Raw genomic sequence first — 56,864 nt, 5'->3', positions numbered from 1 at the left:
GGGGGTCGCACCGGGCTTCGGTGCTTCCTGGGCCGGAGAGGGAGAGGGGGTTGCGGGCGCACCCGGCTTGGGCGCTCCCGGCTTGGGGACGGCCTTCTTGGGGGCCGCCGGCTTCGCCGCGGACTTCTTGGCGCCGCTGGGGGCGCCGCCCGTGCCGAATGCGTCACTCAGTTTGCGAACGACCGGCGCCTCGATTGTCGAGGACGCCGAACGAACGAACTCACCGAGCTCCTGGAGCTTGGCCATGACGACCTTGCTCTCCACACCAAGCTCTTTGGCGAGTTCGTATACCCGGACCTTAGCCACTTCGCTCCTTCTGGTCCGGGGGGCTTCCGCCGGACCTTCGCTACTTATGCATGGGCGCTCATCGCGTACTCATCGAGTGCTCATCGCAATCTCGACCTGCTTCCGACTCGCGAGTTAGCTCCCGCACAGGGAATCCGTGCGGGCCGTCTTACGGTTCATTGCTCGGTGCTCCGCGCAAGTGGCGCTCGAGCTCCGTCGTGTCCGGCGGACCCGGTCCTCCCCTGACACGGAAGGCTCTCAGGAACGCCCGGCGGCGGACCGCCAGTTCAAGACAGCCGGGGACGGCGTGGATGTACGCTCCCCGGCCGGGCAGCGTACCGCGAAGATCGGGAACACCTCGCCCCTCGATCAACACCACACGCAGCAGATCGGCCTTGGCGGCCTGCTTCCGACACCCGACGCAGGTGCGTTCGGGGCGTGCGCGGGCACGCGTCCGGCCAGACACTGCTTCAGTCTACCTCCCTGCACGCACCGCAACCCGCCACGGGGTACGAGCGTGCGCCCGCCGCTCGCCCGCTCGTCGACGTCCGGCCGACGAGCGGGCGATACGGCCCTACTGTGCGTCCGCGTCCGGCTCCCGGCCCGCGTCCGCCTCCTGGTCCGGCCTGATGTCGATCCGCCAGCCGGTGAGGCGCGCGGCGAGACGGGCGTTCTGCCCCTCCTTGCCGATCGCCAGCGACAGCTGGTAGTCCGGCACGGTGACGCGCGCGGACCGCGCGGCCAGGTCGACCACCTCGACCCTGGTCACCCGGGCCGGGGAGAGCGCGTTGGCCACCAGCTCCGCCGGGTCGTCGGACCAGTCGACGATGTCGATCTTCTCGCCGGCCAGTTCGCTCATCACGTTCCGGACCCGACCGCCCATCGGGCCGATGCAGGCGCCCTTGGCGTTGAGACCGGAGCGGTTGGACCGTACGGCGATCTTGGTGCGGTGGCCCGCCTCGCGTGCGATGGCCGAGATCTCCACCGAACCGTCGGAGATCTCCGGGACCTCCAGCTCGAAGAGCTTCTTCACCAGATTGGGATGGGTGCGCGAGAGCGTGACCGACGGGCCGCGCACGCCCTTGGCGACCCGGATGACGTAGGTGCGCAGCCGGGCGCCGTGTGGGTACTCCTCGCCGGGGACCTGCTCCTGCGGAGGCAGGATCGCCTCCAGCCGGCCGATGTCGACCAGCACGCTGCGGGGGTCCTTGCCCTGCTGCACCACACCGGTCACGACGTCGCCCTCGCGGCCGGCGTACTCACCGAAGGTGACCTCCTCCTCGGCGTCCCGCAGACGTTGGAGGATGACCTGCTTGGCGGTGGTCGCCGCGATCCGTCCGAAGCCCGAAGGGGTGTCGTCGAACTCGCGGGGCTCCTGGCCCTCCTCGAGGTCGGACGGGTCCTCCTTGGCCCACACGACGACGTGGCCGCTGGCACGGTCGAGCACCACACGGGCGTGCCTGCTGCTGCCCTCGGTGCGGTGGTAGGCGATGAGGAGAGCGGATTCGATCGCCTCCACGAGCAGGTCGAAGGAGATCTCCTTCTCCCGCACGAGACCCCGCAGGGCGCTCATGTCGATGTCCACGGCTACGCCTCCTCCTCTTCCTTCTTGTCCTTGCTGTCCTTGCGGCTGAACTCGATCTCCACCCGTGCCTTCGCGATCTCCTCGAAGGAGACGCGGCGCGCGGTGGGCTTGCGCCCCTTGACGCCGGGCACCTCGGTGTCGAGGCCGTCGTCGTCCACCGCGAGGATGCGGGTGACCAGCTCGCCGCCCTCGTGCAGCTGGAGCTTGACCAGGCGCTCGACGGCGCGGCGGTAGTGCCGCAGCTCGGTCAGCGGCCGGTCGGCGCCCGGGGAGGTGACTTCCAGGACGTAGGGCGCTCCGCCCATCACGTCGCTCTCGTCCAGGGCCGGGGAGATCTCGCGGCTCAGCTCGGCGCAGGCGTCCAGCTGCACACCCTCGTCGGAGTCGACGGCGACCCGCAGCACCCGGCGCTTGCCGGCGGGGGTGACGGTGACTTCCTCGAGATCCAGACCATGCGCGGAGACCAGCGGCTCCAACAGCCCGCGCAGCCTGTCGATCTGGGTGGTGCTCATCCGAATGACTCCTCGGCCGCGTGTGCTGTTGTCAGGAACGGGACGCTCGGCGTGCGTTGCCGCGCCTGCGGTGCCCGGTGGTGCGATTCGGGTTCCGGTGCCGAGCACCGGAGAACACCTCCCGGCATGCCCGATACAGCCTAGCGCCTGTGCCGGGTGGCACTGACCAGGCCGCCGCACGGGTGCAGCGGCCAGCGCGTCGGGGGCGGGCGACCAGGACGGTTGTTCGTGACGGGTACGCTCGTCGCAGCACTGATCACCTGTTCCGGTGTCGCTCACGCCTGCCAACTCGGCGTCCTGCACCGCTCGTTCCTCCCCCGCCACCGCGCCCGCCGCCCGGCTGCCCCCGTGCCCGCGGTCGGCCCGACCCTCGTGGAGTGTTCACGTGTCGCCCACCCCCCAGCGTCGGACCTTCGTCACCGCAGGAGCCGCGGGAGCCGTCGCACTGCTCGCCACCGCGTGCACGGGCGGCGGCGCGGACGAGCCTCCGGGCGGACCGAAGGCGTCCCCGGCGGAAGAGGTGCGGGGCGAGGCAGCGCGGCAGAGCCGGGAACTGCTGGAGCGCTACGACGCCACCGTCCGTGCGCATCCCTCGCTCGCCGAGCCGCTGGCACCGCTGCGGGCCGCGGTGGCGCGGCATCTGGCCGAGTTCGACGGCCGCGGCGGCGACCGGCGGCCGGACACCGAGCGCCGGGAGAAGGCGGACAGCGCCGCCGTCGGCAGCACGAAGGTGCCCGGTGAGCCGCGGGCCGCGCTGGCCGCACTGGCGAAGGCCGAACGGCGGACCGTGGACGCCAGGACGAAGGCGCTCGACACGGCGCCGCCGCAGACCGCGATGGTGCTGGCCTCGGTGGCGGCGGCCGGCGCGGCCCACGGATTTCTGCTGACCGAACTGCGCGCTGAGGTGGACTGAGATGAGTACGTTCCAAAGCGGCCCCGCACCGGCGCGGCCGGCTTCGGACGGGGAGGCGCTGGACGCGCTGCGCGCCGCCCTGGCCGCCGAGCACGCGGCGATCTACGGGTACGGCGTCGTCGGCGGCCGGGTCGACAAGGGGCGGCGTCCCGACGCGCGGGAGGCGTACGACGCGCACCGTGCGCGCCGGGACGCCCTGGCCCGCGCCGTACTGGACCAGGGCGGTGAACCGGTGCAGGCGCAGGCCGCGTACGCGCTGCCGTTCCCGGTGCCCGACCACGCGAGCGCGCTGCGCCTGGCCGCCGAACTGGAGGACCGGCTCGCCGGCGCGTACGCCGACCTCGTACGGGCAACGGGCGGGTCTCGACGGCGGGAGGCGGCGACGGCGCTGCGCGAAGCGGCGGTCCGGTCCGCGCGCTGGCGCGGGCGCGGCGTAGCCTTCCCTGGGCTGGTCGATCGCGAGGACGGGCCCGCCGACCGATAGCCGTTCGAGGGAAGGCGCGCGAAGGCATGGCCGATCTCCCCCGCTACGAACCTCCGCAGCGGCTGGTGCGCACCCTGGGCCCCGGGCACCCCTGGCTCGCGCGACTGCCCGAACTCGCCGAACGCCTCCTGAACGACTGGGAGTTGACGCTGGAGCGGGTGGTGGCGCCGGGCGGCAGGGAGAGCACGGTGGCGCTGGTGCATCGGGCGGACGGCACACCGGCGGCGCTGAAGCTGCTCGCCGCGGACGAACGACCGGTCGCCGACGAGGCCGCGGCTCTGCGGCACTGGGACGGACTGGGCGCGGTACGGCTGCTGCGGGCCGACCCGCGGGCCGGCGCGCTGCTCCTGGAGCGGCTCCACGGAGAGACCTCTCTGCGCTCGCTGCCGGACGCGAAGGCCACGCTGGAGGCGATGTCCACGGTGCGGCGGCTGTGGGTACCGCCCGGCGAACACCCCTTCACAACGGTGGCGGACCACACCGGCGCACAGGTCGACCGGGTGCTCGGGGCAGCCCCCGAGGAGGTCCGCCCGCTGGTCCGCGAGGCGCTCGCGGCGCGCGAGGAGCTGCTCGGCACGCCCGGTCCGGGGGTGCTGCTGCACGGCGACTTCAGGCAGGGCGTGGTGCTCGCCGCCGACGATCCCCGCGCGCAGTGGCTGGCGGTGGGCCCGCAGCCGCTGGTCGGCGAGCCGGAGTACGACCTCGCCCGTCTGGTGCGGGACCGGCTGCACGACCTGATGGCCTCGCCCGGCGCCCCGGCGCAGGTCCGGCGCCGCATCCGGAAGCTGGCGGACTCGCTCGATCTGGACCGGGAGCGGTTGCGCGGCTGGACCCTCTACCGGGCGGTGGAGTCGGGTGTGCGGCAGCTGCTGACCGGCGACCGCGAGGACGGCGAGATGCTGCTGGAGTTCGCCGGCTGGGTCTGAGCCGACGCGACCGCACGACCGGGCGCGGCGCTCCCGCCCCGCCGGCGGCCGAGGCCGCGCCGGCGGCGTCCTCTCCCGCCGACCGCCCTCCCCCGCGCTCCCATCGGACGGCGCTGCCCCGCGACCCGGTGCGGGCGGCGGGGCAGCGCGGTACGGCGGTGCGGCAGAGCGGCGCGGCGACGGATCAGCGGGTGAGCCGCTGGATCGCCTCCTCCACCAACAGTTCGACGCGCTCGCCGCTGCGGCGGTCCTTGAGTTCCACCAGGCCCTTGGGCGCTCCGCGGCCGACGATGAGGATCTGCGGCACGCCGATCAGCTCGGCGTCGGTGAACTTCACGCCGGGCGAGACGCCCTGACGGTCGTCGACCAGGACCCGTACGCCGGCCGCGCCGAGCTTGTCACCCAGCTCGACGGCCAGCTCGATCTGGGCGGCCTTGCCGGCCGCCACCACGTGCACGTCGGCGGGGGCGATCTCCTCGGGCCAGCACAGGCCCTGCTCGTCCGCGGTCTGCTCGGCGAGTGCGGCGACGGCGCGGGAGACGCCGATGCCGTAGCTGCCCATCGTCACCCGGACCGGCTTGCCCTCGCGCCCGAGCACATCGAGCGCGAAGGTGTCGGCGTACTTGCGGCCGAGCTGGAAGATGTGGCCGATCTCGATGGCCCGGTCGAGCTTGAGTCCGGTGCCGCACTTGGGGCAGGGGTCGCCGGGCTCGACGACCACGACGTCCAGGTACTGGTCGACGGTGAAGTCACGGCCGCAGACCACGTTGCGGGCGTGCTTGCCCTCCTTGTTGGCGCCGGTGACCCAGCTGGTGCCGGGGGCGACGCGCGGGTCGGCGAGGTAGCGGATCTCGTGCTCCGCCAGGCCCTGCGGTCCGACGTAGCCGCGCACCAGCTCGGGGCGGCCGACGAAGTCCTCGGCGGTGACCAGCTCGACCTCGGCGGGCGCCAGGTGCTCGCCGAGCTTGCCCAGGTCGACCTCGCGGTGGCCGGGCACGCCGACCGCCACGATCTCGCCGTCGACCTTGACCAGCAGGTTCTTCAGCGTGGCCGAGGCGGGCACGTTCAGGTACTCGGCGAGCGTGTCGATCGTCGGGGTGTCCGGGGTGTCCAGCTCCTCCAGCGCGGGCTGGTCGGCACCCTCGACGGTCGTCAACTCCGTGGTGACGGCCTCGGTGTTGGCTGCGTAGTCGCAGTTGGGGCAGTCGGCGAAGGTGTCCTCACCGGCGGCGGCGGGAGCCAGGAACTCCTCGGAGGCGGAGCCGCCCATGGCGCCGGAGACAGCCGAGACGATGCGGTAGTCCAGGCCCAGACGCTCGAAGATGCGGGTGTACGCGGCGCGGTGCAGGGCGTAGGACTGCGCCAGCTCCTCGTCCGAGACGTCGAAGGAGTAGGAGTCCTTCATCAGGAACTCGCGGCCCCGCAGGACGCCGGAGCGGGGACGGGCCTCGTCGCGGTACTTCGTCTGCACCTGGTAGAGGATCACCGGCATGTCCTTGTAGGACGTGCACTGGTCCTTGACGACCTGGGTGAAGATCTCCTCGTGCGTGGGTCCGAGGGCGAGCTCGGCGCCCTTGCGGTCCTGGAGGCGGAAGAGCAGCTGGCCGTACTCCTCGTAGCGGCCGGACGCCTCGTACGGCTCCTTGGGCAGCAGCGCCGGCAGCAGGACCTCCTGGGCGCCGATGGCGTCCATCTCCTCGCGGACGACGCGGCTCACGTTGTCCAGCACCTGCTTGCCCAGCGGGAGCCAGGTCCAGATGCCGGCGGCGGTGCGGCGTACGTAGCCGGCCCGTACGAGCAGTTTGTGGCTGAGCGTCTCCGCGTCGGCCGGGTCATCGCGCAGCGTCTTCAGCATGGAGCGGGACAGGCGCTGGACTCGGGCTGCCATGAGGTTTCTCCTGTTGCGGGCCGTATGGGGCGAGTCGCGGCATACGGGGTCGTGTGGTTGGGCTGGTGAGGTCTGGAGGGTAGTCGGTTCAGCGGTGCAGCGGCAGTTCGGCCCCCATGACGACGTACGGGGTGGCCGCGCTCGGGAAGCTCACCCCGGTCGCCAGATCCCGGTACCCCAGGCGCCGGTAGAGGGCGCGGGCCGGGCTCTCGGCCTCGACGGCCGAGAGCAGCGAACGCGGCTCGGCGGCGGCGTCCGTGAGCCGGGTGATCAACTCCCGCCCGACACCGCGCTGTTGGAAGGCGGGGTGCACATGCAGCTCGGTGATCGTGAAGGAGCGGTCGAGCCAGCCGGTGGCGCCGTTGCGCAGAAGGTACGGCTCGACGACGCTCGACCACCACTGGTTTCTGTCGTTGGGCAGGCCGTAGACGAAGCCGACCAGCCGCCCCTCGGAGGTCGTCGCGCCGAGCGCGCGGGCACCGGGGAAGGCGAGGTGGCGCAGCACGATGTGCCGCCGTACGGCGATCTCCTCGTCGGTCAGACCGAACGCGAGCGCCTGGACGGCGAGCGCCTCGTCGACGCGTGCGGCCAGGTCGAGGTGGCCCACCGCGACTTCGTACTGCATGGGCACAGAGCCTACTGCCGCGGGGATCAGAACAGCACACTCATGAAGGCGCCGGACTCCTCGAAGCCGACTCTGCGGTAGGAGGCGCGGGCCGCGGTGTTGTAGTCGTTGACGTACAGGCTGGCGAGCGGGGCGACCTCGGTGAGCGCGTAGCGCAGCACGGCGGCCATGCCCGTCTCCGACAGGCCCTCGCCGCGGCGTTCGGGGCTGACCCAGACCCCCTGGATCTGGCAGACCTTCGGGGTCACGGCCCCGATCTCCGCCTTGAAGACCACCCGGCCGTCCTCGAACCGTGCGAACGCCCTGCCGGTGCCGACGAGTTCGGCGACGCGGGCCTGGTAGATCAGGCCGCCGTCGCCGCCCTCCAGCGGCGAGACGCCGATCTCCTCGGTGAACATTGCGACGCAGGCCGGGAGCACGTCCTCCAGCTCGTCCTTGCGCACCCGACGCACGTACGGGTCCGGCTCCACCTCCTCGGCCTGCCGGGAGGTGACCATCAGCGGCTGGTGCGGGCGCACCTCGCGGGCGGGGCCCCAGTGCGGCTCCAGCAGGGACCACAGCGCGGCCGTGGGGCCGGCGGGGCCGACCAGGGAGGAGGAGCGGCGGCCCTGGCGGCGGGCGCGCGAGGCGAACGCGACGACCGCCTCGGGCCCGGCACAGATGGGGACCAGGTTGGCGCCCGCGTAGCACAGCGACTCCAGCCGGCCCTCGCGGTACCAGCCCCACATCTCCCCGCCGAGCCTCCAGGGGTCCAGGCCCGAGGCGTGCACCCGGGCGGCGACGAACGCGTTGTTCACCGGCTCCCGGTCCAGCACGGCCAGCGCCTCGTCCAGATCATTGGGGTCGAGAGCCCGGATGGAGGTGGTGGTCAGCACGTGCGGAGGGGCCTTTGTCGCTGGAGGGGTCGTCCGGCACGCGAGGTGGCGGCGGGGCGACGTGACGGGCTTTGACTGTACCCCGCAGCCACGAGTCGGCACCTCCCACTCGCCCTCACGGCGCCCCGGCCTCCCGGTCGCCGTGTGCGCGCCGCCCGTTGCGCGCACCCGCGGGGCCGGGCGCACACGCCGACGGCGCACGGCCGGGCCCGGGAGGTCGGGCCGACACCGTGCGCCGTCGGGAGGAGCGGGCCGGCCCCGCGGAGAGCGGGGCCGGCCGGCGAGGTGCGGGTCAGCCCACCGAGATCTCGGGCTCGCCGGAGGCCGCGCCGTCCTTCTCCATCTGCTCGGCGATCTTCATCGCCTCCTCGATCAGGGTCTCGACGATCTTCGACTCGGGGACGGTCTTGATGACCTCGCCCTTGACGAAGATCTGGCCCTTGCCGTTGCCGGAGGCGACTCCGAGGTCGGCCTCACGGGCCTCGCCGGGGCCGTTGACGACGCAGCCCATCACCGCGACGCGCAGCGGCACGTCCATGCCGGTGAGGCCGGCGGTGACCTCCTCGGCGAGCTTGTAGACGTCGACCTGGGCGCGTCCGCAGGACGGGCAGGAGACGATCTCCAGTCCGCGCTCGCGCAATCCGAGCGACTCCAGGATCTGGTTGCCGACCTTGATCTCCTCGGCGGGCGGCGCGGAGAGGGAGACCCGGATGGTGTCGCCGATGCCCTCGGAGAGCAGCGCGCCGAAGGCGACGGAGGACTTGATGGTGCCCTGGAAGGCGGGCCCGGCCTCGGTGACCCCCAGGTGCAGCGGGTAGTCGCACTGCGCCGCGAGCTGCCGGTAGGCGTTGACCATGACGACCGGGTCGTTGTGCTTGACAGAGATCTTGATGTCCCGGAAGCCGTGCTCCTCGAAGAGGGAGCACTCCCAGAGCGCGGACTCCACCAGCGCCTCGGGGGTCGCGCGACCGTACTTCTGGAGCAGCCGCCGGTCCAGGGAACCGGCGTTGACCCCGATGCGGATCGGGGTGCCGGCGTCGGAGGCCGCCTTGGCGATCTCCTTGACCTTGTCGTCGAACTGCTTGATGTTCCCCGGGTTGACGCGCACCGCCGCACAGCCGGCGTCGATGGCGGCGAAGACGTACTTCGGCTGGAAGTGGATGTCGGCGATCACCGGGATCTGCGACTTGCGCGCGATGACCGGGAGCGCGTCGGCGTCGTCCTGTGTGGGGCAGGCCACCCGGACGATCTGGCAGCCGGAGGCGGTGAGTTCGGCGATCTGTTGGAGCGTGGCGCCGATGTCCGAGGTTCTGGTGGTCGTCATCGACTGCACGGAGATCGGAGCGTCCCCGCCGACGGGGACGGACCCCACCTGGATCTGTCGGCTGACTCGCCGCTCGGCGAGCTTGATCGGTACGGACGGCATTCCCAGCGAGATCGCTGTCATCAGGCGTAACCCCAAGGTGTGTATCGCGGGCCCGAGATCGGCCGGGCTCCGGCTGACGAGACTACGGCACTCGGCTGAACGCGAATCCGCCGAGCCGTGTGCGATGCGGCTCCCCGCGTCCGGCTCGTGGCAGGGCACGAGGAGCACTCGGTCGTGCGCGGCAGGGCCGGGGCGCGGGCCGGCCGGAGTGGCCGCTGCCCGCGCCCCGCGGGCTCCTAGCCGGCCAGTCTGACCGGATTCACCACGTCGGCCACGAGCACCAACAGGGTGAAGCAGACGAAGACTCCCGCCACGATGTACGCCACCGGCATCAGCTTGGCGACGTCGAACGGGCCGGGGTCGGGCCTCCGGAAGAGCTTGGCGACCCGGCGGCGCACCGACTCCCAGAGCGCTCCCGCCATGTGTCCGCCGTCCAGCGGCAGCAGCGGGAGCATGTTGAAGAGGAACAGGGACAGGTTGAAGCCGGCGACCAGGAAGAGCATCGTGGCCACCCGCTGGCTCGGCGGGATGTCCAGGGTGACGATCTCGCCGCCGACCCTGGCCGCGCCCACGACACCGACCGGGGAGTCGTCCGCCCGCTCACCGCCGGCGAAGGCCGCGTTCCACAGGTCGGGGACCTTGGACGGCAGGGCGATCAGTGCCTCGAAGCCGTTCTCCATGATGTCGCCCATGCGGTCCACGGCCTGCGGGAAGGACTGCTGTTGGATGCCGGAGGCCGGGGCGAAGCCGAGGAATCCGGCCGTGACGTACTCGCCCTCGACGTAGCCGCCGTCGCCGTCGCTCTTGGCGACCTTGTTCTCGATCGGGGTGGCCTGCAGCTCGCGGCGCTCGCCGTCGCGCTCGACGACCAGCGTGACCGGACCCGAGGAGTCGCGGATCGAGGACTGGAGCGCGCCCCACTCGGTGATCGGCTTGCCGTCGTAGGAGACGATCTTGTCGCCCGCCCGCAGTCCCGCCGCCTTGGCCGGGGTGTCCGGGGCGTTCTTCGGACAGGTGTCGGTCTCGGCGCCCGCCTCGATCACACAGTCCGAGACGCTCCCGACGGTGGTGGTCTGGGTGTTGATGCCGAAGGTCATCAGCACCCCGAGGAAGATCACCACCGCGAGGATCAGGTTCATGAACGGGCCCGCGAACATCACGATCAGCCGCTTCCACGGCTTGCGGGTGTAGAACAGCCGCTTCTCGTCGCCCGGTTGGAGCTCCTCGTACGCGGCGGCCCTGGCGTCCTCGATCATGCCGCGGAACGGCGAGGTGGAGCGCTGGCGGATCTTGCCGTCGTCGCCCGGCGGGAACATCCCGATCATCCGGATGTAGCCGCCGAGCGGGATGGCCTTGATCCCGTACTCGGTCTCGCCCCGCTGCCGGGAGAAGATCGTCGGCCCGAAGCCGACCATGTACTGCGGCACCCGGATGCCGAAGAGCTTGGCCGTGGAGAGGTGCCCCAGCTCGTGCCAGGCGATGGAGAACAGCAGCCCGACGACGAAGACCACCACGCCGATCAGGGTCATCAACATGGTCATGCGCGGGCCTCCGCCGTACGTGCTCGGGCGGTCTCGGCCGCCAGTTCGCGGGCGCGGGCGCGGGCCCACTCCTCGGATGCGAGGACACCGTCGAGTGTCAGACCGGTTCCGTCCGGCACACCGTGCTCCTCGACCACAGCGGCCACCGTATCCACGATCGCGGTGAAGGGCAGCCGTCCGGCGAGGAAGGCTTCAACACACTCCTCGTTGGCGGCGTTGAAGACGGCCGGGGCGGTGCCGCCGAGCCCGCCGACGTGCGCCGCCAGCGACACGGAGGGGAACGCCTTGTGGTCCAGCGGCAGGAAGTCCCAGCTCATCGCCTTGCGCCAGTCGAAGACCGGCCCGGTGTCCGGCACCCGGGCCGGCCAGCCGAGCGCGAGGGCGATCGGCAGCTTCATGTCCGGCGGGCCGCACTGGGCGAGCGTCGAGCCGTCGTCGAACTCGACCATGGAGTGCACCGCGGACTGCGGATGGACCACGACCTCGATGCGCTCGAAGGGGATGTCGTACAGCAGGTGGGCCTCGATGACCTCGAGTCCCTTGTTCACCAGGGTCGCGGAGTTGATCGAGATCACCGGGCCCATCTGCCAGGTCGGGTGGGCCAGCGCCTCCTGCGGGGTGACGTCGGCGAGCTGCGCCCGGGTCCGGCCGCGGAACGGGCCGCCGGAAGCGGTGACCAGCAGCTTGCGCACCTCCGCCCGGGTGCCGCCCATCAGCGCCTGGAAGAGCGCGGAGTGCTCGGAGTCGACCGGGATGATCTGCCCGGGCGCGGCCAGCGCCTTGACCAGCGGGCCGCCGACGATCAGCGACTCCTTGTTCGCCAGTGCGAGCACCCGGCCGGCCTCCAGCGCGGCGAGCGTGGGACGCAGACCGATGGAACCGGTGATGCCGTTGAGCACGGTGTGGCAGGGCGAGGCGGCGAGCTCGGTGGCGGCGTCCGGTCCGGCCAGCACCTCGGGGATCGGTTCGCCGACGCCGTACTGCGCGCGGAGCGCCTCGCGGAGAGCCGCGGCCCGGTCCTCCTGGGCCACGGCGACGGTCCGCACCTGCAAGCGGTGCGCCTGTCCGGCCAGCAGCTCGATCCGCCCGCCCGCGGCGGAGAGCCCGGTGACCCGGAAGCGGTCGGGGTTGGCGAGCACCACGTCGACGGCCTGGGTGCCGATCGAGCCGGTCGACCCCAGGATCACGAGGTCACGCGGTCCGTCGTGGTCGCCGTGGGCCGACCGGTAGCTGGTGTGCGGGTCGGCGAGGGCCTGGGGGGATTCCGTCATGGGGTCCATTGTGGCCTCTCCCGTTCGGGAGTCGGACGGCGCATGGACGTACCCGGGCGGCGCCCCGCGGTCCTCGCGAGCTCGGGGGCGGCTGCCGCCGTACGGGAGTTGAGGGAGTACGGCCGAATCTCGCGGGCAACGCGGGAGCCCCGCCCGCCCGGTGCCGCGGTGCGCACGGTCCGACCGGGACAACTCGGCGCCGTTCCGCCGCAGTTGGGCACGGTGCGGCCGGACTCCGCGGCGGGCCCGCCCGGGGGTGTGGGCTCCAGTCGGGCCGAGGCGACGGCGATGATTTTCGGACAGCGTGCGCGCACGTCCTCTCGGACGCCTGTGCCGGAGGTGACGGACGAGCCGTACGTCGCCTGGTCCTGCGCCGGCGGGAGCGGAGCCGGCGCGCACCTCACAGTGCGTGGCCGCCCGCCACCTGGAGCACCTGACCGGTGATCCAACGGGCTTGGTGGGAGGCGAGGAAGACGACCGCGTCGGCGATGTCCTCCGGCTCGCCCGGCCGCCCCAGCGGCACGGTGCGGCGGACCTCGGCGACGAGTTCCCCGTCCATCCACCCTGTCTGGACCGGGCCCGGCGCTACCGCGTTGACCCGGATGTTGCGGCCGGCGAGATCGAGCGCGGTGGCACGGGTGAGCGCCTCCAGGGCCGCCTTGGAGGTGCCGTAGCCGATCTGACCGGGAAAGGCCCTGGCAGCGTCGGTGGAGAGGTTGACGACGGCCAGCGAGCGCCCGCCGTCGTGCAGTCGCGCCGCCTCGGCGATCAGCAGCGCCGGGGCGACGACGTTGACCCGGTAGTGCCGCTCCAGCGACTCCGCGGTCAGGGAGTCGACGGTGTCCGGGCTCTCGCAGTGCGCCGCGTTGTTGACCAACACGTCGAGTGGGCCGAGCAGTTCGGTCGCCTCGGCGATCAGCCTGGCCGGTGCGCGGGGCACGGAGAGGTCGGCGCTGACCGCCGCCGAGCCGTTGGCGAGCTCCCGTGCCAGCTCCTCGGCGCCCGCAGCCTCCGGGGTCAGATGGCCCCACCGCGTGCCCTCGGGGGCCGGGCGCTCTTCTGTGAGGTGGTGGATCGCCACCCGTGCACCCTGCGCGGCGAAGGCCCGGCTGATCGCCGCGCCGATGTTGGCGGAGCCCCCGGTGACCAGGACGTTCCTGCCGTGGAGCCGGGTGTCGATCATCTTGGCCTCCGATGCGGTGGGCGGGGTCCGGCGGTGACGGTGCGGTGTGCCGGTGCGCTGCCCGGGCAGGGTGGTTCGGCCCCGGACGGGTCCGCCGGACGGGGCGTCGCAGCCTACGGCCGTTCGGCCTCCGAACCCTGCCGCGGGACGGGCGGTTCGTACGGCGCGGAGCCGTCGGTGCGCCCGTCGGGTGCGGTCGGCCGTACGGCGGAGGAGGCGGCGCGGCCGTACATCAGCCGGCGCAGCAGTACCTCCAAGGGGCCGCGTCTGCCGCGCAGTTCGAGGGCGTACGCGCCGGTGACCGTCACCAGCCAGACACCGACGCCGACCAGGAGCATCGTCGCGCTGCCCAGATGTTCGCCCAGGCCCAGGCCCCAGGCGGCCAGCAGCGGGGCGAAGAGCAGCGAGTGGGCGAAGTAGCAGGACAGCGAGCGTTTGCCGACGGCGCTGACCGCCACGACCGGCCGGGAGCGGTGCGCACCGCGGGTGACCAGGGCGTGGGAGAGGAGCGTGAGGACCGCGACGTAACCCAGGCCGCCTGCCTGGCCGGTGGCGTCGCGCAGCGCGACCAGCGGGCCGATGTCGGAGACCATCGCGTCCGACAGGTCGAGGGCGCCGGTGTGGGCGAGGGCCAGGGGCAGCGGGCCGAGCCAGCCGAGCGCCAGACCGGCGACGGCGGTGCCGCGCAGCAGCCGCAGATGGCGCCACGGCTCCTCCAGCACGCGGTGCCGGGCGGCGAGCATGCCGAGGACGAACACCACGAAGGTGCCGGAGAGCAGCGCGGCGAACGGGCCGACGTAGCCGACGATCAGGTGGGTGATCGCGCGGGTGCCGGCAGCCGCCGCCCAGCCGGACTGGTGGGCGCCGTACGCCTCGTGCGACGGTTCTGCGGGGCCGCCCCCGGCGTCGAAACCGTCGACCAGGTGCGGCAGCGCGGCCACCGCGAGCCACACCACCATCAGCCCGAGGCCGATCCAGCACCAGCGGATCAGCACCCGGTCGGGACGGCGCACGAAGAGCCAGCACATCAGCAGACCGAGCAGGCCGTAGTACGCGACGATGTCACCGGCCATCAGCAGCAGGGCGTGCGCGGCGCCGAAGACCATCAGCCACAGACCCCTGCGCCGCAGCAGTCGCACCGCCGCGCCGCTGTCGGCGCCGGCCGCCAGCTGGCGCTGGTGGATCCACATCATCCCGTAGCCGAAGAGGAAGGCGAAGAGCGGGTTGATGCGCATGTCCAGCCCGATTATCATCGCGAACTGGACGCCGGAGTCGAGAGCCGAGCCGTCGACCGGGTGCCAACCGTCGGGACCGCGCTCGGCGTTCCAGAGGTGGAACGCGGTGTTCGACAGTGCGATGAGCAGCAGCATCACGCCGCGCGCGAAGTCGGGCGCGAGCGCGCGCTCTTCGGGGCGCACGCCGCCGCGCGCGGGCCCGGACGCGCGCCCACCGGGTGCCGGGACGGGCGGCGGCGCGAGTGGCGGCCCGGGTGCCGACCCGGCGTGCGGGAGGCCGCCGCCGGGCGACGCGAAGGGGTTGCCCGGCGCGGAGTCGGCGGTCGTCGGGCAGTCGCCGGTCGTCGGGCAGTCGTCGGTCGGCACGGGCCCGCCGCGCGGTACGGGGCTGCCGGTTGGTGTGGAGCGGCCGGGAGGCGTGGTCATGTCGGAGGACGTTAGGAGGCGCCGGGCCGGCGTCGTCACCGCCGTACGTCGTGCGACGGTTCGACGAAAGTGGCCGACCCGCGCGTGCGGGCCGCGACGGAAGTTCCGCCGCGGCCCGCACCGGAGTTGCCCGGATCGGAACGCCCTTGCGGGCGCCCGGCTCAGAGGTCGAGACCGGTGAGCACCATGACCCGCTCGTAGGTGTAGTCCTCCATCGCGTACCGCACGCCCTCGCGGCCCACGCCCGACTGCTTGGCGCCGCCGTAGGGCATCTGGTCGCCCCGGTAGGACGGCACGTCGCCGATGATCACTCCGCCCACCTCCAGCGCGCGGTGAGCCCGGAAGGCAGCCTGCACATCGTGGGTGAACACGCCTGCCTGGAGTCCGAACTGGGAGTCGTTGGCAGCCTCGAAGGCGGCCCGCTCGCCGTCGACCCTGGTGAACGAGACGACCGGTCCGAACACCTCGTCGTGGCCCAGGCGGGTCTCGGAGGAGACGTTCTCGAGCGCGGTGGGGGCGTAGGTCGCACCGTCGCGCTTGCCGCCGGTTAGCAGGCGCGCGCCCGCGTCGACCGCCTCCTGCACCCAGGACTCGACCCGCTTGGCGGCGTCCTCGCTGACCAGCGGGCCCACGTCGGTGGCGTCATCGGTGGGGTCGCCGGTGGCCAGCGCCTCGATGGCGTCGACGACCTTCGGCACCAGCCGGTCGTAGACGCTCGTGTCGGCGATCACGCGCTGCACCGAGATGCAGGACTGGCCGCCCTGGTAGTTGGAGAAGGTGGCGATGCGCTGGGCCGCGAAGTCGAGGTCGGCCTCGGAGGAGTAGTCGGCGAGCACGACGGCGGCGCCGTTGCCGCCGAGTTCGAGGGTGACGCGCTTGCGCGGCACCGAATCGAGGATCGACCAGCCGACCGGCGCGGAGCCGGTGAAGGAGATGATCGGCAGCCGCTCGTCCTGCACCAGCGCGGGCATCGCGTCGTTGGGCACCGGCAGCACGGACCAGGAGCCGGCGGGCAGATCGGTCTCGGCGAGGAGTTCGCCGATCAGCAGCCCGGAGAGCGGAGTGGCCGGCGCGGGCTTGAGGATGATCGGGGTGCCGACCGCGATGGCCGGGGCCACCTTGTGCGCACACAGGTTGAGCGGGAAGTTGAAGGGCGCGATGCCCAGCACCGGGCCGTGCGGGTAGCGGCGGGTGAGGGCGAGCCGGCCGGTGCCGCCCGCGTCGGAGTCCAGGCGCTGCGCCTCGCCGCTGTTGAAGCGACGGGCCTCGTCGGAGGCCCAGCGGAAGACGGAGATGCAGCGGCCGACCTCGCCGCGCGCCCATTTGATGGGCTTGCCGTTCTCGGCGGAGATCAACCGGGCGATCTCCTCGGTGCGTTCGACCAGTCGGCGGCCGATGTGGTCGAGCGCGGCGGCGCGTACGTGCGCGGGGGTCGCGGAGAACTCCTCGGTGGCCGCCGCGGCGGCGGCGACGGCCTGCTCGACCTGATCCGGGGTCGGAACGCTGATGCGGCCGACGGTCCGGCCGTCCCACGGTGAGGTGACGTCGAGGGTGTCATCGCCGGTCGCCTCGCGGCCTGCGAGCCAGAACGGGTGCGGGGAAGTCGCTTCAGTCACTGCGGGACCCGGCCTTCCGATGTCGTGGGTGGTGGTGCGCGGTGCCGCGCGGACCCGTGTACAGGGCCGCGCACAGTGCCCACGGTAGGGCCCGCGCCGAAGGAGAGGTCTTGTCCTGCGCGTAGCAGTCCGGTGGTGTGTCGCTCCGCTTTGGCGCACCACGCCCCGAAGTCATTGACCACGCCATGACATCGCGCAACGATGACGCAGCGCGACCGCCCGATTCGGCGGGGAGACCTGCCGGCGGTCGCGTGTGCGACACCCCCCACCCGTCTCACATCTGGACCACCAGGAGATGCGAATGCGCACCATCAAACGCGGCAGGCGCAAAGCCTCCGCGGCAGCGATCCTCGCCCTCGCGCTCGCCGTGCCCCTCGGCGCCCAGGCCATCGCCTCCCCCTCCGGCTCCACCGGCAGCGACAAGCCGGCGGCGACGGCGGAGCAGGACGCCGGAAAGGCCCGCCAGTACGAGGTCGCCGACATCGGCACCGCGCCCGAGCGCACCCGGCTCGCCAGGACCGGAGTGGCGATCGACGAGGTCGGCAAGGACACCGTCGTGATCACCGCCGGGAAGGCCGAGGCCGCCGAACTCCGCAAGAGCGGCTACGAGTTGACGGCCCGACCGGCACCCGGCGAGCGGTCCGCCAAGGCCGCGGCGCCCGGCGACTACCACAGCTACGACGAGATGAACACGGCCGTCGACGGGTTCGTCGAGCAGTACCCGGACCTCCTGAAGAAGGAGGTCATCGGCACCTCCCACGAGGGTCGCGACATCATCGCGGTCAAGCTCAGCGCGGACGTCGCCGAGGACCGGGACAAGCCCGAGGTCCTCTTCACCCACAACATGCACGCCAGGGAACACCTCACGGTGGAGATGGCGCTGTACACCCTCGAGGAGTTCGCGGGCGGCTACGGCACCGACGAGCGCGTCACCAAGATGCTCGACGAGCGCGAGCTGTGGATCATCCCGTCGGTCAACCCCGACGGCAAGGTGTTCGACCAGGACTCCGGCGAGTTCAAGATGTGGCGCAAGAACCGCGAGCCCAACGAGGGCAGCAGCGCCGTCGGCACCGACCTCAACCGCAACTGGCCCTACGAGTGGGGCTGCTGCGGCGGATCGTCGGACAACCCGTCCAGTGAGACCTACCGCGGCCCCTCGGCCGGCTCCGCCAAGGAGACCAAGGTCGTCCAGGACTTCGTGCTCAGCCGGGTCGTCGGCGGGGAGCAGCAGATCACCGCGCACATCGACTTCCACACCTACGGCGAGCTGATCCTCTGGCCGTACGGCTTCACCTACGACGAGACCGCCCCCGGGCTCAGCCAGGACGACCGGGACGCCCACGCGGCCGTCGGCACCACCATGGCCGACAGCAACGGCTACACCGCCGAGCAGTCCAGCGAGCTGTACATCACGGACGGCACCATCAACGACTGGATGTGGGCCGACCAGGGCATCTTCTCGTACACCTTCGAGATGTACCCGGGCTCCGGGTCGCCCGACGGGTTCTACCCGCCCGGCAGCGTCATCGACCGCGAGACCTCCCGGAACAAGGACGCCCAGCTGATCCTGCTGGAGAACGCCGACTGCATGTACCGCTCCATCGGCAAGGAGGCCGAGTACTGCGGCAGCTGAGCCGCCGGACCTCCGCCTCGCGGGCCCGTCGACCGGTCGTGGGACCGGTCGACGGGCCCGTCCGCGTGCCGGGGCGGTTCCTCGCGGGGCGGGCTCGTTCTTCGCGGGGCGGGCTCGTTCTTCGCGGGGCGGCTCTTCGCGGAGTGCCGCGGGCGGCCTGCGGTGACCGGTGGGAGCGTACGGGGCGCGTGGGGGGCGCGGGGCGCAGGAGCGGCGGAACCGGGCAGGGCGCTCAGCCGTGGTCGGGGCGGTCCGGGGAGGGCATCCGGTTCTCGGCCTCCGCGCTGTGGGTGGCCTTGAGCGCCAGCCACAGCTCCATCCGGGCATCGGCGTCGTCCAGGGACCGGCCCAGGATCTCCTCGACCCTGCGCATCCGGTAGCGCAGCGTGTGGCGGTGGACGCCGAGATCGGCCGCGGCGGCGTCCCACTGGCCGTGCCGCGAGAGCCAGGCGCGCAACGAGGCGACGAGATCGCCGCGGCCGCTGGCGTCGTGCTCGCGCAGCGGGCGCAGCAGACCGTCGGCGAACGCCTTGACCGCCTCGTCGGCGAGCAGCGGCAGTACGGAGCCGGCCGCCATCTCCTCGTGCTCCACGAGCACCGCGCCGCGCCGCCGGGCGACCGAGAGGGCCTGCTCCGCCTGCTTGAAGGCGGTGCCCGCCGCGGCGATGCCCGCGGGCGCCGAAACCCCGATCGCCAGCCCCTCCGGGGCGTCGCGCGCGAAGTCGGCGCAGGCGGCCAGCCCCGCGCCCGCGTCGCCGGCGAGCATGATCAGACGTGCCCCGTCCGGTACGGCGAGCACGGACTCGCCGCTGCGGGCCGCGACCGACTCGACGGTGTCGGCGAGGAGTTGGAGCGGGGTGGGGCGTTCGCGCTCGGTGCGCTCGGCGGCGGCGGAGTGCGGCAGCACCTCGGCGAAGATCACCCGGAGGGGTATGTCCAGCAGCCCGCCGTAGAGGTTGCCCGCGACGGCTCGGGCATGGCCGGCCTCGCCCGTGAGCAGCATCCGCAGCACGGCCGCGCCCAGTCGCTGTTCGGCCTCCTGGAGGGCGCGGGACCGCTCGGTGGTGAGGGTGAGCAGCGCGATGGTGGAGTTGACCGCGTACCGCTCGGCGGTGCCCAGCGGCGAGCCCGTGCCGACCGCGAGCACCGCGCGGGCGCGCCGACCGCTGCCGATCGTCTGGAGCTCCACCCGGTCGTCGTTCTCCGCGGAGCTGACCACCGCGCTGGCGGGCGCGGGACGGTCCTGGAGGCGTTCCACGTCAGCGACGATGCGGCTCGCACGGCGGGCCGACCACGTCGGCGCCGCGGCGACCACCGCGCCGGAGACGTCGTAGAGGGCGGCCCAGCCGTCGATGTGGACGGCAAGCCTGGCGAGCAGCGAAGCAGGGCCCTCGGCCGCGAGCGCTGCGCGGGTCAACTCGCGCTGCGCCGCGAAACCGGCGGTGACCGAGCGGTACTGCTCGGCGGCGATGGCGGCGGACACTGCCTTGGTGATGGCGATGAAGGGGGTGCGGCGGGGGACCTCCAGCAGCGGGAAATCCGCTTCGAGGCAGGCCTCGACCAGCGCGGCCGGAATCTCCTCGTAGTTGACGCCCGCGGCGAACCCGAGCCCGACCACCCCGGCATCGGCGAGGCGGGCGACGTAGCCGCGCATCGCCACGGGGTCCTCGGCGTCCAGCTTCAGCGCGGTGATGAGCAGCAGCTCACCACCGTCGAGATACGGGACGGGGTCGGCCAGTTCGCTGACCTGGGCCCAGCGCACCGGTGCTCCGAGGCGGTCCTCCCCCGCGCGCACCGTCAGCCGGAGCGCGGAGTGCTGAACCAGGGAGGCAAGAGTGGGCGGCATGACCTTCCAGAGTGGCGTTCCGGGTGTGGCCGGCTGTGGACGACTTCTGCGGCTGCCGTGAAGAGGGATTTCGCCGCGTTGGAGCGAGCGCTCGCACTCACCCTCCACAGCGTACAGGCGTGCGGGCACACGGGAAGAAGCTGAGCACGGGCAGCCGGAACCGGCTCGTCCGCCGCACGCGCAGACGGCTCGGACGCACGTCCCGGGCGCCTGCGCGCAGGGGCAGCGTCGGGGCACCACGAGGCCGGGCCGGGCGGCGGCGCACGGGGGCACGGGGCACGGCATGACGAGGCGGCGCGGGCGGCGCGCCGGGGGCGGAAGCGGAGGTGGTGGGTGCGCAGAGCAGGGCGGGGCGGGCGCGGTGGGCAGGCAGCGCACGGCGGGCACGCAGGTCAGGGCGGGCGCGGTGGGCCGGACGGGCGCACCCGGACCGCAGCCGGACCGCACGTGGCGGCGCCCCTTACGCGCGGCCGGGCGGGGCTATCGTCCGGCCGGCGGCTCGTGGCCGAGGCGGGTGAGCACGGGCGGCCCGACCTCGCCCCGCACCGAGGTCAGCGAGAGCACGCCGTGGCCCGGCGGCACCTTGTGCGCCAGGTCGGAGGCCGACCAGCGGGCGCGCTGCTCGGAGCGCACGGTCACCGAGGTCGTCGTGGCCCGTACGCCGGTGAACAGCGAACGCACCCCGCGCAGGGCCCGCTTGACCAGGCCGCCGGAGAAGTCGGGGTTGTGGGTGTGCTCCTCGGTCTTGACCCAGTCCTCGCCCCAGCCGTGGGCGAAGACCTCGCCGTCCCACGTCGTCACGCCGGAGAGCGCGATCTTGCAGCCGACGGTGCCGACCAGGGTGGCGCGCAGGCGCTTGGGCACCTCGTCGAGGGTGCGCAGGGTGAGGACGGCGCCGGCGTTGGCGGCCCGCAGCTCGCGCAGTCCGCGCACCGCGTCGGGGGTGATGGCGTGGGTGGCGTCGTCGAGGACCAGCACGGCGAACAGCGAGCGGTCCTGCCGCGCGGTGACGCTCGCGTTGAACTGCGCCAGCACCAGCCGGGTGAGGATGCGGGACGCTTCCGCGTTGCCGCGGTCGGGCAGGTCGATCCGCACCCGTATCGGATGCTGGAGGGTGCTGAGCGAGAACGGCGGCGGGCCCTGCCCGGCCGAGCCGTCGCCCGCGCCGAAGAAGCCGTCGAAGGCCGGCCGCGTCAACAGGCTCACCCGGTCGGCCAGCAGTCGGCCCAGGTCTCCGGCGCGCGCGGCGGAGCGCTCGCGGGAGTCCAGCTCGCGCTGCTGGCTGAACTCCCGTGCGTCGTCGAGGGCTTGGCGCAGCTCGGCGAGCGCCACGGGCGAGTCGTCCAGCAGCTCGCGCAGCTCGCGCACGGTCGGGAAGCGGCCGTACGCCGCCTGGTAGGGGCCGAGCAGCTGTGCCAGCGCGCGGGTCGCCTCGCGGGTGTCGCCCAGCTCGGCACCGAGCAGTGCCTCGGCGAGGAGCCCGGCTGCCTCGTCGGGCTCGGTGATGCCGGCGTAGAGGTCCAGATCGTGGGTCGAGCGGCGGTCGCCGAGGCGCAGGATCACGTCGAAGGCGTCGTCCGGCCCCAGGCCCGCGCGCGGGGTGCCGACGGCGACGACCGCCGCCTGCCGGCTCAGCGCCTGGAGGCAGAGCGCCTCGACGACGGGTCGCACGATGCGGCCGGTCTTGCCGGAGCCGGGCGGGCCGACCGCCAGGAGCGAGGTGCCGAGCACCGAGGGGTCGAGCCCCATGGTGTGGCCCCGGTAGCGGTAGGGGTTGCGCTCCTCGTCGACCGCGGTGCCTATCCGGACCTGGCCGGTGAGCAGATCGTGCTTGGCGATGCGCGCGGCCAGATCGCGGTCCCCGGAGGGGTGGATGTACGCGGCGGCGCCGTCCGCCAGCACCTGTTCGGCGAACTCGGGCAGGGCGGACGGGCGGGAACGCACGTTGCGCCACTCGCGCTCGATCCGGACGTAGTCCAGATCGCCCACCCGGCCGGCGAACGCCTCGCGCTGGAGCAGGTCGGCGACGTCGGGATAGCCGGCGGCGCGCAGCTCGGGCCAGTGCTCCAGCTGCGAGGACGGTGCCCGGTCGGGCATCGGGGCCCAGGGCTGAGCGTCCTTCTTCGCGCCGCGGCGGTCGCGCCACAGGGCGGGCCAGCCGCCGGCCAGCGCGGTGAGGACGAGCAGCAGCGCCGCCGCCAGCAGGTAGTAGACGTTGAAGAAGACCAGTCCGGCGACCGGCTCCATGGTGTGCCAGTCGTCCGGGGTCACCGTCCAGCCCGGGGTGAGCCAGAACGTCCAGGCACCGGATGCGCACAGCAGCCCGACCAGCACCCCGAACAGCAGCGACACCACCGCGCGCACATACGGCTTCGTCCGCGCGAGGGCGGTGCCCAGCGGGCGGAGTCTGCGCTGCCACTCCTGTGGTGCGAAACGGCGCCAGACCCGCGGCCAGCGGCCGTAGTGACCGCAGACCCCGGCGAGCGCCGCGCCGAAGAGCACGTAGTAGAAGCGCGAAGCGAGGTCGAACGCCGCCACATTGCCGCCGGCCTCGCGCCAGCTCTCCGGGGTGAACCACAGCAGCGGCCAGAGCCAGGCCTTGATGTAGCCGTTCCAGCACAGCGACCACAGGAGCATGCCCACCAGCAGCGACAGCAGCGCAGCACCCAGCAGGTGACGATCGCCGATCTTCTCCGGCTCCTCCTGCGGCCTGGCCTCGTACCCCTGGCGCCAGACGCCCGGCTCGGCCATCGGCCGAGGGTCCCGCAGCCAGCGGATCAGCGCGGGAAGCCGGGTGCTCGGCAGCTGCTGCGGCAGCGGCGGTGTCGGCGGCTGCGCGGGCGGTCGCGGTACGGCTTCGCTGCTGTACCCGCTGTAGGAACCGTCCGTGCTCATATGGCGCCCTGCCCCCTGCCCGACCTGCGGGTGCGAACCCGCTGTGTGAAGTGTGCGGCGGTCCCAATGTAGAGGAGGGGAAGGGGTGTTGGGCCCGGGACGGGTGCCGGCGCACGGCCTCGTGCGCCCCTGGCGCGTACGCGGGAGAGCCCGGCCGGGCGTTCTGGGCCTCACACCTTCGGGTGGTACGGACGCACGGTCTCGAACAGCCCGTTCCCCACACGTTCGGGTGGCGCTCGCCGGACGCGGCGTCGCACACGTGCCGATGGTCGGTGCGGGCGGGCGGGCGCGCCACTGTCCGTCCCGGCCAACACGACACGGGCACTTCTCCAGGGCGGTGCATGTCTCGCCCGTCGCGCTGCCCCTAGCCTGCGAGGAGCGAGCAGCACCAGCCCGACCCTAGGAGTGCGCGATGACCTCCCCTTCGACCTCGTCCCCGACCCCCCAGGCCCTGCCCCAGGAGCGGCGGGTCGTCACCGCCATCCCCGGCCCCAAGTCGCAGGAACTGGCCGCGCGCAAGCAGAAGTACGTCGCCAACGGCGTCGGCAACGTCCTGCCGGTCTACGTCAAGCGCGCCGGCGGCGGTGTCGTCGAGGACGTGGACGGCAACTCGCTGATCGACTTCGGCTCCGGCATCGCGGTCACCTCGGTGGGCAACAGCGCCGAGGCCGTGGTGCGCCGGGCGAGCGCGCAGCTCGCCGACTTCACCCACACCTGCTTCATGGTCACTCCCTACGAGGGGTACGTGGAGGTCGCCGAGCAGCTGGCCGAGCTGACGCCGGGCGACCACGACAAGAAGACCGCGCTCTTCAACTCCGGGGCCGAGGCGGTGGAGAACGCCGTGAAGATCGCCCGGTCGTACACCAAGCGCCAGGCGGTGGTGGTCTTCGACCACGGCTACCACGGACGCACCAACCTGACCATGGCGCTCACCAGCAAGAACATGCCGTACAAGCACAGCTTCGGCCCGTTCGCGCCGGAGGTCTACCGGGTGCCGGTCGCCTACCCGTACCGCTGGCTCACCGGCCCGGAGAACTGCGCGCAGGAGGCCGCCGCACAGGCGATCGACCAGATCAGCAAGCAGGTCGGTGCCGAGAACGTCGCCGCGATCATCATCGAACCGCTGCTGGGCGAGGGCGGGTTCATCGAGCCGGCGAAGGGATTCCTGCCGCGGATCGCCGAGTTCGCCAAGGAGAACGGCATCGTCTTCGTCGCCGACGAGATCCAGTCGGGCTTCTGCCGCACCGGCCAGTGGTTCGCCTGTGAGGACGAGGGCGTCGTGCCGGACCTCATCACCACCGCCAAGGGCATCGCCGGCGGGCTTCCGCTGGCCGCGGTGACCGGTCGCTCCGAGATCATGGACGCGGCGCACTCCGGCGGGCTCGGCGGCACCTACGGCGGCAACCCGGTCGCCTGCGCCGCAGCCCTCGGCGCCATCGAGACGATGCGCGAACTGGACCTCAACTCCCGGGCCAAGCGCATCGAAGAGGTCATGAAGCCGCGGCTGCACAAGCTCGCCGAGCAGTACCCGGTGATCGGCGACGTGCGCGGACGCGGCGCGATGATCGCGATCGAGCTGGTCAAGCCCGGCACCAAGGACCCCTCGCCCGAGGCGACCGCCGCCGTGGCCAAGGCCTGCCACGAGAACGGTCTGCTCGTCCTGACCACCGGCACCTACGGCAACGTGGTCCGCTTCCTGCCGCCGCTGGTCATCGGCGAGGACCTGCTGAACGAGGGGCTGGACATCCTGGAGAACGCCCTCTCGTCGGTGGGCTGACCCGCCCCGCCCGTCCGCCGCGTACGGAGCCGCCCGCCGCATACGGAGCCGTACGCGGCGGGCGCGTACAGGGCGGGCGTGTACACGGTGGACGGGTACGCGGTCCCGGCCGGCCGTGCTGCCGTGCCGGGGCGTGTCCGGTGCACAGCGCGGGGCCGGCGACCGAGTGTCGTCGGCCCCGCGACCGCCGTTCCCGCCACGGGCCGCAGCGGTAGGAATGCCGGCGGGGCGAGCGGGCTGACGTATCGGGACGGCCCGATGGGGCGGGCCGCCGAGTAACGTGTGCCCGGATGTCCAGCTCACCCCCGGCGGTGCGCCGCGCGACGCTGCCGCGCCCATGCCTCGGCCCACCCGCGCACACCGCCGCGCTTCCGGCCCGAGCGGCGCTCGCCGGGCACACCGGCGCCCCGGCCCCGTTCGTTTCGCTCCTCCCGCTCTCCGCGGGTCTCGCCGCGGCCAACCGGTGAGGCCCCGACCCGCGGGCGTGCAGGAGCCGACCCTCCGGCGCCCGACGCTGCTTCTTCCGCTGCTCTCGCTGCTCGTCTTCGCTCTGGCCGCTTGGCAGTTGGCCGTCGACGGGCCGTTGCGCACCTTCGACGAGTCGCTCTCCCGCCGGTACCGGCAGCAGGTCCCGGTGACCGACGGCCCGGCCGAACTCGCCGCGGATCTCGGCAACTTCGAGGTGGCGCTGCCGGTCCTCGCCGTGGCCGTGTGCCTGGCACTGCTGCGCGGGCGGGCGGTCGCGACGGTCGTCGGTTGCGCCCTGGCGATGGTCTGTGTACCGCTGCTGGTGGGCCCGTTGAAGCTGCTCTTCGACCGGCCGGGTCCGCTCGGCGGCAGCGGCTACTTCCCCTCCGGGCACACCGCCACCGCGGTGGTCGCCTACGGCGGCGCGGCGCTGCTGCTGGGAGCGCCGCTGCGCAGCAGGGGCACGCGGTGGTGCGCCTGGCTCGCGGCGCTTGCCCTGGTGGTTGCCACCGGAGCCGGACTGGTCGTACGCGGGTACCACTGGCCGCTGGACGTGGTCGCCAGCTGTGCGCTCGGCGGGCTGCTGCTGTGGACGGCGGCCCTCGGCGTTCGCTGGACGGCGCCTCTCAGCGGCCGACGGGACCGACGGCGGCCTCGTGCATCGCCAGCTCCAGGGCCGCCGGATCGGTGAGCCTTCCGCTGCCGTCCGGCGGCACCAGCCAGCGGACTCCGCCGGTGCGGCGGCCCGGGTAGGGCACCACGATCCAGGACCCGCGTCCCGCGGCCCGCACTCCCGTACCGATCCAGCGGTCCGCGGTGCCGGGCGGGACGAAGAAGCCGGTGCGCGACTGCCCGAAGTCGCCCAGCACCGGCCCCGGTTGCTCGGCGAAGCGGCGGAGCGCGGTCAGGGTGGGGCAACCGAGCGTGCCGGTGAGGATCAGCACGTCCCATCTGCGCCCGGCCGGCAGCAGCGTCACGGCGAGCGGGTTGCTCTCCCACTCCTGCCTGCAGACCACCGGATCCGGTGCGGCTGCCGCCAGCCACTCCACCGCTGCTTTCGCCCCCGCGTCGCCGTTCATCACTTGCTGCCTTCCCTCGGCGCTGCCCACGGTCCGGGCAGTTCGTCCAAGGGGAGAGCGACGGGGGCGCGAGTTATTACGCGGGTTCGGAGAACGAATTTGTTCCTGGTTCGATGCACCCCGCACGGAACACCGGTGCGGAGGTCGGGGGAAGGTGCCCCGGGAAGCAGCGACGAGGGGCGACAGCGCGGCAGACGCACCGGCCGAGCACCGCGCGCCCGGCGAAGATCCCTGCGACAGGCCCGAGAGCCTAGGTGTTGGCCACCGCGATCAACACGACCACCAGCAGAAGCCAGGAGATCGCGGTGGTCACGATGCCGAGCACGAACCCCGCGGTCGCCAGCCCGGAATTGTCGCCCTGGACGGCGCCGGCGGCCCGTGCGCGTGCGACCTGCCGTCTGGCCGAGATGCCCAGCCCGAGCGCGATCGGACCGAGCACGAGGCTGAGCACCAGCCCGTACACCGTCAGCGCGAGCACTCCGGAGATGATGCCGACGACCATCGCCGCGGTGCCGACTCCGCCGGCCGGCGGGGGCGGACCGGCCCAGCCCGGGTGCCCGTGGACCGCCGGGGCCGGCCACCCGTGGGCGGCGGGCCCGGACGCCGCGTACCCGCCCTGCGGATACGCGCCCTGCCCGGGCTGCGGGCCGTACGGCGCCCCACCGGCGTACGGCGCCCCATCTGAGTACGGCGCTCCGGCGTGGGGCGGTACGGCGTGCGGCGGGCCGTAGCCGGGCATCGGCGCGCGATGCGCAGGGGCCGACGCGGCCTGGCCGGGCGGGGGTTCGGGCGCCTGCGGCACCGGCGGCGCCGCGGGAGCGGGCGGCGGTCCGTCGCCCGCGAGCGTCGGCTGCTCCGCGAGCGAGGCGCCGCGGGGCTTGTCCAGCCGTACCGGCCGGTGCTTCGCCGACGGTGCGTCCGGCCGGCTCGACGACTGCTCCGACGGTGCGTCCGGCTCGTGCTCGTGCGTCATGGTGCCCCTCCCGCTCTGCGCTGCTGTTCCATCGTATGGGGTGCGGTGCGTCCGGGCTGCCGCCCACCTGGGGCGATACCGGCCGCTGCCGGCACCCGGGCCGTCGGGCGCCGCCGACGGCCCGGTGCTCGGCCGGTCGCACCGTCTCCCGGCCGACCGACTCCCCCGCGCAGCCGCCGCCTACGATGTGAAATCTGCCGAGGGAGGGCACTTCGTTGACCGCACACACCGACACCACCGACCGGGCCGAGCGCCGCGATCTCACCGCGTTCATCGCCGGGCTGCCGAAGGCCGAGCTGCACGTCCACCACGTGGGCTCCGCCTCGCCGCGCATCGTCGCCGAACTGGCCGCCAGGCACCCGGAGTCGAAGGTTCCGGCCGACGCGGAGGCGCTGGCGGACTACTTCACCTTCCGCGACTTCGCCCACTTCATCGACGTCTACCTCTCCGTCGTCGACCTCATCAAGGACGAGGAGGACGTACGCCTGCTCACCTACGAGGTGGCCAGGGACATGGCGGCGCAGAACATCCGCTACGCCGAGCTGACCGTCACCCCCTTCAGCTCGACCCGGCGCGGTATCGCGCCGCAGGCGTTCATGGAGGCGATCGAGGACGCACGGGCGGCGGCGGCCCGGGAGTTCGGGCTCTCGCTGCGCTGGTGCTTCGACATCCCGGGCGAGGCCGGGCTGGAGGCCGCGGAGGAGACCGTACGGCTGGCGTGCGAGCACCGGCCGGAGGGACTGGTCTCCTTCGGCCTCGGCGGACCGGAGATCGGCGTACCGCGACCGCAGTTCAAGCCTCACTTCGACCGGGCCATCGCCGAGGGGCTGCACAGCGTGCCGCACGCCGGTGAGACCACCGGGCCGGCGACCGTGTGGGACGCGCTGACCGTGCTGCGGGCCGAGCGCATCGGCCACGGTACGAGCTCCGCACAGGATCCGGCGCTGCTGGCCCATCTCGCCGAGCACCGCATCCCCCTGGAGGTCTGCCCCACCTCCAACGTGGCCACCAGGGCCGTGCCCGACCTTGAGCACCACCCGCTGCGCAGCATGGTGGACGCCGGCGTGCTGGTGACGATCAACTCCGACGATCCGCCGATGTTCGGCACCGACCTGTGCACCGAGTACGCCATCGCCGCGCGGCTGCTGGAACTGGACGCGGCAGGGGTGGCCGACCTCGCACGCAACGCGGTGACCGCCTCCTTCATGGAGCCGGACGAGGCGGTGCGGCTCAACGCCGAGATCGACGCCCACCTCGCCGCCCACGACGGCTGAACACGCGGCCGGCCGGGCCCCGTTCGACCCCGCACGACGCGCCACCGACGCACTGCCGACGACCAACGGCCCGTGCCCCGGCGCCGGTTCGGCGGTCCCCCGCCGCCCCGCGGCGCGGCCGCCCCGCCGCCGAAAGCGAGCAGGCGCACCGGACACCCGAGGTGTCCGGTGCGCCTGTGCCGGCCCCGGCGCTCGCACGCCGCGGCGGATACGGCTAGAGCGCCGTCATGACGTGCTTGACCCGGGTGTAGTCCTCGAAGCCGTACGCCGAGAGGTCCTTGCCGTACCCCGACTTCTTGAAGCCGCCGTGCGGCATCTCGGCGACCAGCGGGATGTGGGTGTTGATCCACACGCAGCCGAAGTCCAGGCTCTTGGAGAGCCGCATCGCCCGGCCGTGGTCACGGGTCCACACCGAGGAGGCGAGCGCGTACTCGACGCCGTTGGCCCACTCGACGGCCTGGTCCTCGTCGCTGAACTTCTGCACCGTGATGACCGGGCCGAAGACCTCGTTCTGGATGATCTCGTCGTCCTGGCGCAGGCCCGAGACGACGGTGGGGGCGAAGAAGTAGCCGCTCTCGCCGACCCGTTCACCGCCGTGCTCGACCTTCGCGTGGGCCGGCAGACGGTCGATGAAGCCGCGCACCTTCTCCAGGTGGACCTCGTTGTTCAGCGGGCCGTACGCGCACTCCTCGTCGGTCACGTCACCGGTGCTGACCTCGGCCGCGGCCTTGGCGAGCGCGGTCACGAACTCGTCGTGCACGCCCTCCTGCACCAGCACCCGGGTGGCGGCGGTGCAGTCCTGGCCGGCGTTGAAGAATCCGGCGTCCCGGATGCCCTCGACGGCGGCGGAGAGGTCGACGTCGTCGAAGACCACGACGGGCGCCTTGCCGCCGAGCTCCAGGTGGACGCGCTTGACGTCCTTGGCGCCGGAGGCCGCCACCTCCATGCCGGCTCGCACCGAACCGGTGATGGAGACCATGGCGGGGACGGGGTGCTCCACCATCAGCCGCCCGGTGTCGCGGTCGCCGCAGACGACGTTGAAGACGCCCTTGGGCAGGATGCCGCCCAGCACCTCGGCCAGGAACACCGCGGAGGCCGGGGTGGTGTCCGAGGGCTTGAGCACGACCGCGTTGCCCGCCGCGATGGCCGGGGCGAACTTCCACACGGCCATCATCATCGGGTAGTTCCACGGCGCGACCTGGGCACAGACGCCGACCGGCTCGCGGCGGACGAAGGAGGTGAGCCCCTCCATGTACTCGCCCGCGGACTTGCCCTCGAGCATTCGGGCCGCGCCCGCGAAGAAGCGGATCTGGTCGAGCATCATCGGCAACTCCTCCTGGCGCGTCAGCTCCAGGGGCTTGCCGGTGTCGTGGCACTCGATCTCCAGCAGCTCGTCGGCGCGCTCCTCCAGCGCGTCGGCGATCTTCAGCAGCGCCAGCTGACGCGCGCCCGGCGTGGCGTCGCGCCAGCCGGGGAAAGCGGTCCGGGCGGCGGCCATGGCGGCGTCGACGTCGGCGGCGGCGGAGAGCGCGGCCCGAGCGTAGGTCTCGCCCGTCGTCGGGTCGATCACGTCCGTGGTGCGCCCGTCCACGGCGTCCCGGAACTCACCGTCGATGTAGTTGCGCAGTCGACGCAGCTCAGTGGTCACGTGGCACCCTCCTGCTCCGTTGTCCGATGGGTGAGACATCCACCCTAACCGGGTTCCTCACGTATTCGACAGGCTGTGGAACCAGGTGCCACGGATACCGTCGCCAGAGGACTTCCGCACAACGGATCACCTCGCAACTGCCTTGTGCGACAGAGGAGTCCTCATGCACTGTGGGGCCCGTGCCCCGCAACCGCAGAACCGCCCCCCGACCGACGCCCGTCGACGCCGTGTCGCTGGCGATCATCGAGCAGCTGCGGGAGGACGGCCGCCGTCCCTACGCCGCGATCGGAAAGGCGGTCGGGCTCTCCGAGGCCGCGGTGCGCCAGCGGGTGCAGCGCCTCGTCGAGCAGGGCGCGACCCGGATCGCGGCAGTCACCGACCCGCGGGCACTGGGGCTCTGGCGCCGGGCGACGGTGGGGCTGACCGTCGAGGGCGATCCGGATCCCGTCGCGGACGCCCTGGCGGAACTCGCCGAGGTCGAGTGCGTGGTCGTCACCGCGGGCTCCTTCGACCTGCTGGTGGAGATCGCCTGCGAGGACGACGAACATCTGCTGGAGATCGTCAACCGTCGCATCCGCACCCACCCCGGGGTGCGCGCCACCGAGACCTTCGTCCACCTCGGGCGGCGCGACCGCCTGCCCGGCGGGCCCTCCGGTCGGCCAGGCGAGCGCCGCGCCTGAGCGCCATCGCGGCGCCCCGCAGTGACCGAAGCGCCGGGGGCTCGTTCACTCTGCCGGGGGAACGTCGAGCCGCGGAGGTGAGGGCAGTGCACAGCAGCACCGGGCCGTCGAGGAGCGCCGACAGGGCCCCGAACGGCCGCCACCCGCGCAGGCCGCCCCGCAACCGCCCCGACGACGACGTGCTCCGCGCGCTCGCGCTGCACCACGTCCGGGACGGCTTTGCGGTGCTCACCGGGGTCACCGTCGCCGTACGGGACCGGGAGGTCCTCGCCGTCGTCGGCCCCAGGGGCAGCGGAAAGACCACGCTGCTGCGCTGCCTGGCCGGCCAACTGCGCCCGGACACGGGCGAGTTGTGGTTCAACAGCAAGCCCCTGCACACCCTGCGCCGCGCCGCGCTCGACCGGCTGCGCGGCGAACGCTTCGGCTGGATCGGCAGCCGCGCCGACCTCGTGCCGGAGCTGACCGCTCGGGAGAACACCGCGCTGCCGCTGCTGCTGGCCGGCCATGGCGGGCGGCGGGCACGGGAGCGGGCGACCGACTGGCTGGAGCGGCTGGACGTCGCCGGCCTCGCCGATCTGCGCCCGGCCGCCCTCGACCCGGCGCAGCGTCAACGAGTGGCGCTCGCCCGCGCGCTGGTCCGCGAACCGTCCGTGCTCTTCGCCGACGAACCCACCGCCGCACTCCACCGCCGCGACGGCGCGCTGCTGCTCCGCGCTCTCGCCACCGCGGCCCGTTCGCACGGGCTGACCGTGGTGCTCGCCGGCCCGGACACGCCGCTCCCGGCCCCGGCGCCGACCGGGAGCAGCGACCAACTGCCGTACGACGCCGTGCAGTTGGCCGACCGTACGGTGCGTCTGGTCGACGGCCGGTGCACGCAGGTACGTCGGGAACCCGGGCAGGTACGGCACGAGCCCGGGCACGTACGGTCGGGCGCCCCGGACCGGCAGCCGGGCGCCGGGCGCGCACTCCCCGCTCCCCCGGACCCCGTACGCGCCGCTCCCCCAGAGCCCGCACACGCCGCTCCCCCAGAGCCCGCACTCCCCGCTCCTCCGGAACCCGTACGCGCCGTTGCCACCGGCTCCCGACGGGACGCGGCGCCGTGCTCGCCCTCCGTCTGATCCGCCGCGCCCGGCCGGCGGCCCTGGCGCCGCTGGCGCTCGTCGCCGCCGCCTCCGCCGCGGTGAGCGCGCTGCTGCTGGCGGCTCTCGCCCAGGCGGTCCGCCAGCCCGGGGAGGCCGCGACCGTACGACTGCTGTGGTGCGTTCCACCGCTGGCGGCAGTGGTCGCCCTCGCGGTGTGGACGGCGGCCGGCAGCAACTCCGCCTGTGCCGCAGGCCCTTCGGGGCCCGGCGGGCACCACCGCGGGAGTACGGCGCTCGGCTCCTGGCGCTGCCTGTCCGCCGCGGCGCTGCTCGGAAGCGCCGCGGCACTCGCGTTCCGGACGGCGCCGCGCACGGGAACCGGCGGTGACGGCCTGACGGTGATCGGGGCGTCGGGTCAACCGGCCGTCGAGGGCGCGGCGTTGCCTTTGCCGGCCGCTCTGACACTGCTGCTGGTGCTGCCCGCTGCCACCGGCTGCGCTGCCGCCCTGGCGACGCGCTCACGCACGATCGGCCGGCCACCCGCCCCGTACGGACCGCTCCTCCTGCTGGGGTGCGGGGGCGCGGCGGTCACGGCCGCACTGGTGCTCGGCACCGCCTCGCGCGCCGGGGCCGCGCTGGTCGCGCTCGGCCTGGTGGCAGCGGGCCCCGGGCTGACCGCAGCGGCCGGGCACCTTCTCACCCGGGCCGGGCCCGGCCCGGCCCGGCTGCTCGCCGGACGTGCGCTGCTCGCCGAACCGGCCGTGCTGGGTGCCCCGTTGGGCCTGTTGACGGCGCTACTGTGGACGGTCGCGGCACTCCGGCAGCGCCTCGACCCCGCCGACGTCCTCGCCCCGCATCTCCAGTTCGCCTGCGCGGTCGTGCTGCTCTGCGCGCTGGCCGGCCTGATCCTCGCGGCACGGCGACGCACTCCGAGGCGCACCGCCACCGAGGTCGCGCTGCACCGCATCGGCGCGCCCGCCGCGCTGCCGCGCCGGGCGGCGCTCCTGCGGGCCGGCTCCCTGCTGGCGGTCTTCCTGCCGACCACCGCCGCGCTCATCGCACTCACCGCGCAGCTCGGTTAGGGCGCGGAGCGGCCAGTCCCCGCCGCACGAGCGCCCCCGTCCGACCGGGAACCCCCGTCCGCGTGAGCCCCCTCGTCGGCGCCCAGCCAGACCGCCTCCGCCGGATCGAGGTCCACCCTCACCGTCTCACCCGGCTGCGGCGCCTCACGCAGCGCGCAGGTGGCCTGGAGCTCCGGCCCGCGCTCGGGCGCGAGCAGGAGCGCGACGTGGTCGCCGCGGAAGGTGCGCGCCCGCACCCGGCACGCCAGGCCGCCGGCCGCGCTCAGCCGCACGCCCGCGGGCCGCACCAGCAGCGCCCCCTCGCCCGCGGGCGTGCCGGGCAGCGCGATCCGGCCCCACGGCGTACGTGCGACGCCTTCGACGACGGTCGCCCGGACGACGTTGTCGAAGCCCAGGAAGCGGGCCACGAAGGCGGAGGCGGGACGCTGCCAGACCTCCAGCGGAGTGCCGCTCTGAGCGATCCGTCCCTCGCGCATCACCAGTACGCGGTCCGCGAGCGCGAACGCCTCGCTCTGGTCGTGGGTCACGGCCAGCACCGTGGTGCCCAACTCCGCGAACAGCTGCTGGAGTTCCAGGGCGAGTCGTTCCCTGAGCGACCGGTCGAGCTGCCCCAGCGGCTCGTCCAGCATCAGCAGTCGCGGCTGCGGGGCCAACGCCCGTGCCAGCGCGACACGTTGCTGCTCGCCGCCGGAGAGCGAGGCGACGGCGCGGCGTTCGGAGCCCGGCAGCCCGACCATCTCCAGCAGTTCGGCGACGCGCGCCGCCGCCTGTCGCTTCGGCACACCGTGCATCCGCAGCCCGAAGGCGACGTTCCCGCCGACGTCGCGCTGCGGAAAGAGCTGGTGGTCCTGGAACATCAGCCCCAGCCCGCGGCGGTGCACCGGTACGCCGCGCTGGTCCGACCCGTCCAGCAGCACCCGCCCGCTGTCCGGCTCCCGCAGGCCCGCGACCGCCCGCAGCAGCGTCGACTTGCCGCTGCCGCTCGGCCCGAGCACGCACACCGTCTCCCGCTCCTCGACCCTGAGGTCGACCTCGTCGAGCACGGTGCGGTCGCCGAAGCGCACGGTGGCGGACTCGACTGTGAGCGCGGCCATCTAGAACTCTCCCGAACGGTTGGTACGAACCCTCTCCAGCGCCAGCAGCGTCACCGCGCAGACCAGCATCAGGATGGTGCTGAGCGCCATCGCCTGCCCGTAGTTGAGCTCCCCCGCCCGGCCCAGCAGCCGCTCCACCGCCACCGGCAGCGTCGGCTCGTCCGCCCGGGCGATGAAGACGGTCGCGCCGAACTCGCCGAGCGAGACCGCGAACGCGAACCCCGCCGCCACCAGCATCGCTCGGCGAACCAGCGGGAAGTCCACCTCCCGCCAGGCGCGCAGCGGCGAGGCTCCGAGCACCGCGGCGGCCTCGCGCAGCCGATCGTCGACCGCCCGCAGCACCGGCAGCATGGTGCGGACCACGAACGGCACTCCGACCAGCGCCTGGGCCAGCGGCACCAGGATCCAGGAGGCACGCAGATCCAACGGCGGCTCGTCGAGCGTGATGAGGAAACCGAAGCCGACCGTCACCGCGGACACTCCGAGCGGCAGCATCAGCAGTGCGTCGAACCCCCGCACCAGCGGGCCCGCCCGGTGGGTGAGCGCCGCGGCGGCGAGCGTGCCGACGGTGACGGCGATCAGGGTCGCCACCGCGGCGTAGGAAAGGGAGTTGCCGACGGCGGCGAGCGGCGGCACGACAAAGGTGCTGCCGGCGTCCACCGGGGCGTTGAGCGCCCGGTAGAAGTCCAGCCCGTAACCGCCGGGTGCGGCGAGGGAACGTTCGACCAGCACCAGCAGCGGCCCCAGCAGCAGCACCGCGATGACCACCAACTGCGAGACCAGCAACGCCCACTGACCCGCGCCGCTCGGCCTGTGCGCCACCTGGCGCTCGTCCACCAGCCGCAGCGCGCTCTCCCGCCGCCGCACCGTCCAGGCGTGCACGGCCAGCAGCCCGCCGACGGCCGCGAACTGGAGCAGGCTGAGCACCGCGGCGGTGGGCAGGTCCAGCAGCTGCGCGGTCTGCCGGTAGATCTCCACTTCCAGCGTCGCGTAGCGGGCGCCGCCCAGGATCTGGATGACCCCGAAGGAGGTGAAGGTGAAGAGGAAGACCATCAGCGCACCGGCGGCGACCGCCGGTGCCAGGGCGGGCAGCGTCACCCTGCGCCAGGCCGCGAACCGGCTCGCGCCCAGCACTCGGGCGGCCTCCTCCTGCCGTGGGTCCAGCTGTCCCCAGAGCCCGCCCACGGTGCGTACCACCACGGCGTAGTTGAAGAAGACGTGGGCCAGCAGGATCGCCCACACCCCGGTGTCCAGCCGGACTCCGAAGTGCTCGTCGAGCAGGCCGCCGCGTCCCAGCAGCCCGAGGAAGGCGGATCCCACCACCACCGTCGGCAGGACGAAGGGCACCGTCACCACCGCACGCAGCAGCCGTTTGCCGGGGAAGTCGAAGCGCGCGAAGACGTAGGCGCCGGGCAGGGCGATCGCCAGTGTGAGCGCGGTGGAGGCGGCGGCCTGCCAGAGCGTGAACCACAGCACCTGCACGGTGTCCGGCGAGGTCACCACCTCGACGGCGCGGGAGAGCTGCCACCGTCCGTCCTCCCGCAGCCCGCGCCCGACGATGGTGACGACCGGGTAGCCGAAGAAGAGACCGAAGAAGGAAACCGGCAGGGCCATCAGCCCCAGGCGCACCAGCAGGTCACGCCGACCGCGCCGCGGCGTGCGCCGTGTCGTCCCCTGCTCCGGCGGGCCCGGCAGGCCCTCCGGGGACATCGTGTCCGGCCGTGCGCTGCGCGCGGTGGCTACTTGAGCAGGCTTGTCCACTGCTTGACCCACCGGTCCCGGTTCTCGGCGATGCGCTCGGGAGCCACGCTGTGCGGTTCGTCGATCTCCACTCCGTAGCGGGTGAAGACCTCGGGCAGCTCGGCGTCCTCGTGCACCGGGCGTACGAACATGTTCAGCGGGAGGTCCTCCTGGAACTCCTCGGTGAGCAGGAAGTCCAGCAGCGCCTTGCCGCCCTCGGTGTTGCCCGCCCCCTCCAGCAGGCCGGCGAACTCGATCTGCCGGAAGCAGGTGCCCTCGGCCACGCCGGTCGGGCCCTCCTTGGGCGCCTTGCCCTCGCTGTAGTGGACCTCGGCCGGCGGGCTGCTCGCGTACGAGACGACGAGCGGACGGTCGCCCTTCTCCCGGCCGGACGCGGAACCGGTGAAGCGGTCGTTGTACGCCTGCTCCCAGCCGTCGACCATCTCGACCCCGTTGGACCTGAGCTTCTTCCAGTAGCTCTGCCAGCCGTCCTCGCCGTACTTGCCGACGGTGGCGAGCAGGAAGGAGAGCCCCGGCGAGGAGGTGGCGGCGTTCTGCACGACCAGCAGGTCCTTGTACTCGGGCTTGATCAGGTCGTCGAGAGTGCTGGGCGGCTCGATGTCCTTGTCGCGGAAGTAGGCCCGGTCGAAGTTGACACAGACGTCGCCGGTGTCGATCGGGGTGACGCGGTTCTGACCGGCGTCCAGCCGCAGCTCGTCGGGCACCTTGTGCAGGCCCTTGGTCTTGTGCGGCGCGAAGACGCCCTCGTCCAGCGCCTTGGAGAGCATCGCGTTGTCCACGCCGAAGAAGACGTCGCCCTGCGGCCTGCCCTTGCTGAGCACCGCCTGGTTCACCGCGGCGCCGGCGTCCCCGGCCCGCAGCACCTTCACCCGGTAGCCGCTCTCGCGCTCGAACTCCTCGAGCACGTCCTTGGAGACCTCGAAGGACTGGTGCGTGACCAGCGTGACGTCCTTCTTCTCCGCCTCCGCCCCGCCACCGCCACCGGATCCGCAGGCGGTCAGGCCCACCACTCCCAGGGCGGTGACGAGGGCAACGGCGTTCGTGCGGCGCTTCATCGTGCTGCTTTCGGCTCACGGGCGTACGACGGCAGCACGAGAGAGACCGAACTTCCTACCCAGCATGACCTGGGCGAGGTTCGAGGGTCTGCGGCCTGACGGTGCCGCACTCTCAGCGCTGCGCGCGCTCCCCTGTCGGATGGCATGAGCTTGTACGTTCGAACAATATCAGCCGCCCCCGGAGAGCACCGGGGGCGGCGAGATCCCTACGCCTTGGGCTCGGAGGCGGCCAACTGGCCACAGGCGCCGTCGATTTCCTGCCCCCTGGTGTCGCGCACCGTGGTCGGCACCCCGTGCGCACGCAGCGCACGTACGAACTCCTTCTCGTCCTCCGGCCGGGAGGCGGTCCACTTGGAGCCGGGCGTCGGGTTGAGCGGGATCAGGTTGACGTGGACCCGCTTGCCCTTGAGGAGCCGGCCCAGCAGGTCGGCGCGCCACGCCTGGTCGTTGATGTCCCTGATCAGGGCGTACTCGATGGAGATCCGGCGACCGGACTTCGCCGCGTACTCCCACGCGGCGTCGAGCACCTCGCGGACCTTCCAGCGGGTGTTCACCGGGACGAGGGTGTCGCGCAGCTCGTCGTCGGGCGCGTGCAGGGACACCGCGAGCCGGCACTTGAGCCCCTCGTCGGCGAACCGCAGCATCGCAGGCACAAGACCGACGGTGGAGACCGTGATGCCGCGCTGGGACAGGCCGAGGCCGTCGGGCGCGGGGTCGGTCAACCGCCGGATCGCGCCGAGCACCCGCTTGTAGTTCGCCAGCGGCTCGCCCATGCCCATGAAGACGATGTTGGAGAGGTTGGCGGGGCCACCGGGGACCTCGCCGTCCCGCAGCGCCCGTACACCGTCGACGATCTGGTGCACGATCTCGGCGGTGGAGAGGTTGCGGTCGAGCCCGGCCTGGCCGGTGGCGCAGAACGGGCAGTTCATCCCGCAGCCCGCCTGCGAGGAGATGCACATCGTGACCCGGTCCGGATACCGCATCAGCACCGACTCGACGAGGGTGCCGTCGTGCAGGCGCCAGAGCGTCTTGCGGGTGGTGTCCTCGTCGCAGGAGATGTGCCGCACGACACTCATCAGCTCGGGCAGCAGCTCGTCCGCGAGCTTCTGGCGCGAGCCGGCCGGAATGTCCGTCCACTGCTCGGGGTCCTGGGTGAACCGGGCGAAGTAGTGCTGCGAGAGCTGCTTCGCCCGGAACGGCTTCTCGCCCGTCGCGGCGACGGCTTCCTTGCGCTCGGCAGGGCTCAGATCGGCGAGGTGCCGCGGGGGCTTCTTCGCCCCGCGGGGCGCGACGAACGTGAGCTCTCCGGGTTTCGGCGGGGCCATGAACGAAAACTCCTCCAACGAACGAGGCCCTACCGCACTGCGACCCGGCATCCCCCACCCGGCGCCGTCGCGGACGCCGTCGAGGCGGTGAATGCCGGTGGACCCCTCAGAATCTCCCCGCGACCCGCGGGGAGCGACAAGGCCCGCCGACTGGAGCGGCGGGCCTCACCAGGGTAACCGGTCGCGCTCAGCCCGATCCGACGAAGATCACCAGCAGCAGCCACACCACCGGAGCGGTCGGCAGCAGCGAGTCGAGCCGGTCCATGATCCCGCCGTGGCCCGGAAGCAGCGTCCCCATGTCCTTGATGCCCAGGTCACGCTTGATCATCGACTCGCCGAGGTCGCCGAGAGTCGCGCTCGCGGCAACCGCGAAGCCCAGCAGCAGGCCCTGCCACCACTTGCCGTCGTCGATGGCGAAATGCATACAGAGCGCACCCGCCACCATGGCGAACGTCACCGCGCCGAGCAGCCCCTCGCGGGTCTTGCCGGGGCTGATGCGCGGCGCGAGCTTGCGCTTGCCGAAGCGCCAACCCACCGCGTACGCGCCGGTGTCGCTGACGATCGTCAGCACCAGGAAGGTCATCACCCGCCACGGCCCGTCGTCGGCGGCGAGCATCAGCGCGACGAAGGTGGCCAGGAAGGGCACGTAGAACGCGGCGAAGACCCCCGCGCTGACGTCCTTGAGGAAGCCCTCCGGCGCCTCGGCCATGCGCCAGGCCAGCAGTGCGAGCACGGTGAGCGCCATCACGACCCAGGCGCCCTCGGCACCCCGCACGTAGCCCGCGGTCACCATCGCGGCGCCGCCGACCGCGAGCGGGACCAGGGGCGCCCTGATGCCGCGACGCTCTTCCAGCCGGCTGGTGAGCTCCCAGAGCCCGACCACCACGGCGGCCACGACGACGCCGACGAAGATGTCCTTCACCAGGAAGAGCGAGGCCACGATCACCACGCCGAGCCCGACACCGACCCCTATCGCGGCCCGCAGATCACGGCCCGCGCGCTTCTTGCCGGCGGGCTCCCCGGCGGGGGGCCGGGCGGCGCCGTCGGGCGCGCCCGGGGTCCGGTCGCCGCCACCGCCGAGCGGGGCGCCGACCGGGCCGTCGGGCGCGGGCTGCCGGCCGCCACTTGCGTGAGCGTCCCGGGCTCCGCCGTCGGACGGGGTCGACATGGGTCCTCCTGACCAGGGCTTCGCGGTGCCTCGCGCACTGTGCGAGGTCGCCGTCGGCTGTGCGGAACCCTGGTCGGGGGGACCCCGGAATCCGGCGGGCGGGTTCGCTCCCCAGGATGAGTCGTTCACTTGATGGCAGCCCTAAATCTCTTGCAGCCCGAGTCGCCTCAGACTTCGAGCAGCTCTGCTTCCTTGTGCTTGAGCAACTCGTCCACCTGCGCCACGTACTTCGAGGTGGTGTCGTCCAGCTCCTTCTCGGCGCGACGACCCTCGTCCTCGCCGACGTCGCCGTCCTTGACCGCCTTGTCGATGGTCTCCTTGGCCTTGCGCCGGATGCTGCGGATCGCGATCTTGGCGTCCTCGGCCTTCGCCTTGGCGACCTTGATGAACTCCTTGCGGCGGTCCTGGGTCAGCTCGGGGAAGTTCACCCGGATGATATTGCCGTCGTTGGACGGGTTGACGCCGAGGTCGGAGTCGCGGATGGCCTGCTCGATGTTGCGCAGCGCGGTCTTGTCGAACGGGGTCACCACCGCCATGCGCGGCTCGGGCACCGAGAACGACGCCAGCTGGTTGATCGGGGTCGGGGCACCGTAGTACTCCGCCACGATCTTGTTGAACATCGCCGGGTGGGCACGGCCCGTACGGATCGCGGCGAAGTCCTCCTTGGCGACGACGACCGCCTTCTCCATCTTCTCCTCGGCTTCGAGGAGGGTCTCTTCGATCACCACGTGCTCCTGGGTTCGATGACTGAGCGGGTAGGAAAGGTGTGACTCGGGTCGGACGGCGGGGTCACGCACCGGCCAAGTCCCTTGCGGAACACGTCGGTTGCCGACCGTTCGTAGACCGTACCCGCGCGGTGTCCGGCCGGCGGGCGAGTCGCTCGGGACCGAGCCGCGAAGGCGGCACCGGCCCCAAGTTGCCGCTGTGGTACGGCTCGTGGCGTCAGCCGCGGGACGACTGGGCGCCCACGAGCGTGCCGATCTTCTCACTCTTGGCCGCCCGCGCGATATTGCCCTCGGCCAGCAGCTCGAACACGACGATCGGCAGCTTGTTGTCCCGGCACAGCGTGATCGCCGTCAGATCGGCGACCTTGAGATCGCGCACGATGACCTCGTCATAGGTCAGCTCGTCGAACTTCACCGCTTCGGGGTTCTTCGCCGGGTCGGAGTCGTAGACCCCGTCCACGCCGTTCTTGCCCATCAGCATGGCCTCGGCGTGGATCTCCAACGCACGCTGGGCGGCGGTGGTGTCGGTGGAGAAGTACGGCATTCCCATGCCGGCACCGAAAATGACCACACGGCCCTTCTCCAGGTGCCGGATCGCGCGCAGCGGGATGTAGGGCTCGGCGACCTGACCCATGGTGATCGCGGTCTGCACCCGGGAGTCGATGCCCTCCTTCTCCAGGAAGTCCTGGAGGGCGAGGCAGTTCATGACGGTGCCGAGCATGCCCATGTAGTCGGAGCGGGCCCGCTCCATCCCGCGCTGCTGCAACTCCGCGCCGCGGAAGAAGTTGCCGCCGCCGATGACGATGGCGATCTGTACACCGTCACGCACCACGGAGGCGATCTCGCGGGCGATCTTGTGCACGACGTCGGGGTCGACACCCAGACCACCGCCGCCGGAGAACGCCTCCCCGGAGAGCTTCAGCAGAAAACGGCGGGAACTGTCGCCGTCGACCTCGTGGGCGTCGCCCGCATCCTTGCTGTTCCTGCCGTTGCTGCTCATGAAGATCTCCTCGTGCACATGCGAGGAGGCCACTGCCTCGGGTCCTCGCGGCTCCCTCGGGCAATGGCCTCCTCGGCTCAGCTCGTGTCAGCTGTGGCGCTCCGCACCGGGCTCGGACACGATGTCCGCCCCGGTCGGTGCTGCCGGACCGACCCTATCGGGTCGGTCTCCGATCGCCTCACCGGCTACGGCGTAAGCGGGACGGTCAGGCACCGACGCGGAAGCGGGCGAAGTGCTTCAGCGAAACCCCGGCCTCGTCCAGAACCTTCTGGACCGACTTCTTGTTGTCCTTGGCGAACGGCTGGTCCAGAAGGCAGTTCTCCTTCAGGAAGCCGAAGACACGACCCTCGACGATCTTGGGGAGTGCCGCCTCGGGCTTGCCCTCCTCCTTGGCGGTCGCCTCGGCGACGTGACGCTCGTGCTCCAGCGTCTCGGCCGGAACGTCCTCGCGGGAGAGGTACTTGGGCGCGAACGCGGCGATGTGCTGCGCCACGTCCTTGGCGATCTCGGCGTTCTCCTTGTCCAGCTCCACCAGCACACCCACCTGCGGCGGCAGGTCGGGCATGGTGCGGTGCAGGTAGGAAGCGACGAAGCCGCCGGAGAACTGGGCGAAGCGGTCGAGGACGATCTTCTCGCCGAGCTCGGCGTTCTTCGCGTCGACGTAGGCCTGCACGGTCTGGCCCTCGAGCTCCGAGGCGAGCAGCGCGTCGAGGTCGGCCGGCTTGGTGGCGGCCACGTGCGCGGCGAGGGCGTTCGCGGCGGCCTGGAACTTGTCGCCCTTGGCGACGAAGTCCGTCTCGCACTTCAGCTCGACCAGCACACCCGAGGTGGCGTCCTCGGCGATGAGGGAGACGACGGCGCCGTTGGAGGCGGTGCGGGACTCGCGCTTGGCGACGCCCTTCTGACCCTTGACCCGCAGGACCTCGATGGCCTTGTCGACGTTGCCGTCGGCCTCGTCGAGAGCCTTCTTGCAGTCCATCATGCCGGCGCCGGTCTGCTCGCGGAGCTTCTTGACGTCAGCGGCGGTGTAGTTCGCCATCCTTCAGTTCCTTTGGTGTCCACTGGGCCCGTACGGCGCTCGGCGCTCGATGGGCTCGTCGGTCATGAGGTCGCCGTCACGGTCGGCTGGACGGCCGCCTCCCCTGTCGGGGGGCGGCGTCTGGCGCAGGGAGGCGCCTGCCGGAGTCCGCTCGGCGGAGGAGAGTGGTTCGAGTGGGGCGGGGCACCACCGGGGTGCCCCGCCCCGACACGGAGATCAGGCCTGCTCGGCCGGCTTCTCGGCCTCGTCGGCCTTCGGGGCCTCGTCGGCCTTGGGGGCGTCCTCGGCCTTAGCGGCCTCGTCGGCCTTCGGAGCGTCCTCGCTCTTCTTGGCCTCGCCCTCGCCCTCGAGCAGGTCGCGCTCCCACTCGGGCAGCGGCTCGGCGGCCTTCTCGCCACCCTTGGCCTCGGCAGCACCGGAGCGGGCGATCAGACCCTCGGCGACCGCGTCCGCGATCACACGGGTGAGCAGCGTGACGGAGCGGATCGCGTCGTCGTTGCCCGGGATCTTGTAGTCGACCTCGTCCGGGTCGCAGTTGGTGTCGAGGATCGCGACGACCGGGATGTTGAGCTTGCGCGCCTCACCGACGGCGATGTGCTCCTTCTTGGTGTCCACGATCCACACGGCGCTGGGCACCTTGGCCATGTCGCGGATACCGCCGAGGGTCTTCTCCAGCTTCGCCTTCTCACGGGAGAGGACGAGCAGCTCCTTCTTGGTGAGGCCGGAGGCGGCCACGTCCTCGAAGTCGATCTGCTCGAGCTCCTTGAGGCGCTGCAGCCTCTTGTGGACGGTGGAGAAGTTGGTCAGCATGCCGCCGAGCCAGCGCTGGTTGACGTAGGGCATGCCCACGCGCGTGGCCTGCTCGGCGATGGCCTCCTGGGCCTGCTTCTTGGTGCCGACGAACATGATCGAACCGCCGTGGGCGACGGTCTGCTTGACGAACTCGTAGGCGCGGTCGATGTACGACAGCGACTGGAGCAGGTCGATGATGTAGATGCCGTTGCGCTCGGTGAAGATGAAACGCTTCATCTTCGGGTTCCAGCGACGGGTCTGGTGACCGAAGTGGACGCCGCTCTCCAGCAGCTCCCGCATCGTGACGACGGCCATGGCCGTTCTCCTTGTGGTACTCGGTTGTCAGCGCCGCCGGGATGGCGAGCGCTCCTGGCGCCCCTGCGCGTGGCTGCCCGCGATTCCGCCCGGAGTGAGGGCGATTCGAGGGACCGAGCGACGCGGCCACCTTGCTGGGGTGGCGGGGCGCGCGAAGTCGACCCGGTGACCCGGGTCGCCATCAGAAGTGTACGGGACCCCCGCGGCGCCTGACGCCACGGTGAGTTTTCCACAACTGGGCAGTTGTCCACAGATTCCGCCCGTATCTCCCAAGTCATCTGAGGCGGTGTCAGAGTGCTGGGCATGTGGCTCTCTCTCCTCGCCGCCGTCGGAGCGGCGTTCTCCCTGGTCTGGCCGCTGCCCGAGCCCCGGATCGAGCGCCGCTTCGAGCCGCCTCCGAAGCCCTGGTCCGCAGGTCACCGAGGAGTGGATCTGGCAGGTCCGGCAGGACAGGAGGTCGTCGCCTCCGGTCCCGGGACGATCGCCTTCGCCGGCACGGTGGCGGGCCGAGGCGTGGTCTCACTGGTTCTCGACGGCGGCACGAGCCCGCCGCTCCGCACGACGTACGAGCCGGTTGAGCCCGAAGTGAGCGCGGGCGAGCGAGTGTCGGCAGGGCAGCCCGTCGGCACGCTGCAGGCCGCCGCCGGCCACTGCGGCCGTCGCGTCTGCCTCCACTGGGGGCTGCTCCGCGGTGAGCGCTACCTCGACCCGCTGGCGTACGTGCACCCCGTGCGTCCCGTGCTGCTGCCGGTGCCATCGCGCGAGCCGACGCCGCCCACGGATGGACCGACGCAGACGACGGGCGACCCGGGGGCGGAGGAGGGATCGGGAGCGGAGGACGACTCGGCCGTGGAGGGCCGGCGCCGCGCGCAGGCCGTGTGGCAAGCGGAGCCCAGGCAGCATGCGGAGTCTTGGCGGCAAGCGGAGTCCGGCGCGGGCGGTGAGGAGAGCGGCACGAGCCGACCGACCTTCGAGGATCCGGCGGAGTCCGTCGTCGCGATCTCGGACCGCACACAGCCGACCGGCGCCGAAAACCGCCCGGACCCGGGGAGCTTCGCCCTGACCGGACCGTCGCTGGCCCTCACCGCTGCCGCGCTGTGGGCCGGCCACCGGATCCGCGCCGGGAGCCCGCGGACGCCGAGGAGCCCCGAACGGTCTCGCGCCGGAAGGCGGAGAAGAGCTCGACGGAGCCTCAGCCGGCCGCCCCGGGGCGTTCGCCCCGGACGCCGTGCAGCGCCATCGCCACAGCCGCCTCGGTGACCTCGGAGCCCGGCTCGGCCACTCCGAGCTCGATACGGCGCACCGCCGCGTCCACCACACCCTGCAGCAGCATCGCCGCAAGCCTCGGCTGCTGGTGACCGAGCTGCTCGAGCGCCTGGACGGTCATGGCGATCAGCCCACCGTGGGCCGCGCGGATCTTCTCGCGGGCGCCCTGGTCCAGCTCGCTGGCGGAGATGGCGACCACTGCCCGGTGTCGGCGGTCCCCCACCAGCGCGAGCTGGGTGCGTACATACGCCTCGATCTGCGCTTCGGCACTGGTGGCCGACTGCATCGCCATCTCCACCTCGGCGGCCCAGATCGGGAAATCGACCGCGCACAGCTCCTCGACGACAGCGGCGCGCGAGCGAAAGTACTCATAGACGGAGGAGCGGGCGAGACCCGTGCGCTCGGCGAGCGCCGGAAAGGTCAGCGCCTCCGTGCCGCCCTCCGACAGCAGTGATCTCGCGGCGTCCAGGAGGGCGCCGCGCTGCATCGTCCGGTGCTCGGCCACCGAGGCCGCTCGAATCCTGGGCACGCTCCCACCTTAAATAATGCGACCAGCTCGACGAAAGCCCCGGAACCGCCGGCGTCACTGCCGCACCATGCACACCGTGCCGCAGCGCAGCGCGCAACACGCAAATGCGCAACGTCGGCGTCAGCCGGCCACGTCGGCCATCTTCGCGCGGAGCTGCAGCACCGACTTGGTGTGGATCTGGCTCACCCGGCTCTCGGTGACACCGAGGACGGCACCGATCTCCGCGAGCGTCAGACCCTCGTAGTAGTAGAGGGTGACGACGGTCTTCTCCCGGTCGGGAAGGGTGTTGATCGCCCGGGCGAGCAACCTCTTCACCTCTCGCCCCTCGGCGATCTCCACCGGGTTGTCGGCAGCGGTGTCCTCCAGGGTGTCCATCAGGCTCAGTCGGTCCCCGCCCTCCCCGCCGACGTGGAGCAGCTCCTCCAGGGCCACCACGTTGGCCAGCGACAGCTGACTGAAAACGCTGTGCAGCTCCTCGACGCCGACGCCCATCTCGGCCGCCACCTCCGCCTCGTTCGGCGTCCGGCGCAGAGCGGCCTCCAACGTGGCGTACGCACGCTCGACGGCCCGCGCCTTCTGCCGCACCGAACGAGGGATCCAGTCCATCGCCCGAAGCTCGTCGATCATCGCTCCGCGAATTCTGGAGATCGCGTACGTCTCGAACTTGATGGCGCGATCGAGGTCGAACTTCTCGATGGCGTCGATGAGTCCGAACACTCCGGAGGAGACGAAGTCCGCCTGCTCGACGTTGGGCGGCAGGCCGACGCTGACCCGGCCGGCGACGTACTTGACCAACGGCGAGTAGTGCAGGATCAGTTGCTCGCGCAGATTCTCGTCCCCGGTGCCCTTGTACCGCGCCCACAGCTCCTCCAGCGTGGTGGGCGCGGGAGGACGCGGCGCGGCGGCCGGCGCCGTACGTGTGGAGACGGGGGTCTGGTGGGGCATTCGTCACCTGGAGCAGTTCTGCCGTGGTTGAGGCGTCAGGGGAGGGTGCCGGAGTGCCGGGTGGCGGCATCGGCGGGCCGGTGGTCTGACGCCGGGGTCATTCACCAGGGCTGACGCGGTGGGGGAACCACGTGAGCGTAACGTGACCAATCGGCCACAACCGGCGATGAACCTTCCCTCCGGCATCCGCAGATACGTTCTTCGCCCCGCACCCTGGTGGTACACGCGAGCCGGATGGCGTCGTCCGCGCGGTCCCGGAATCCACCGAACTGCGTGCATGCCCTCACCATTTCACTGAATCGCCGCAGTTCAAGGACCGTTCGGTCACCCGTTGGTGGTCCTCGCACGCACGTGTGAGCTGCCAGTGGCCTCCCTGCCGTTCGACGAAGCCGAGGGTGCCGAGCTCCAGCAGCCTGGCGCGCACCTCCACTTCGACCATGCGGAGCCGCCGCGAAAGGCTCAGCGCGGTAACTGCCGTACGGGCGGGCAGCGCCTCCAGGACCTCCCGACAGCGCGGATGCAGCAGGTCCCGCGGCAGCACAGCGCCCTCCTGCCTGGGCGCGAGCTCGCCGATGTCCCCGATGAGCTCGATGACCTCCGCCGCACTGGTGACCAACTCCCCCTCCTCGCGCAGCAGTCGGTGCACACCCGCCGAGAGCTGCGAGGTCACCGGCCCCGGCACACCCATCACATACCTGCCGAGCTCCGCGGCTCGGCGGGCGGTCACCAACGAGCCACTGCGCACCTGGGCCTCGACCACCACCGTGCCGCGGGTGAGCGCCGCGATCAGCCGGTTGCGCTCCAGGAACCGGCTGCGGGTGGGGTGCGCGCCGAGCGGGAGCTCTGCGACCAGCACACCTCTCTCCGCGATCCGGGCGATCAGCTCGCCGTTGGACGCCGGATAGGCGCGGTCGACGCCGCAGGCGAGCACCCCGATCGTCAGCCCCTCCGCGCCCAGCACCCCGCGGTGTGCAGCTCCGTCGACCCCGAAGGCAGCACCGGAGGTCACACACCAGCCACGGTCGGCCAACTCGGCCGAGAGCTGCGCGGCGACCTGCAACCCGTACCCCGAGCAGGCACGGGCGCCCACCACAGCGGCCGACCGCAGCGCGGCGAACCGCAACGAGCATCTGCCCCGGACCCAGAGCCCCACCGGTCGCGCCTCGCCCAGATCGTCCAGCTGCACCGGCCACTCCCGGTCCCCGGGGCACAGGAACCGGCCGCCCAACGCGGCCACCTCGGCAAGCTCCTCCTCCGGCCTGGCCTCCTCGATACGCGCCCGCCAGGTGCTCAGCCGCCGCTCACCGACTCCCGGCAGCGGGCGGCCTTCGCGCAGCGCGCCGTAGACCCACTGGGCCCCCTGCTCGGCCAGCAGCCGGCCCAGTCGTACGTCTCCCGGCTCCGCCGCCCTCGTCAACGCGGCACGCGCACAGCGCTCGGCCAACAGGACGGTCTCCACCGGGCGTTCAGCCGCACCGACCGGCTCACCGGCGGCACCCCCCGCCCCGGGCAGCACGGGCGGCCCGGCACCGCCTTCCTCACTCGGCACGGGCAGCCCCAGGCCCTGGGCGCTCACCGCGCCGCGCCGCTTCCGGTGGCCACCGCTCCGCGGCTCACCCCTGTCCGCAGCTCCAGCGCGAGGTCGACGTCCTCCTTGGTGGGACGTGCGTGGTCCGCGAGATCGGCGAGGGTCCAAGCGACCCGCAGCACTCGGTCCAGGCCCCGCGCGGTGAGAAACCCGCGCTCCATATCGCTCTCCACCGTGCTCAGGGCGCCCCGCTCCAACGGCCAGCGCGTACGGAGCTCGTGCCCGGGCACCTCGTTGTTGGTGCGCCAGGGCGTGCCGGTCAGACGCTCCTGTGCGCGCTGCCTCGCCACCGCCACCCGCGCCGCGACGGTCGCCGTGCTCTCCGCGCTGCGGACGGCCGCGAGCAGCTCCGCCCGGCTCACCGGCTCGACCTGCACCCGGAGGTCGACCCTGTCCAGCAACGGTCCGGACAGTCTCGCCCGGTAGCGACGGACGGCCGCGGGGCGGCATTCGCACTCCCCCGCGGTGGTGCCGTGCCTCCCGCAGGGGCAGGGGTTGGCGGCCAGCACCAGCTGAAGCCTCGCCGGCATCCGCAACATGCCCTGGGATCGGGCGATCATGACGTGGCCGGATTCCAGAGGTTGCCTCAACGCGTCCAGGACCCTGGGTGCGCACTCCGCGGCCTCGTCCAGGAAGAGCACCCCGTGGTGGGCGAGGGACACCGCTCCGGGCCTGGGCAGACCGGTGCCGCCACCGATGAGCGAGGCCATGCTGGCGGAGTGGTGCGGCGCGTAGTACGGCGGCCGGGAGACCAGCGGTTGACCGTGCGGGAGCACCCCGGCCACCGAGTGCACCGCGGTCGCCTCCAAGGACTCCTGCTTGCTGAGCGGCGGCAGAATGCCCGGCAGCCGCTCGGCGAGAAGCGTCTTGCCGGCTCCGGGAGGCCCCTTCAGGAAGAGGTGGTGCCGACCCGCGGCCGCCACCTCCAGCGCCGCACGCGCCGTGTGCTGGCCGGCGACCTCGCAGAGGTCGACCGCGGCGCCGCCTCCGGGCGACAGCCCGCCGCCCGGCACCGCGAGCCCGGCCAGGCCAAGGTCTGGCAGGCCGTCGGCCGCGACCGGCTCCTCCTCCGGCACGGCCTCGTCCATCAGCACCGCGATGAGCTGGCCCAGGCTCCGCACTCCGAGCACCGCCACTTCTGGCACGAGCGCGGCCTCGGCCGCCGTCTGCTCCGGTACGACGACCTGCCGGTACCCGGCATCGGCAGCGGCCAGCACCGCCGGCAGCACGCCCCGCACCGGGCGCACCCTGCCGTCGAGCCCCAGCTCTCCGATCATGAGCAGATCGGTCAGCCGACGCGGGTCGATGCGCTCCGCCGCCCCGAGCACGGCGCAGGCGACCGCGAGGTCGAAACCGCTGCCGCCCTTGGGCACGGCTGCCGGGCTGAGCCCGACCGTGAGTTTCTTCTGCGGCCAGTCGACGCCGGAGTTCACCACCGCCGCGCGCACCCGGTCCCGACTCTCGACGAGCGACTTGTCGGGCAGTCCGACGAGGGTGAAGGTCGCGACGCCCGGCTCCAGATCCGCCTGCACCTCGACCAGCACGCCCTCGACACCCACCAGCGCGACCGAGCAGGTCCTGGCGAAGCCCATCAGGCGATCCCCCTGACGTGCTGGACCAGCGGTGCGCCCGCCGCGGGCAGCAGAACGCCCACCAGATCGATCCGCACCCCGCCGTGCGGCGGGCGGCCGTACCGGCTGATCCACCGCTCGCACAGCCAGCGCGAGGCAAGCCTGCGAAGCCGCTCCGCCTTGCGCGGAGTGACAGCCGCGAAGGGATGCTCGTAGCCGCCGAGCCTGCGGGTCTTCACCTCGCACACCACCAGGGCGTCCGCCTGGCGGGCAACGATGTCCAGCTCGCCTTCCCGGCAGCGCCAGTTGCGCTCCAGGATCGCCATGCCGGACTCCCGCAGCCGTCGCGCCGCGAGGTCCTCGCCGTAGCGGCCGATTGCATTGCGCATGTTCATCTCCACCACCTCCACCCCGGACTCTGAACGAAGAATCGGGAGGAAGTGGATCTTGATGAATTTCTGTGTACAACTCGCCGGTTGTGGACAACTCCGCCACTCGAAAGGGGAGTTCTGCGAGTGGCGGCGTGGCACCTGCGGTCGCGTGCTGTTGTCCGGTCGTGGGCATCACAGCCGGCCGGGGTGGCGCCCGTGTCGTGAGCAGAGCAGGTCAAGCGGGCGGGCGCTGCGGTGCGGTGGGTGCGGTGCACGACCGGCTTCCGCAGGGCCGTCGGCGCCGTCAGAGCCGTGAGACCCGTAAGAGCCGTCGGAGCCGTCGGAGCCGTTGATCAGCGCATTCGAGGCTGCTGGGCTGCGCTCGGGAAGCGAGTGGACCTGGCCGTAGCAGACCGGGCCGCGTCGCGTCGCACCCGCGAACCGGGCGCCTCTACCTGATACGCACCGGCTCGTTCCGGCGAAAGCGAAGGATTCGCGTCATCGGGTGATTCCGGCCGGACGACCGTCGCACTGCGGTGATCTTGGAGATACCTTCGACTCCGAGCACGGCCGGGACGCGCACACGGCACAGACGCGCGCACCCTCCAGGAGCCGCGCATGCACAGGCACAGGCACAGGCACGAGCGAACCGATCGGTCGGCGAAGGGGCACCCATGACGACCTCCGCCCCGCTCGACGCGCTGGCCGCACCGCCGGTACGGGCACCGGGAGACACCCGTACCGGGACGGCGGACAGCGGCGCGGAGGGCGGCGCGGAGGGCGGCGTCAGGTGCCGAAGCCGGAGTCCTCCGGCAGATTGAGGTCGCTCTTGTTGAGCTCCTCGATGTTCACGTCCTTGAACGTCAGCACCCGTACCTGCTTGACGAAGCGGGCGGGTCGGTACATGTCCCAGACCCAGGCGTCCGCCATGGCGACCTCGAAGAAGACCTCGCCCTGGTCGGAGTGGACATGCATCTCGTAGTCGTTCGTGAGATAGAAACGCCGCTCGGTCTCGATCACGTACTTGAACAGACCGACGACATCCCGGTACTCCCGGTAGAGCTTCAGCTCCATCTCGGTTTCGTACTTCTCGAGATCCTCGGCGCTCATGGCGGTGTTCCCCTTCAGCCGTGCGTTCCCCCATTGTGCGTCAGGGTGCAGCCTGCCGTCCGCCCCGCCGCGCAAACGGGCCGTACGCGGCGCCCGCCAGTATCAGGGCCACGCCGACCCCGGAGGTCCACAGCACCGGCTCCAGCGGACCCGGCGCGGAGACACCTCCCGGCAGCTCGGCGAACGCGGCCGGCCGGCCGACCCTCCCCGCGTCCCCCATCGGCCAGACGGTCGCGTCGACCCTGGCACGCACCGTGTCCCGTCGCACGGCGCCTTCCGCGCTGTCCTCCAGGTGCTCGCGGGAGTCCAGGGAGCTGTCCCTCTTGTCGCCGAGCAGGAAGAGCCTGCCGGAGGGGACGGTGGCGCTGAAGTCGGTCGGCGAGGCACGCTTGCCGCCGCTGCGGTACGGCTCCTCGACCGGAGTGCCGTTGACGGCGAGGCGGCCCTGGCTGTCGCAGCAGACGACCTTGTCGCCGCCGACCCCGACCACCCGCTTGAGCATCGGCATGTCGCCCCACTGCGAGTCCTCGAAGACGACGACGTCGCCGCGGCGGACCTCCGAGCCGTCGATGCGCTGGGCGAGCACGCGCTCACCCGCGGAGACCGTCGGGGTCATCGAGTCCGTCGGGACGGTGTACGGCTGGTACTGGTACGCGCCCCAGGCGAAGCCGCCCAGGAACAGTACGCAGCCCAGCGCCACCGCGACCGAGGAGATCGCGTGTCCCGTACGGGCCTGCCGTCCCGCTCGTTCTTCCGTGTCAGTGCTCATCACAGCTCCCGAGATCCGCCGGCCTGGGCGCACCCTACCGCCGAGTCACTTCACTCACCGCGGAGCGGCCGGCGGCCGAGAATCGGCCGGACCGGCCGTGCGGCCCGCCACATGGTTCCGCTCAGTCGCCCTGGTCGGCGCGCAGCAGGCGCCTCCTGCGCACCAGGACGATCGGCAGCGCGCCGAGCAGCCCGAGGGCGGCAGGCGTCGCTGCTCCGGCGGCGGAGAGGTTCTGGTCGTAGGCGTCGGGCACCGCAAGCGTGCTCCACCTGTTGGGCGGCCAGCCGATGACCACCGCGCGGCCCACGACGTCCTCCTCGGAGATCGTGCCCTTGCCCGGGAGCTGCTGGTGGTAGCGCGAGTCCAGGCTGTCCTGGCGGTGGTCGCCCATCACCCAGAGCCGGCCCTCGGGCACCTTGACGGGCCCGAACCCGTCCCGCTCGCACGGGATGTTGCCCGGGAAGAGGTAGGACGACTCGTCCAGCGTCCGGCCGTTGACCGTGACCTGACCGCCCTCCTCGCAGGCGACGGTGTCGCCTCCGGTGGCGATCACTCGCTTGATGAGGTCCTTGTCGTTGGCAGACGGCATCAGGCCGATGAAGCTCAGCGACTTCTGGATGAAGTTCTCCGAGACCTCGGGGCCGTCCAGCCAGCCGCCCGGGTCCTGGAAGACAACGACCTCGCCCCGCTCCGGCGTCGAACCGAACCACGGTGTCAGCTTGTCGACCAGCACCCGGTCCCCGCGCTGAAGGGTGTTCTGCATCGAGTCCGAGGGAATCGAGAACGCCTGCAGCAGGAAGGTCTTGATCAACAGGGCCAGGATCAGGGCGATACCGATGAGCAGCGGCAGCTCCCGCCAGAACGAACGCTGCTTCTTGCGCTTCGCGTGCCGCCCGGCGTCGTCACCACCGGTCTCGGTGGCATCGGTCTCCCCGGCCCCGGTCGGCTCCTGCGCTCCGGCCGGCTCGCGGTGCTCGGCCCCAGGTCGCTCGTTCCGGTCGTCGAGTCGCCCCTCGGGCTCGTCTCCGCCAGAACCGGACCGCGCGCCAACCGCCAAGTCCCCCACATCCACTCCTCACGCTGCTTTGCCGCCTGGCCGACAACCGACGCAGGCCCACCACTCCCATAACGAGCGGGAGTTCCGCAGGGCTCGGGAGAGTCACCAGGAGATTCTCTCCCGCCCCTGGCCCGGGTCCGTCGCGTACACTGCCCGGCTGCGCGGCGCCGCTGCTGGTCACCTCGGGGCCGCTGCTTCCGCCGTCGGGGACCGAGGCGTACGCGCCGGGCTCCTCCAGGCTGCCCCAGTTCTTGTACGGCCAGGCGATGACGACGGCCTTGCCCACCACCAGGTCCTCGGAGATGGTCCCCTTCCCGGGGTCCTTGAGGTGGTAGCGGGAGTCGGCCGAGTTCTCGCGGTGGTCCCCCAGGACGAAGATGCGTCCCTTGGGGACGTCCACGTCGAAGTTCATCCGGGAGGGCTTGTTTCCCGGGTGGAGATAGGGCTCGTCGATCGGCTCGCCGTTGACCGAGACCCGGCCGTTCTTGTCGCAGCACTTCACGTTGTCGCCGCCGACGGCGACCACACGTTTGATCAGATCCTGCTCGTCGTCGCTCGGCAGAATCCCGATGAACGTCAGCCCCTGCTTCAGCTGCTTGATCACCGGCGGGTCGTTGGCCGCGGGAAGCTCGCCGGGCTCCAGCCAGCCGCCCGGGTCCTTGAAGACCACGACGTCGCCGCGCTCCGGGCGCGAGCCGAACCACGGGGTGAGCTTGTCGACCAGCACCCGGTCGTCGATCTTGATCGTCTGCTCCATCGAGCCCGACGGGATGACGAAGGCCTGCACCAGGAACGTCTTGAGGAACAGCGCTATCAGCAGCGCCACCCCTATCAGGATCGGGATCTCCTTGGTGGCGGAGAGCCGGCGGCGCCGCTTGATGCGCTTGGCCGCACGCCGCCGGGCGGCACGCCCCTCGCCCGGCCCGCGCAGGGTCGGACCTGACGGCGTCGGCGCGGAGGGCTGCTCCCCGTCGGAGGAGTGCCGACCGCGAGCCGCCGCACGGCCGTGCCCCGATGCGGGCTTTCCGCGCTTACCCACGGGACGCCCCGATGTCCGCCGATCTGCCGAACGGCCAGATGACCCGCTCCGCCCGGCCTATCACCTTGTCGACCGGCACGGTCCCGCCACCGGGATGGCCCAGGAAATGGCGGGAGTCCTGGGAATCGGAGCGGTGGTCGCCCATCACCCACAGCCGGCCGGTCGGCACCAGCGTGTCGAACGGCACCTCGGAAGGCCGGTCCTGCGGGTGGATGTACGGCTCTTCCAGCGGCTTGCCGTTCACCTCGAGCCTCCCCGTTGAGTCGCAGCACTTGATGCGGTCGCCCTCGGTGCCGACGACGCGCTTGACGTAGTCACTACCCGGAGGCGACGCGAGTCCAACTACGGCGCCCGCCGAGCGCACCAGGTCACCCAGCGGATCGGACTCGGTCGCCTCCGTGAACGACCCGGTCCCGTCAAAGACAACAACGTCTCCGCGCTGCGGAAGGTTGCCGAATCGGTAGGCGAGCTTGTTCACCAGAATGCGATCGCCCGGTTTGAGGGTGTTCGCCATGGAGTCGCTGGGGATCGCGTACGGCTGTGCGACCAGGCCGCTGAACAGCATCAGGGCCGCCACCAGCCCACCCGCGACCAGGGCCGCACGCACGAAACGCGACCGTCCGACCCGTCCCCACGAGGGGTCGGGCGAGCGGTCGCGTTCCGGCTGCTGAGCGGAGGTGTCCATCGGGTCGCTGTCCATCGGACGGTGGGCCCAGCTCCGCGGCCCCGGCCCCGATGGGTCTCCGCGAGGCACGGGCCTCGCGAAGAGCCTCAGTTCTCGCGCTTCTCCTTGATCTTGGCGGCCTTGCCGCGCAGGTCGCGGAGGTAGTACAGCTTCGCGCGACGCACGTCACCGCGGGTCACGCGCTCGATCTTCTCCACCACGGGGGTGTGCACCGGGAAGGTGCGCTCGACGCCCACGCCGAAGCTGACCTTGCGGACCGTGAAGGTCTCGCGGACGCCCGAGCCCTGGCGGCGGATGACGGCGCCCTTGAACTGCTGGACACGCGAGCGCGAGCCCTCGATGACGCGGACGTGCACGTTGACCGTGTCGCCGGGCCGGAAGTTCGGGATGTCGCTGCGCAGCGACGCGGAGTCGACGGAGTCGAGAAGGTTGGACATGCTCGTCTGCTTTCCTCGCCCATGCCACAGGTCATCGGCGGAAGTGTGTGGATGATGATGGAGTAGCCCCACATCCGGCGGCGTTGGTCCCCCTGTGGCAGGGTCGCGCGCCGACGCCGGGCACAGCCGGTCATTCTTCCACGGGGACGTCCGGTCGCCAAAATCGGCCGTCCCGGTCCTCCTGCCAGCCCAGCGCGGCAAGCGCCGCCCGGTCCTGCTTGTCGAGTGTCCCTGCGTCCAACTCCCGGACCAGATCGGGGCGGTGGGCGCTGGTGCGCTCCAGCGCGCGGTCCCGGCGCCAGCGTTCGATCCGGCCGTGGTGACCGCTGAGCAGCACCTCGGGGATGCCTCGGTCCCGCCACAGCGGCGGCTTGGTGTAGACGGGGCCCTCGAGGAGATTGGCCATGGCGCCGGTCGCGAAGGAGTCGTCCCGGTGGGAGTCGGCGTTGCCGAGCACTCCGGGAAGCAGCCGGGCCACCGCCTCGACCATCACCAGCACCGGCGCCTCGCCGCCCGCGAGCACATAGTCGCCGATGGAGATCTCCCGCACGTCGTGGCGCTCGGCGTACTCCTCGATCACCCGGCGGTCGATGCCCTCGTACCGCGCGGGGGTGAAGACCAGCCAGGGGCGCTCCGAGAGCTCCTGGGCCAGCTGCTGGGTGAACGGCCGGCCGCTGGGAGTCGGTACGACGATCACCGGCTCGCCCTCGCCCGAGCCGATGACCTCGTCCAGTGCCTCGCCCCACGGGTCCGGTTTCATCACCATGCCGGGGCCGCCGCCGTAGGGCGTGTCGTCAACGGTGTGGTGGCGGTCGTGGGTCCACTCCCGCAGATGGTGGATCCGCACGTCCAACTGCCCCCGCGCACGTGCCTTGCCGACGAGCGAGACGTTCAGGGGTTCCAGGTACTCGGGGAAGATGGTGACGACGTCCAGCCTCACTCCGAGCCCTCCTCTGCGAGCAGGCCGGGGGGCGGATCGATGACGGCGCGCTGCTCGTCCAGGTCGATCTCGGGAACGATCTCGGCGACGAAGGGCACCAGCACCTCGCCGCCGTCGGCACGACGCACGATGAGCAGGTCCTGCGCCGGCAGGTGGGCGATCTCCTCGATGCGCCCGACGACGACGCCCTCGGTGGTGACGACCTCGAGGTCGACCAGCTGGTGGTCGTAGAACTCCTCGGGATCCTCCGGGGTGTCCTCCGGGTCGATGTCGGCGATCAGCAGGGTGTTGCGGATCGCCTCCGCGCCCGTGCGGTCCCGCACTCCCTCGAAGCGCAGGAGCAGACGCCCGCTGTGCACCCGGCCGGTCTCGATGGTGAGCGGGCCCCGTTCGGCGGGGTCGGTGTGCAGTACGGCGCCGGGGCCGAGCCGCAGCTCCGGCTCGTCGGTGCGCACCTCCACGGTGACCTCGCCCTTGATCCCGTGAGCACGGCCGATCCGCGCGACTACGAGCTGCACTGTCTGTCCTTCGCCTCTGCTGGGTTCGCGTCTGCTGCGGCGCCCGGATGCGCGCGCCGGTGTGACAACGCGGCACGGGCCGGGGACGGCGGGCCGAAACGGCCTTCGGTCCCCGGCCCGTGCCGGTGACATGCTGTGTTCCGCGTCAGCGGATGGCGTCGACGTCGACCAGGTCGACGCGGATGCCACGGCCTCCGAGCGCGCCCACGACGGTGCGCAGGGAACGGGCCGTACGGCCGTTGCGGCCGATCACCTTCCCCAGGTCGTCCGGGTGGACCCGGACTTCCAGCACCCGTCCACGACGGAGGTTGCGGGATTCGACCTGCACCTCGTCGGGATGATCGACGATGCCCTTGACCAGGTGCTCGAGGGCTTCCTCGAGCATCCTCAGGCCTCGGTCGACTCGGCCGAGGTCTCCTCGGCGTCGGCGGACTTGTCGGCCTTCTTGGCCTTCTTGGTGATGGCCTCGCCCTTGGGCTCGTCACCGGCGGCCTTGGTCAGGGACTCGAAGAGACCCTCGTGACCGGCCTTCGGCTC

The 56,864-nt window shown here is 72.2% G+C and carries 52 protein-coding genes, 2 pseudogenes and 1 riboswitch (2 of these 55 running past the window's edge); of the genes and pseudogenes, 12 read left to right on the top strand and 42 right to left on the bottom strand.

From position 1 onward, the window contains the following. The 4 genes from infB to rimP all read right to left on the bottom strand — a co-directional run. Positions 1-306 carry the 5' portion of a translation initiation factor IF-2 gene (gene infB / locus MTQ01_RS25185; RefSeq protein WP_247492806.1) on the bottom strand. It extends 2,739 nt beyond the left edge of the window, so the window shows 306 of its 3,045 coding nt (coding positions 1-306); its start codon is at positions 304-306; its stop codon lies beyond the left edge, outside the window. 148 nt (positions 307-454) lie between these two features. Beyond that, positions 455-751 carry a YlxR family protein gene (locus MTQ01_RS23220; RefSeq protein WP_247492805.1) on the bottom strand — a complete coding sequence of 99 codons (297 nt, stop codon included), beginning with the start codon at positions 749-751 and terminating at the stop codon, positions 455-457. 108 nt (positions 752-859) lie between these two features. Then, positions 860-1,870 (bottom strand): transcription termination factor NusA, encoded by a 1,011-nt coding sequence (gene nusA / locus MTQ01_RS23215; RefSeq protein ID WP_247492804.1) that lies wholly within the window; start codon positions 1,868-1,870, stop codon positions 860-862. A gap of 2 nt (positions 1,871-1,872) precedes the next feature. After that, positions 1,873-2,382 (bottom strand): ribosome maturation factor RimP, encoded by a 510-nt coding sequence (rimP, locus tag MTQ01_RS23210; RefSeq protein WP_247492803.1) that lies wholly within the window; start codon positions 2,380-2,382, stop codon positions 1,873-1,875. 385 nt (positions 2,383-2,767) lie between these two features. Between rimP and MTQ01_RS23205 the strand changes: the two genes are divergently transcribed. The 3 genes from MTQ01_RS23205 to MTQ01_RS23195 are packed head-to-tail and all read left to right on the top strand — an operon-like array spanning position 2,768 to position 4,705. Next, a complete protein-coding gene (locus tag MTQ01_RS23205) occupies positions 2,768-3,295 on the top strand; it encodes a hypothetical protein (protein WP_247492802.1) in 528 nt (175 codons plus the stop codon). A gap of 1 nt (position 3,296) precedes the next feature. Then, on the top strand, positions 3,297-3,779 hold the full coding sequence (locus MTQ01_RS23200) for a ferritin-like domain-containing protein (RefSeq protein ID WP_247492801.1): 483 nt from the start codon (positions 3,297-3,299) through the stop codon (positions 3,777-3,779). 26 nt (positions 3,780-3,805) lie between these two features. After that, positions 3,806-4,705, top strand: coding sequence for an aminoglycoside phosphotransferase family protein (locus MTQ01_RS23195; RefSeq protein WP_247492799.1), 900 nt, complete (start codon positions 3,806-3,808; stop codon positions 4,703-4,705). Positions 4,706-4,889: 184 nt separating this feature from the next. Here the strand turns inward: MTQ01_RS23195 and MTQ01_RS23190 are convergent, their stop codons facing one another. The 9 genes from MTQ01_RS23190 to MTQ01_RS23150 all read right to left on the bottom strand — a co-directional run bounded on the left by MTQ01_RS23190 (position 4,890) and on the right by MTQ01_RS23150 (position 16,791). Then, on the bottom strand, positions 4,890-6,593 hold the full coding sequence (locus tag MTQ01_RS23190) for a proline--tRNA ligase (protein WP_247492797.1): 1,704 nt from the start codon (positions 6,591-6,593) through the stop codon (positions 4,890-4,892). A gap of 88 nt (positions 6,594-6,681) precedes the next feature. Continuing rightward, positions 6,682-7,218, bottom strand: coding sequence for a GNAT family N-acetyltransferase (locus tag MTQ01_RS23185; RefSeq protein ID WP_247492796.1), 537 nt, complete (start codon positions 7,216-7,218; stop codon positions 6,682-6,684). A 26-nt stretch (positions 7,219-7,244) separates the two neighbouring features. Next, on the bottom strand, positions 7,245-8,093 hold the full coding sequence (locus tag MTQ01_RS23180) for a GNAT family N-acetyltransferase (RefSeq protein WP_247492795.1): 849 nt from the start codon (positions 8,091-8,093) through the stop codon (positions 7,245-7,247). Positions 8,094-8,385: 292 nt separating this feature from the next. Next, positions 8,386-9,540, bottom strand: coding sequence for a flavodoxin-dependent (E)-4-hydroxy-3-methylbut-2-enyl-diphosphate synthase (ispG, locus tag MTQ01_RS23175; protein ID WP_247492794.1), 1,155 nt, complete (start codon positions 9,538-9,540; stop codon positions 8,386-8,388). A 215-nt stretch (positions 9,541-9,755) separates the two neighbouring features. Continuing rightward, a complete protein-coding gene (locus MTQ01_RS23170) occupies positions 9,756-11,060 on the bottom strand; it encodes an RIP metalloprotease (protein WP_247492793.1) in 1,305 nt (434 codons plus the stop codon). Next, the gene (gene dxr, locus MTQ01_RS23165; protein WP_247492792.1) at positions 11,057-12,331 is read right to left on the bottom strand and encodes a 1-deoxy-D-xylulose-5-phosphate reductoisomerase; all 1,275 of its coding nucleotides are present in this window, start codon (positions 12,329-12,331) and stop codon (positions 11,057-11,059) included. Before dxr ends, MTQ01_RS23170 begins: the two co-directional genes overlap by 4 nt. 400 nt (positions 12,332-12,731) lie before the next feature. Beyond that, a complete protein-coding gene (locus MTQ01_RS23160) occupies positions 12,732-13,514 on the bottom strand; it encodes an SDR family NAD(P)-dependent oxidoreductase (RefSeq protein ID WP_247492791.1) in 783 nt (260 codons plus the stop codon). A 113-nt stretch (positions 13,515-13,627) separates the two neighbouring features. Further along, positions 13,628-15,175, bottom strand: coding sequence for a DUF418 domain-containing protein (locus MTQ01_RS23155; protein ID WP_247492790.1), 1,548 nt, complete (start codon positions 15,173-15,175; stop codon positions 13,628-13,630). A 161-nt stretch (positions 15,176-15,336) separates the two neighbouring features. Beyond that, positions 15,337-16,791 carry an aldehyde dehydrogenase family protein gene (locus MTQ01_RS23150; protein ID WP_247492789.1) on the bottom strand — a complete coding sequence of 485 codons (1,455 nt, stop codon included), beginning with the start codon at positions 16,789-16,791 and terminating at the stop codon, positions 15,337-15,339. 301 nt (positions 16,792-17,092) lie between these two features. Here MTQ01_RS23150 and MTQ01_RS23145 point away from each other — a divergent pair, with 301 nt between their 5' ends. Then, positions 17,093-18,424, top strand: coding sequence for a M14 family metallopeptidase (locus MTQ01_RS23145; RefSeq protein WP_374207846.1), 1,332 nt, complete (start codon positions 17,093-17,095; stop codon positions 18,422-18,424). A gap of 232 nt (positions 18,425-18,656) precedes the next feature. Here the strand turns inward: MTQ01_RS23145 and MTQ01_RS23140 are convergent, their stop codons facing one another. Continuing rightward, the gene (locus tag MTQ01_RS23140; RefSeq protein ID WP_247492786.1) at positions 18,657-20,270 is read right to left on the bottom strand and encodes a PucR family transcriptional regulator; all 1,614 of its coding nucleotides are present in this window, start codon (positions 20,268-20,270) and stop codon (positions 18,657-18,659) included. A 480-nt stretch (positions 20,271-20,750) separates the two neighbouring features. Continuing rightward, a complete protein-coding gene (locus tag MTQ01_RS23135; protein ID WP_247492785.1) occupies positions 20,751-23,165 on the bottom strand; it encodes an ATP-binding protein in 2,415 nt (804 codons plus the stop codon). Between the two features lie 412 nt (positions 23,166-23,577). On the opposite strand from MTQ01_RS23135, the gene gabT reads away from it, so the two are divergent. From gabT to MTQ01_RS23120, 3 genes are all read left to right on the top strand, one after another. Next, a complete protein-coding gene (gabT, locus tag MTQ01_RS23130) occupies positions 23,578-24,942 on the top strand; it encodes a 4-aminobutyrate--2-oxoglutarate transaminase (RefSeq protein ID WP_247492784.1) in 1,365 nt (454 codons plus the stop codon). A 290-nt stretch (positions 24,943-25,232) separates the two neighbouring features. Next, on the top strand, positions 25,233-25,409 hold the full coding sequence (locus MTQ01_RS23125) for a hypothetical protein (RefSeq protein ID WP_247492783.1): 177 nt from the start codon (positions 25,233-25,235) through the stop codon (positions 25,407-25,409). Positions 25,410-25,426: 17 nt separating this feature from the next. Further along, the gene (locus tag MTQ01_RS23120; RefSeq protein ID WP_247492782.1) at positions 25,427-26,101 is read left to right on the top strand and encodes a phosphatase PAP2 family protein; all 675 of its coding nucleotides are present in this window, start codon (positions 25,427-25,429) and stop codon (positions 26,099-26,101) included. Here MTQ01_RS23120 and MTQ01_RS23115 read toward each other — a convergent pair. Continuing rightward, positions 26,037-26,489, bottom strand: coding sequence for a hypothetical protein (locus MTQ01_RS23115; RefSeq protein WP_247492781.1), 453 nt, complete (start codon positions 26,487-26,489; stop codon positions 26,037-26,039). The two genes, MTQ01_RS23120 and MTQ01_RS23115, sit on opposite strands and share 65 nt — an antisense overlap. Before the next feature lie 250 nt (positions 26,490-26,739). Next, on the bottom strand, positions 26,740-27,462 hold the full coding sequence (locus tag MTQ01_RS25025; protein WP_282614041.1) for a hypothetical protein: 723 nt from the start codon (positions 27,460-27,462) through the stop codon (positions 26,740-26,742). A gap of 215 nt (positions 27,463-27,677) precedes the next feature. Here MTQ01_RS25025 and MTQ01_RS23105 point away from each other — a divergent pair, with 215 nt between their 5' ends. Further along, the gene (locus tag MTQ01_RS23105) at positions 27,678-28,736 is read left to right on the top strand and encodes an adenosine deaminase (RefSeq protein WP_247492780.1); all 1,059 of its coding nucleotides are present in this window, start codon (positions 27,678-27,680) and stop codon (positions 28,734-28,736) included. A gap of 214 nt (positions 28,737-28,950) precedes the next feature. Here MTQ01_RS23105 and MTQ01_RS23100 read toward each other — a convergent pair whose 3' ends face one another. Beyond that, positions 28,951-30,384: a gamma-aminobutyraldehyde dehydrogenase gene (locus MTQ01_RS23100; protein WP_247492779.1), complete on the bottom strand. Its 1,434-nt coding sequence runs from the start codon at positions 30,382-30,384 to the stop codon at positions 28,951-28,953. A 170-nt stretch (positions 30,385-30,554) separates the two neighbouring features. Here MTQ01_RS23100 and MTQ01_RS23095 point away from each other — a divergent pair, with 170 nt between their 5' ends. The 3 genes and pseudogenes from MTQ01_RS23095 (at position 30,555) to MTQ01_RS23085 (ending at position 33,228) form a co-directional block, all read left to right on the top strand. Beyond that, positions 30,555-31,064 carry an Lrp/AsnC family transcriptional regulator gene (locus MTQ01_RS23095; protein WP_247492777.1) on the top strand — a complete coding sequence of 170 codons (510 nt, stop codon included), beginning with the start codon at positions 30,555-30,557 and terminating at the stop codon, positions 31,062-31,064. Between the two features lie 179 nt (positions 31,065-31,243). Then, a pseudogene (locus MTQ01_RS23090) lies at positions 31,244-31,936 on the top strand (ABC transporter ATP-binding protein); the annotation flags it as partial. Between the two features lie 227 nt (positions 31,937-32,163). Then, positions 32,164-33,228 (top strand): hypothetical protein, encoded by a 1,065-nt coding sequence (locus MTQ01_RS23085; RefSeq protein WP_247492776.1) that lies wholly within the window; start codon positions 32,164-32,166, stop codon positions 33,226-33,228. On the opposite strand, the gene MTQ01_RS23080 is transcribed toward MTQ01_RS23085, so the two are convergent. The 9 genes from MTQ01_RS23080 to rpsB form a co-directional block, all read right to left on the bottom strand. Beyond that, positions 33,225-34,322 carry an ABC transporter ATP-binding protein gene (locus MTQ01_RS23080; RefSeq protein WP_247492775.1) on the bottom strand — a complete coding sequence of 366 codons (1,098 nt, stop codon included), beginning with the start codon at positions 34,320-34,322 and terminating at the stop codon, positions 33,225-33,227. The two genes, MTQ01_RS23085 and MTQ01_RS23080, sit on opposite strands and share 4 nt — an antisense overlap. Continuing rightward, on the bottom strand, positions 34,323-35,951 hold the full coding sequence (locus MTQ01_RS23075; protein WP_247492850.1) for an iron ABC transporter permease: 1,629 nt from the start codon (positions 35,949-35,951) through the stop codon (positions 34,323-34,325). A gap of 110 nt (positions 35,952-36,061) precedes the next feature. Then, entirely contained in the window at positions 36,062-37,138 is a 1,077-nt protein-coding gene (locus MTQ01_RS23070; protein ID WP_247492774.1) for a thiamine ABC transporter substrate binding subunit, read from the bottom strand. Positions 37,139-37,172: 34 nt separating this feature from the next. Continuing rightward, positions 37,173-37,282: riboswitch (TPP riboswitch) on the bottom strand. 62 nt (positions 37,283-37,344) lie between these two features. Next, complete coding sequence (gene rlmN / locus MTQ01_RS23065; RefSeq protein ID WP_247492773.1) at positions 37,345-38,463, bottom strand: 23S rRNA (adenine(2503)-C(2))-methyltransferase RlmN; 1,119 nt, start codon at positions 38,461-38,463, stop codon at positions 37,345-37,347. Positions 38,464-38,650: 187 nt separating this feature from the next. Then, positions 38,651-39,760, bottom strand: a complete 1,110-nt coding sequence (locus MTQ01_RS23060; RefSeq protein WP_247492772.1) for a phosphatidate cytidylyltransferase — start codon at positions 39,758-39,760, stop codon at positions 38,651-38,653. Positions 39,761-39,798: 38 nt separating this feature from the next. Continuing rightward, positions 39,799-40,356 (bottom strand): ribosome recycling factor, encoded by a 558-nt coding sequence (frr, locus tag MTQ01_RS23055; protein WP_247492771.1) that lies wholly within the window; start codon positions 40,354-40,356, stop codon positions 39,799-39,801. Between the two features lie 217 nt (positions 40,357-40,573). Next, positions 40,574-41,356 (bottom strand): UMP kinase, encoded by a 783-nt coding sequence (gene pyrH, locus MTQ01_RS23050; RefSeq protein WP_247492770.1) that lies wholly within the window; start codon positions 41,354-41,356, stop codon positions 40,574-40,576. A 205-nt stretch (positions 41,357-41,561) separates the two neighbouring features. Further along, complete coding sequence (tsf, locus tag MTQ01_RS23045) at positions 41,562-42,395, bottom strand: translation elongation factor Ts (protein ID WP_247492769.1); 834 nt, start codon at positions 42,393-42,395, stop codon at positions 41,562-41,564. 216 nt (positions 42,396-42,611) lie between these two features. After that, positions 42,612-43,502, bottom strand: a complete 891-nt coding sequence (gene rpsB / locus MTQ01_RS23040; protein WP_247492767.1) for a 30S ribosomal protein S2 — start codon at positions 43,500-43,502, stop codon at positions 42,612-42,614. Positions 43,503-43,805: 303 nt separating this feature from the next. Here rpsB and MTQ01_RS25340 point away from each other — a divergent pair, with 303 nt between their 5' ends. Then, positions 43,806-44,762, top strand: coding sequence for a M23 family metallopeptidase (locus tag MTQ01_RS25340; protein ID WP_374207845.1), 957 nt, complete (start codon positions 43,806-43,808; stop codon positions 44,760-44,762). On the opposite strand, the gene MTQ01_RS23035 is transcribed toward MTQ01_RS25340, so the two are convergent. From MTQ01_RS23035 to rpsP, 15 genes and pseudogenes are all read right to left on the bottom strand, one after another. Further along, the gene (locus tag MTQ01_RS23035; protein ID WP_247492849.1) at positions 44,695-45,273 is read right to left on the bottom strand and encodes a TetR/AcrR family transcriptional regulator; all 579 of its coding nucleotides are present in this window, start codon (positions 45,271-45,273) and stop codon (positions 44,695-44,697) included. The genes MTQ01_RS25340 and MTQ01_RS23035 overlap by 68 nt on opposite strands. Positions 45,274-45,417: 144 nt before the next feature. Then, complete coding sequence (gene whiG, locus MTQ01_RS23030; protein WP_247492765.1) at positions 45,418-46,242, bottom strand: RNA polymerase sigma factor WhiG; 825 nt, start codon at positions 46,240-46,242, stop codon at positions 45,418-45,420. Positions 46,243-46,525: 283 nt separating this feature from the next. After that, on the bottom strand, positions 46,526-47,818 hold the full coding sequence (gene dprA / locus MTQ01_RS23025) for a DNA-processing protein DprA (RefSeq protein ID WP_374207844.1): 1,293 nt from the start codon (positions 47,816-47,818) through the stop codon (positions 46,526-46,528). After that, the gene (locus MTQ01_RS23020; RefSeq protein WP_247492763.1) at positions 47,815-49,422 is read right to left on the bottom strand and encodes a YifB family Mg chelatase-like AAA ATPase; all 1,608 of its coding nucleotides are present in this window, start codon (positions 49,420-49,422) and stop codon (positions 47,815-47,817) included. Before MTQ01_RS23020 ends, dprA begins: the two co-directional genes overlap by 4 nt. Next, on the bottom strand, positions 49,422-49,796 hold the full coding sequence (locus MTQ01_RS23015) for a YraN family protein (protein ID WP_247492760.1): 375 nt from the start codon (positions 49,794-49,796) through the stop codon (positions 49,422-49,424). Before MTQ01_RS23015 ends, MTQ01_RS23020 begins: the two co-directional genes overlap by 1 nt. Before the next feature lie 762 nt (positions 49,797-50,558). Beyond that, positions 50,559-50,882 (bottom strand): DUF2469 domain-containing protein, encoded by a 324-nt coding sequence (locus MTQ01_RS23010; protein WP_211042053.1) that lies wholly within the window; start codon positions 50,880-50,882, stop codon positions 50,559-50,561. A 40-nt stretch (positions 50,883-50,922) separates the two neighbouring features. Further along, positions 50,923-51,651 carry a signal peptidase I gene (gene lepB, locus MTQ01_RS23005; RefSeq protein WP_247492759.1) on the bottom strand — a complete coding sequence of 243 codons (729 nt, stop codon included), beginning with the start codon at positions 51,649-51,651 and terminating at the stop codon, positions 50,923-50,925. Positions 51,652-51,772: 121 nt separating this feature from the next. Continuing rightward, the gene (gene lepB, locus MTQ01_RS23000) at positions 51,773-52,708 is read right to left on the bottom strand and encodes a signal peptidase I (RefSeq protein ID WP_308294434.1); all 936 of its coding nucleotides are present in this window, start codon (positions 52,706-52,708) and stop codon (positions 51,773-51,775) included. A gap of 313 nt (positions 52,709-53,021) precedes the next feature. After that, a pseudogene (gene lepB / locus MTQ01_RS25335) lies at positions 53,022-53,495 on the bottom strand (signal peptidase I); the annotation flags it as partial. Positions 53,496-53,739: 244 nt separating this feature from the next. Then, on the bottom strand, positions 53,740-54,432 hold the full coding sequence (gene lepB / locus MTQ01_RS22990) for a signal peptidase I (RefSeq protein WP_247492846.1): 693 nt from the start codon (positions 54,430-54,432) through the stop codon (positions 53,740-53,742). An 86-nt stretch (positions 54,433-54,518) separates the two neighbouring features. Next, positions 54,519-54,869, bottom strand: coding sequence for a 50S ribosomal protein L19 (gene rplS, locus MTQ01_RS22985; RefSeq protein WP_247492755.1), 351 nt, complete (start codon positions 54,867-54,869; stop codon positions 54,519-54,521). A gap of 130 nt (positions 54,870-54,999) precedes the next feature. Next, a complete protein-coding gene (gene trmD, locus MTQ01_RS22980; protein ID WP_247492753.1) occupies positions 55,000-55,809 on the bottom strand; it encodes a tRNA (guanosine(37)-N1)-methyltransferase TrmD in 810 nt (269 codons plus the stop codon). Next, positions 55,806-56,327, bottom strand: a complete 522-nt coding sequence (rimM, locus tag MTQ01_RS22975; protein ID WP_247492751.1) for a ribosome maturation factor RimM — start codon at positions 56,325-56,327, stop codon at positions 55,806-55,808. The genes trmD and rimM overlap by 4 nt, the downstream gene beginning before the upstream one ends. A 145-nt stretch (positions 56,328-56,472) precedes the next feature. Next, a complete protein-coding gene (locus MTQ01_RS22970) occupies positions 56,473-56,712 on the bottom strand; it encodes an RNA-binding protein (RefSeq protein ID WP_247492749.1) in 240 nt (79 codons plus the stop codon). Positions 56,713-56,714: 2 nt separating this feature from the next. Continuing rightward, positions 56,715-56,864, bottom strand: partial view of a 30S ribosomal protein S16 gene (gene rpsP, locus MTQ01_RS22965; RefSeq protein ID WP_247492748.1) — the 3' end only. 285 nt of this gene lie beyond the right edge of the window; only the last 150 of its 435 coding nucleotides appear in the window; its start codon lies beyond the right edge, outside the window; its stop codon occupies positions 56,715-56,717.

The sequence above is a fragment of the Streptomyces sp. XM4193 genome (assembly GCF_023072595.1).
Taxonomy (GTDB): Bacteria; Actinomycetota; Actinomycetes; order Streptomycetales; family Streptomycetaceae; genus Streptomyces.
Note: the sequence above shows the minus strand (reverse complement) of the source record. Positions and strands in the feature narration are given on the sequence as shown.

Bases quoted from the DNA above. Each gene is read 5' to 3' on its own strand.
- MTQ01_RS25025 (WP_282614041.1), bottom strand. From the start codon at position 27,462: ATGACGCACGAGCACGAGCCGGACGCACCGTCGGAGCAGTCGTCGAGC.
- tsf (WP_247492769.1), bottom strand. From the start codon at position 42,395: ATGGCGAACTACACCGCCGCTGACGTCAAGAAGCTCCGCGAGCAGACC.
- MTQ01_RS22970 (WP_247492749.1), bottom strand. From the start codon at position 56,712: ATGCTCGAGGAAGCCCTCGAGCACCTGGTCAAGGGCATCGTCGATCAT.
- MTQ01_RS23195 (WP_247492799.1), top strand. From the start codon at position 3,806: ATGGCCGATCTCCCCCGCTACGAACCTCCGCAGCGGCTGGTGCGCACC.
- MTQ01_RS23190 (WP_247492797.1), bottom strand. From the start codon at position 6,593: ATGGCAGCCCGAGTCCAGCGCCTGTCCCGCTCCATGCTGAAGACGCTG.
- MTQ01_RS23200 (WP_247492801.1), top strand. From the start codon at position 3,297: ATGAGTACGTTCCAAAGCGGCCCCGCACCGGCGCGGCCGGCTTCGGAC.
- MTQ01_RS23155 (WP_247492790.1), bottom strand. From the start codon at position 15,175: ATGACCACGCCTCCCGGCCGCTCCACACCAACCGGCAGCCCCGTACCG.
- pyrH (WP_247492770.1), bottom strand. From the start codon at position 41,356: ATGAGCAGCAACGGCAGGAACAGCAAGGATGCGGGCGACGCCCACGAG.
- MTQ01_RS23135 (WP_247492785.1), bottom strand. From the start codon at position 23,165: ATGAGCACGGACGGTTCCTACAGCGGGTACAGCAGCGAAGCCGTACCG.
- MTQ01_RS23140 (WP_247492786.1), bottom strand. From the start codon at position 20,270: ATGCCGCCCACTCTTGCCTCCCTGGTTCAGCACTCCGCGCTCCGGCTG.
- MTQ01_RS23020 (WP_247492763.1), bottom strand. From the start codon at position 49,422: ATGGGCTTCGCCAGGACCTGCTCGGTCGCGCTGGTGGGTGTCGAGGGC.
- whiG (WP_247492765.1), bottom strand. From the start codon at position 46,242: ATGCCCCACCAGACCCCCGTCTCCACACGTACGGCGCCGGCCGCCGCG.
- rlmN (WP_247492773.1), bottom strand. From the start codon at position 38,463: ATGGCCCCGCCGAAACCCGGAGAGCTCACGTTCGTCGCGCCCCGCGGG.
- MTQ01_RS23160 (WP_247492791.1), bottom strand. From the start codon at position 13,514: ATGATCGACACCCGGCTCCACGGCAGGAACGTCCTGGTCACCGGGGGC.
- MTQ01_RS23015 (WP_247492760.1), bottom strand. From the start codon at position 49,796: ATGAACATGCGCAATGCAATCGGCCGCTACGGCGAGGACCTCGCGGCG.
- dxr (WP_247492792.1), bottom strand. From the start codon at position 12,331: ATGACGGAATCCCCCCAGGCCCTCGCCGACCCGCACACCAGCTACCGG.
- MTQ01_RS23080 (WP_247492775.1), bottom strand. From the start codon at position 34,322: ATGGCCGCGCTCACAGTCGAGTCCGCCACCGTGCGCTTCGGCGACCGC.
- ispG (WP_247492794.1), bottom strand. From the start codon at position 9,540: ATGACAGCGATCTCGCTGGGAATGCCGTCCGTACCGATCAAGCTCGCC.
- rplS (WP_247492755.1), bottom strand. From the start codon at position 54,869: ATGTCCAACCTTCTCGACTCCGTCGACTCCGCGTCGCTGCGCAGCGAC.
- rimP (WP_247492803.1), bottom strand. From the start codon at position 2,382: ATGAGCACCACCCAGATCGACAGGCTGCGCGGGCTGTTGGAGCCGCTG.
- MTQ01_RS23070 (WP_247492774.1), bottom strand. From the start codon at position 37,138: ATGAAGCGCCGCACGAACGCCGTTGCCCTCGTCACCGCCCTGGGAGTG.
- MTQ01_RS23115 (WP_247492781.1), bottom strand. From the start codon at position 26,489: ATGAACGGCGACGCGGGGGCGAAAGCAGCGGTGGAGTGGCTGGCGGCA.
- MTQ01_RS23185 (WP_247492796.1), bottom strand. From the start codon at position 7,218: ATGCAGTACGAAGTCGCGGTGGGCCACCTCGACCTGGCCGCACGCGTC.
- lepB (WP_247492759.1), bottom strand. From the start codon at position 51,651: ATGAGCACTGACACGGAAGAACGAGCGGGACGGCAGGCCCGTACGGGA.
- MTQ01_RS23170 (WP_247492793.1), bottom strand. From the start codon at position 11,060: ATGACCATGTTGATGACCCTGATCGGCGTGGTGGTCTTCGTCGTCGGG.
- lepB (WP_247492846.1), bottom strand. From the start codon at position 54,432: ATGGACACCTCCGCTCAGCAGCCGGAACGCGACCGCTCGCCCGACCCC.
- rpsB (WP_247492767.1), bottom strand. From the start codon at position 43,502: ATGGCCGTCGTCACGATGCGGGAGCTGCTGGAGAGCGGCGTCCACTTC.
- MTQ01_RS23145 (WP_374207846.1), top strand. From the start codon at position 17,093: ATGCGCACCATCAAACGCGGCAGGCGCAAAGCCTCCGCGGCAGCGATC.
- MTQ01_RS23125 (WP_247492783.1), top strand. From the start codon at position 25,233: ATGTCCAGCTCACCCCCGGCGGTGCGCCGCGCGACGCTGCCGCGCCCA.
- gabT (WP_247492784.1), top strand. From the start codon at position 23,578: ATGACCTCCCCTTCGACCTCGTCCCCGACCCCCCAGGCCCTGCCCCAG.
- MTQ01_RS23010 (WP_211042053.1), bottom strand. From the start codon at position 50,882: ATGAGCGCCGAGGATCTCGAGAAGTACGAAACCGAGATGGAGCTGAAG.
- MTQ01_RS25340 (WP_374207845.1), top strand. From the start codon at position 43,806: ATGTGGCTCTCTCTCCTCGCCGCCGTCGGAGCGGCGTTCTCCCTGGTC.